Annotated in this window: 48 protein-coding genes, 2 tRNA genes and 2 pseudogenes (2 of these 52 only partly in view); 18 read left to right on the top strand and 34 right to left on the bottom strand. The window is 46.0% G+C overall.

Going from position 1 to position 57,671, the window contains the following annotated elements; all coding sequences use genetic code 11:
• The 6 genes from lepA to ZMOB_RS07260 form a co-directional block, all read right to left on the bottom strand.
• Positions 1-953 carry the 5' portion of a translation elongation factor 4 gene (lepA, locus tag ZMOB_RS07285; RefSeq protein WP_011241484.1) on the bottom strand. The gene continues 856 nt to the left of window position 1, outside the view, so 953 of the gene's 1,809 nt are visible here — the first part of the coding sequence; it begins with the start codon at positions 951-953; its stop codon lies beyond the left edge, outside the window.
• 105 nt (positions 954-1,058) lie between these two features.
• The gene (locus ZMOB_RS07280) at positions 1,059-1,967 is read right to left on the bottom strand and encodes a metallophosphoesterase (protein WP_014501045.1); all 909 of its coding nucleotides are present in this window, start codon (positions 1,965-1,967) and stop codon (positions 1,059-1,061) included.
• A 225-nt stretch (positions 1,968-2,192) separates the two neighbouring features.
• Positions 2,193-4,805 (bottom strand): methionine synthase, encoded by a 2,613-nt coding sequence (gene metH / locus ZMOB_RS07275; RefSeq protein WP_014501044.1) that lies wholly within the window; start codon positions 4,803-4,805, stop codon positions 2,193-2,195.
• A gap of 62 nt (positions 4,806-4,867) precedes the next feature.
• The gene (locus tag ZMOB_RS07270; RefSeq protein WP_014501043.1) at positions 4,868-5,923 is read right to left on the bottom strand and encodes a homocysteine S-methyltransferase family protein; all 1,056 of its coding nucleotides are present in this window, start codon (positions 5,921-5,923) and stop codon (positions 4,868-4,870) included.
• A gap of 68 nt (positions 5,924-5,991) precedes the next feature.
• Positions 5,992-6,897, bottom strand: coding sequence for a methylenetetrahydrofolate reductase [NAD(P)H] (gene metF / locus ZMOB_RS07265; protein ID WP_011241488.1), 906 nt, complete (start codon positions 6,895-6,897; stop codon positions 5,992-5,994).
• 4 nt (positions 6,898-6,901) lie between these two features.
• The gene (locus ZMOB_RS07260; protein ID WP_011241489.1) at positions 6,902-7,846 is read right to left on the bottom strand and encodes an ArsR/SmtB family transcription factor; all 945 of its coding nucleotides are present in this window, start codon (positions 7,844-7,846) and stop codon (positions 6,902-6,904) included.
• Positions 7,847-8,100: 254 nt separating this feature from the next.
• Between ZMOB_RS07260 and ZMOB_RS07255 the strand changes: the two genes are divergently transcribed.
• Entirely contained in the window at positions 8,101-9,222 is a 1,122-nt protein-coding gene (locus ZMOB_RS07255; RefSeq protein WP_014501042.1) for an MlaA family lipoprotein, read from the top strand.
• 147 nt (positions 9,223-9,369) lie between these two features.
• Here ZMOB_RS07255 and ZMOB_RS07250 read toward each other — a convergent pair whose 3' ends face one another.
• Positions 9,370-9,717 carry a protease inhibitor I42 family protein gene (locus ZMOB_RS07250; RefSeq protein ID WP_011241491.1) on the bottom strand — a complete coding sequence of 116 codons (348 nt, stop codon included), beginning with the start codon at positions 9,715-9,717 and terminating at the stop codon, positions 9,370-9,372.
• 971 nt (positions 9,718-10,688) lie between these two features.
• Here ZMOB_RS07250 and ZMOB_RS07245 point away from each other — a divergent pair.
• From ZMOB_RS07245 to ZMOB_RS07235, 3 genes are all read left to right on the top strand, one after another.
• Positions 10,689-10,931 (top strand): hypothetical protein, encoded by a 243-nt coding sequence (locus ZMOB_RS07245; RefSeq protein WP_014501041.1) that lies wholly within the window; start codon positions 10,689-10,691, stop codon positions 10,929-10,931.
• Between the two features lie 177 nt (positions 10,932-11,108).
• Positions 11,109-11,390 carry a hypothetical protein gene (locus ZMOB_RS07240; protein ID WP_011241493.1) on the top strand — a complete coding sequence of 94 codons (282 nt, stop codon included), beginning with the start codon at positions 11,109-11,111 and terminating at the stop codon, positions 11,388-11,390.
• 334 nt (positions 11,391-11,724) lie between these two features.
• The gene (locus ZMOB_RS07235; RefSeq protein ID WP_014501040.1) at positions 11,725-12,552 is read left to right on the top strand and encodes a ferredoxin--NADP reductase; all 828 of its coding nucleotides are present in this window, start codon (positions 11,725-11,727) and stop codon (positions 12,550-12,552) included.
• A gap of 138 nt (positions 12,553-12,690) precedes the next feature.
• Here the strand turns inward: ZMOB_RS07235 and ZMOB_RS07230 are convergent, their stop codons facing one another.
• Complete coding sequence (locus ZMOB_RS07230; protein ID WP_014501039.1) at positions 12,691-14,067, bottom strand: NAD-dependent succinate-semialdehyde dehydrogenase; 1,377 nt, start codon at positions 14,065-14,067, stop codon at positions 12,691-12,693.
• Between the two features lie 300 nt (positions 14,068-14,367).
• A complete protein-coding gene (gene thyA / locus ZMOB_RS07225; RefSeq protein WP_011241496.1) occupies positions 14,368-15,258 on the bottom strand; it encodes a thymidylate synthase in 891 nt (296 codons plus the stop codon).
• A gap of 371 nt (positions 15,259-15,629) precedes the next feature.
• On the opposite strand from thyA, the gene ZMOB_RS07220 reads away from it, so the two are divergent.
• Together ZMOB_RS07220 and ZMOB_RS07215 are read left to right on the top strand one after the other, a co-directional pair.
• A complete protein-coding gene (locus ZMOB_RS07220; protein WP_014501038.1) occupies positions 15,630-16,985 on the top strand; it encodes a GntP family permease in 1,356 nt (451 codons plus the stop codon).
• Positions 16,986-17,097: 112 nt separating this feature from the next.
• Entirely contained in the window at positions 17,098-17,595 is a 498-nt protein-coding gene (locus tag ZMOB_RS07215) for a gluconokinase (protein ID WP_014501037.1), read from the top strand.
• Positions 17,596-17,667: 72 nt separating this feature from the next.
• Here the strand turns inward: ZMOB_RS07215 and ZMOB_RS07210 are convergent, their stop codons facing one another.
• Together ZMOB_RS07210 and ZMOB_RS07205 are read right to left on the bottom strand one after the other, a co-directional pair.
• Positions 17,668-18,708, bottom strand: coding sequence for an outer membrane protein assembly factor BamD (locus tag ZMOB_RS07210; protein ID WP_014501036.1), 1,041 nt, complete (start codon positions 18,706-18,708; stop codon positions 17,668-17,670).
• Positions 18,709-18,944: 236 nt separating this feature from the next.
• A complete protein-coding gene (locus tag ZMOB_RS07205) occupies positions 18,945-20,180 on the bottom strand; it encodes a penicillin-binding protein activator (RefSeq protein ID WP_014501035.1) in 1,236 nt (411 codons plus the stop codon).
• Between the two features lie 60 nt (positions 20,181-20,240).
• Between ZMOB_RS07205 and rsmI the strand changes: the two genes are divergently transcribed.
• Together rsmI and ZMOB_RS07195 are read left to right on the top strand one after the other, a co-directional pair.
• Positions 20,241-21,128, top strand: a complete 888-nt coding sequence (gene rsmI / locus ZMOB_RS07200) for a 16S rRNA (cytidine(1402)-2'-O)-methyltransferase (protein WP_014501034.1) — start codon at positions 20,241-20,243, stop codon at positions 21,126-21,128.
• Positions 21,121-21,507: a YraN family protein gene (locus ZMOB_RS07195; RefSeq protein ID WP_014501033.1), complete on the top strand. Its 387-nt coding sequence runs from the start codon at positions 21,121-21,123 to the stop codon at positions 21,505-21,507. Before rsmI ends, ZMOB_RS07195 begins: the two co-directional genes overlap by 8 nt.
• A gap of 46 nt (positions 21,508-21,553) precedes the next feature.
• Here ZMOB_RS07195 and ZMOB_RS07190 read toward each other — a convergent pair whose 3' ends face one another.
• The 8 genes from ZMOB_RS07190 to ZMOB_RS07155 form a co-directional block, all read right to left on the bottom strand.
• A complete protein-coding gene (locus ZMOB_RS07190) occupies positions 21,554-22,168 on the bottom strand; it encodes a hypothetical protein (protein WP_252507269.1) in 615 nt (204 codons plus the stop codon).
• Between the two features lie 58 nt (positions 22,169-22,226).
• The gene (locus ZMOB_RS07185; protein WP_014501031.1) at positions 22,227-23,735 is read right to left on the bottom strand and encodes a L,D-transpeptidase family protein; all 1,509 of its coding nucleotides are present in this window, start codon (positions 23,733-23,735) and stop codon (positions 22,227-22,229) included.
• A gap of 208 nt (positions 23,736-23,943) precedes the next feature.
• Positions 23,944-24,966: a zinc transporter ZntB gene (locus tag ZMOB_RS07180; protein WP_011241506.1), complete on the bottom strand. Its 1,023-nt coding sequence runs from the start codon at positions 24,964-24,966 to the stop codon at positions 23,944-23,946.
• Positions 24,967-25,001: 35 nt separating this feature from the next.
• Positions 25,002-25,868, bottom strand: a complete 867-nt coding sequence (galU, locus tag ZMOB_RS07175) for a UTP--glucose-1-phosphate uridylyltransferase GalU (protein WP_014501030.1) — start codon at positions 25,866-25,868, stop codon at positions 25,002-25,004.
• A gap of 131 nt (positions 25,869-25,999) precedes the next feature.
• Positions 26,000-27,265, bottom strand: coding sequence for a diaminopimelate decarboxylase (gene lysA / locus ZMOB_RS07170; protein WP_014501029.1), 1,266 nt, complete (start codon positions 27,263-27,265; stop codon positions 26,000-26,002).
• Between the two features lie 13 nt (positions 27,266-27,278).
• Positions 27,279-27,530 (bottom strand): lipoprotein, encoded by a 252-nt coding sequence (locus ZMOB_RS07165; RefSeq protein ID WP_014501028.1) that lies wholly within the window; start codon positions 27,528-27,530, stop codon positions 27,279-27,281.
• Positions 27,530-28,903, bottom strand: coding sequence for an argininosuccinate lyase (gene argH, locus ZMOB_RS07160; protein ID WP_185737975.1), 1,374 nt, complete (start codon positions 28,901-28,903; stop codon positions 27,530-27,532). The genes ZMOB_RS07165 and argH overlap by 1 nt, the downstream gene beginning before the upstream one ends.
• Positions 28,904-29,256: 353 nt before the next feature.
• Entirely contained in the window at positions 29,257-30,414 is a 1,158-nt protein-coding gene (locus ZMOB_RS07155; RefSeq protein ID WP_014501026.1) for an iron-containing alcohol dehydrogenase, read from the bottom strand.
• 222 nt (positions 30,415-30,636) lie between these two features.
• On the opposite strand from ZMOB_RS07155, the gene ZMOB_RS07150 reads away from it, so the two are divergent.
• A complete protein-coding gene (locus ZMOB_RS07150; protein ID WP_014501025.1) occupies positions 30,637-31,644 on the top strand; it encodes an NAD(P)H-quinone oxidoreductase in 1,008 nt (335 codons plus the stop codon).
• A 56-nt stretch (positions 31,645-31,700) separates the two neighbouring features.
• Here the strand turns inward: ZMOB_RS07150 and ZMOB_RS07145 are convergent, their stop codons facing one another.
• The 3 genes from ZMOB_RS07145 to ZMOB_RS07135 form a co-directional block, all read right to left on the bottom strand.
• A complete protein-coding gene (locus ZMOB_RS07145) occupies positions 31,701-32,531 on the bottom strand; it encodes an aldo/keto reductase (RefSeq protein WP_014501024.1) in 831 nt (276 codons plus the stop codon).
• Positions 32,532-32,756: 225 nt separating this feature from the next.
• Positions 32,757-32,832: transfer RNA gene (locus tag ZMOB_RS07140), tRNA-Ala, on the bottom strand.
• Between the two features lie 167 nt (positions 32,833-32,999).
• Positions 33,000-33,335, bottom strand: a complete 336-nt coding sequence (locus ZMOB_RS07135; RefSeq protein WP_014501023.1) for a hypothetical protein — start codon at positions 33,333-33,335, stop codon at positions 33,000-33,002.
• Between the two features lie 454 nt (positions 33,336-33,789).
• Here ZMOB_RS07135 and ZMOB_RS07130 point away from each other — a divergent pair, with 454 nt between their 5' ends.
• Together ZMOB_RS07130 and ZMOB_RS07125 are read left to right on the top strand one after the other, a co-directional pair.
• The gene (locus ZMOB_RS07130; RefSeq protein WP_011241515.1) at positions 33,790-36,408 is read left to right on the top strand and encodes a M1 family metallopeptidase; all 2,619 of its coding nucleotides are present in this window, start codon (positions 33,790-33,792) and stop codon (positions 36,406-36,408) included.
• Positions 36,409-36,683: 275 nt separating this feature from the next.
• The gene (locus ZMOB_RS07125; RefSeq protein WP_014501022.1) at positions 36,684-37,802 is read left to right on the top strand and encodes a CDP-glycerol glycerophosphotransferase family protein; all 1,119 of its coding nucleotides are present in this window, start codon (positions 36,684-36,686) and stop codon (positions 37,800-37,802) included.
• 24 nt (positions 37,803-37,826) lie between these two features.
• Here the strand turns inward: ZMOB_RS07125 and ZMOB_RS07120 are convergent, their stop codons facing one another.
• From ZMOB_RS07120 to ZMOB_RS07105, 4 genes are all read right to left on the bottom strand, one after another.
• Positions 37,827-38,846: a DUF475 domain-containing protein gene (locus ZMOB_RS07120; protein ID WP_014501021.1), complete on the bottom strand. Its 1,020-nt coding sequence runs from the start codon at positions 38,844-38,846 to the stop codon at positions 37,827-37,829.
• Between the two features lie 197 nt (positions 38,847-39,043).
• On the bottom strand, positions 39,044-39,445 hold the full coding sequence (locus tag ZMOB_RS07115; RefSeq protein ID WP_011241518.1) for a putative quinol monooxygenase: 402 nt from the start codon (positions 39,443-39,445) through the stop codon (positions 39,044-39,046).
• A gap of 47 nt (positions 39,446-39,492) precedes the next feature.
• Positions 39,493-39,801 carry a putative quinol monooxygenase gene (locus ZMOB_RS07110; protein ID WP_011241519.1) on the bottom strand — a complete coding sequence of 103 codons (309 nt, stop codon included), beginning with the start codon at positions 39,799-39,801 and terminating at the stop codon, positions 39,493-39,495.
• Between the two features lie 151 nt (positions 39,802-39,952).
• A complete protein-coding gene (locus ZMOB_RS07105; RefSeq protein ID WP_011241520.1) occupies positions 39,953-41,083 on the bottom strand; it encodes a mechanosensitive ion channel family protein in 1,131 nt (376 codons plus the stop codon).
• 181 nt (positions 41,084-41,264) lie between these two features.
• On the opposite strand from ZMOB_RS07105, the gene ZMOB_RS07100 reads away from it, so the two are divergent.
• Positions 41,265-42,230 carry a hypothetical protein gene (locus ZMOB_RS07100; protein WP_252507268.1) on the top strand — a complete coding sequence of 322 codons (966 nt, stop codon included), beginning with the start codon at positions 41,265-41,267 and terminating at the stop codon, positions 42,228-42,230.
• A 72-nt stretch (positions 42,231-42,302) separates the two neighbouring features.
• Here the strand turns inward: ZMOB_RS07100 and ZMOB_RS07095 are convergent, their stop codons facing one another.
• From ZMOB_RS07095 to ZMOB_RS07075, 4 genes and pseudogenes are all read right to left on the bottom strand, one after another.
• On the bottom strand, positions 42,303-42,497 hold the full coding sequence (locus ZMOB_RS07095) for a hypothetical protein (protein ID WP_306823278.1): 195 nt from the start codon (positions 42,495-42,497) through the stop codon (positions 42,303-42,305).
• 396 nt (positions 42,498-42,893) lie between these two features.
• Complete coding sequence (locus tag ZMOB_RS07090) at positions 42,894-43,607, bottom strand: hypothetical protein (protein WP_041573395.1); 714 nt, start codon at positions 43,605-43,607, stop codon at positions 42,894-42,896.
• A gap of 61 nt (positions 43,608-43,668) precedes the next feature.
• Positions 43,669-44,447 (bottom strand): annotated as a pseudogene (locus tag ZMOB_RS10105) (IS5 family transposase).
• Positions 44,448-44,509: 62 nt separating this feature from the next.
• On the bottom strand, positions 44,510-45,589 hold the full coding sequence (locus ZMOB_RS07075) for a hypothetical protein (RefSeq protein ID WP_252507267.1): 1,080 nt from the start codon (positions 45,587-45,589) through the stop codon (positions 44,510-44,512).
• Between the two features lie 216 nt (positions 45,590-45,805).
• On the opposite strand from ZMOB_RS07075, the gene ZMOB_RS07070 reads away from it, so the two are divergent.
• Both ZMOB_RS07070 and ZMOB_RS07065 read left to right on the top strand, forming a co-directional pair.
• Complete coding sequence (locus tag ZMOB_RS07070; RefSeq protein WP_014501019.1) at positions 45,806-47,611, top strand: ABC transporter transmembrane domain-containing protein; 1,806 nt, start codon at positions 45,806-45,808, stop codon at positions 47,609-47,611.
• 212 nt (positions 47,612-47,823) lie between these two features.
• Complete coding sequence (locus ZMOB_RS07065; RefSeq protein ID WP_252507266.1) at positions 47,824-49,188, top strand: hypothetical protein; 1,365 nt, start codon at positions 47,824-47,826, stop codon at positions 49,186-49,188.
• 80 nt (positions 49,189-49,268) lie between these two features.
• On the opposite strand, the gene ilvD is transcribed toward ZMOB_RS07065, so the two are convergent.
• Positions 49,269-51,125 carry a dihydroxy-acid dehydratase gene (gene ilvD / locus ZMOB_RS07060; RefSeq protein ID WP_014501017.1) on the bottom strand — a complete coding sequence of 619 codons (1,857 nt, stop codon included), beginning with the start codon at positions 51,123-51,125 and terminating at the stop codon, positions 49,269-49,271.
• Between the two features lie 101 nt (positions 51,126-51,226).
• Between ilvD and ZMOB_RS07055 the strand changes: the two are divergent.
• Positions 51,227-52,141 (top strand): annotated as a pseudogene (locus tag ZMOB_RS07055) (LysR family transcriptional regulator).
• Positions 52,142-52,353: 212 nt separating this feature from the next.
• Here ZMOB_RS07055 and ZMOB_RS07050 read toward each other — a convergent pair.
• Positions 52,354-52,429 (bottom strand) — tRNA-Ala (locus tag ZMOB_RS07050).
• A gap of 82 nt (positions 52,430-52,511) precedes the next feature.
• Positions 52,512-52,835 (bottom strand): FYDLN acid domain-containing protein, encoded by a 324-nt coding sequence (locus ZMOB_RS07045; protein ID WP_011241529.1) that lies wholly within the window; start codon positions 52,833-52,835, stop codon positions 52,512-52,514.
• 280 nt (positions 52,836-53,115) lie between these two features.
• Here ZMOB_RS07045 and aroA point away from each other — a divergent pair, with 280 nt between their 5' ends.
• The 3 genes from aroA to rpsA all read left to right on the top strand — a co-directional run bounded on the left by aroA (position 53,116) and on the right by rpsA (position 57,079).
• Positions 53,116-54,477: a 3-phosphoshikimate 1-carboxyvinyltransferase gene (gene aroA, locus ZMOB_RS07040; RefSeq protein ID WP_014501016.1), complete on the top strand. Its 1,362-nt coding sequence runs from the start codon at positions 53,116-53,118 to the stop codon at positions 54,475-54,477.
• A complete protein-coding gene (cmk, locus tag ZMOB_RS07035; protein WP_014501015.1) occupies positions 54,474-55,106 on the top strand; it encodes a (d)CMP kinase in 633 nt (210 codons plus the stop codon). Before aroA ends, cmk begins: the two co-directional genes overlap by 4 nt.
• A 266-nt stretch (positions 55,107-55,372) precedes the next feature.
• The gene (gene rpsA / locus ZMOB_RS07030) at positions 55,373-57,079 is read left to right on the top strand and encodes a 30S ribosomal protein S1 (protein WP_011241532.1); all 1,707 of its coding nucleotides are present in this window, start codon (positions 55,373-55,375) and stop codon (positions 57,077-57,079) included.
• A gap of 126 nt (positions 57,080-57,205) precedes the next feature.
• Here rpsA and ZMOB_RS07025 read toward each other — a convergent pair whose 3' ends face one another.
• A protein-coding gene (locus tag ZMOB_RS07025; protein WP_014501014.1) for a PhzF family phenazine biosynthesis protein crosses the window boundary here: on the bottom strand, positions 57,206-57,671 show its 3' portion. 374 nt of this gene lie beyond the right edge of the window; the window shows 466 of its 840 coding nt (coding positions 375-840); the start codon falls outside the window, past its right edge; its stop codon occupies positions 57,206-57,208.

Here is a 57,671-nt window from a genome sequence, read left to right as displayed (position 1 = left end):
CCGAGGGATTCTTTTAACTTGTCGAAATCGGCAGCATCCACCGGAAACAGCCCGCAGAAGACCACCGGTTGGACTTGCTTAAAGCCCGGTAACGGGGTCGAAGTCGGATTTTTGGCATCGGTGATAGTATCACCAACGGCGGTCTGGCTGACCTCTTTGATTTGCGCGGTGATAAAGCCGATTTCACCCGGCCCCAGACTATCCAATATTTCAATTTTAGGACGGAAACAGCCAACCCGATCAATCAGATGGGTTGTTCCCGCCTGCATAAAGCGGATTTGCTGACCTTTTTTCAAAGAGCCATCAATGATCCGAACCAAAATAACCACGCCCAGATAAGGATCATACCAGCTATCAACCAGCATTGCCTTTAAAGGGGCATTAATATCGCCTTTGGGTGCCGGAATCCGTTTTACCAAGGCTTCCAGAATATCATCAATCCCGATACCGGATTTTGCCGAGGCCAGAACGGCATCATCAGCAGGCAAGCCGATGATTTCTTCTATTTCCTGCTTTACCTTTTCAGGTTCAGCGGCGGGCAAATCAATTTTATTGATGACCGGCACAATTTCGTGATCATATTCGATCGACTGATAGACATTGGCCAAAGTCTGCGCTTCAACGCCTTGCGACGCATCCACCACCAACAAAGCCCCTTCACAGGCGGCAAGAGAACGACTGACCTCATAAGCAAAATCGACATGGCCGGGCGTGTCCATCAAATTCAGGACATATTTTTGCCCATCCTTGGCGGTGTAATCAAGCCGCACTGTTTGCGCCTTGATCGTGATGCCCCTTTCCTTCTCGATATCCATGTTATCGAGCACTTGTTCAGACATTTCACGAGCGGTCAGGCCGCCAGTTGTCTGAATCAAACGATCGGCTAATGTTGATTTACCGTGATCAATATGTGCAATAATCGAAAAATTGCGGATATGGTCGAGTGGAGTCACAGATTACCCATCAGGTGAGAGCCAAAAAGAAAGTTAGCCTTTATCGTATTTTCAGCCGGAATAAAATCTTCCTCTTGCCGCTTGGCAGGAAAAGCAAGGCTATCCTCAAAAAGCCTTGAGAATAAAGGGCAAACGCCCTTCTTTTAAAGAATTTGCCCCGATAACGCCCGCTTGTCCAGAGGCTAACAGCCAACGCGACCGCCCTTCAAGACCAACAGCCGTCAACCGCCCCGAAGAAGTATAAGCACCCGTATCAATACCAATACGGTTGGGACGAATTTCCGGTTCTGATCTCATACTATGGCCATGAACGACCACAACGCCATGATCGCGTTCGTCTTTTAAAAATTCGCCTCGGATACGGCGGAGATCATCGCTTTTCTGTTTTTCTACTGCGATGCCTGGCTTGATACCAGCATGGGCAAAGAAATAGTCACCGAATTGCAAGCTATCGGGCAAGGCAAATAAAAATTCAAAATGAGCAGGCGGAATCTTGGCACGCCATGACATCAGCAATTTATCAGCAAATTCCAAGGTTACATGCTTGGATTTAAGCTGGACGGCCGCGTTATCTATCTCGTCTGCTGGAATACCATAGCTTATCATTGTTTCCCGCCCACCATAACGGGAAAGCCAATCCGCCAATTTTTCCGGTGAGACTTTCCGCGGGGCAGCCGAGAAAATTTCGATCATAGCGGTTTCATGATTACCGCCGACAAAATGCCAATGGAATCCCGAAGGTTCAGGGTGAAGGAAGAAGTCAATCATCCCTTTGGAATCCATACCGCGATCAATATAATCACCGAGAAGGACGATATGCGTGCCTTCCCGTCCAGCCAAGCCGCGCAAACTGTTATCTTCGATGATTTGCCGGAGCAGGATATCAAAGCGGTCTTTCCGACCATGGATATCCCCGATCGCATAAAGACGCATACCTGCCGGTAAGCTGGGTGCATGACCGCCCGCGATCATTTCGCCCATAATATCAATATTATCCTGCCCCCTTTTAGGCATGCGCCTCTCCTCAGTTTTTATCCGGCCGAGGCAATGATATTATCCCAGTCGATCACTCAAAAATGATCGAATTTCTTGCGAGAAAGCCCCCATTTTCAGCCAAAAGATGCTTTATTCCGAAAGATCACGAAGAAAAACAAAGGCAAAAATACCGGCCGATTGCCTTCTTCGGATGATATCTATAATCGGTTCAGTGATAAAAATTACAAGAAGTAATCTGAATTTTTATAAGTTCGGTGTCAACCACCTTCTCGCTATATCGAGTTCAACACCACGACGAACCGCATAATCTTCCAATTGATCTTCACCGATACGGGCAACGCCGAAATAGCTGGATTGCGGATGTCCGAAATAGAATCCCGAAACAGCCGCCGTTGGCCACATAGCCAAGCTGTCTGTCAAAGTGACATTGATAGACCGCGTCACATCCAGCATATCAAAAAGGATCGTTTTTAAACTGTGATCGGGACAGGCCGGATAACCGGGCGCAGGCCGGATACCTTTATATTTTTCCTGTATCAGGGCGAGATTGTCGCAATTTTCTTCCTCGGCATACCCCCAAAGCGTCGTTCTGACATATTGATGGAGCCTTTCAGCCAAGGCCTCAGCAAAGCGATCCGCCAAAGCCTTTAATAAAATATCGTGATAATCGTCATTTTCAGCACGGAAACGCGCCAGATGACTTTCAATACCGTGGCCAGTCGTCAAAGCAAAACCGCCGATCCAGTCATCTTCTTCCGTGATAAAATCAGCAAGACACATATTCGCCCGATCGGCACGTTTTTCCATTTGTTGCCGCAACATCGGAAGGCAGATTTCTTTGCCATTATCATTGACCAAGATATCATCACCACGGCGGCGACATGGCCATAATCCGACAATGGCCTGTGCCGTTAGCCATTTTTCTTCGATCAGTTGATCAAGCATGGCCTGCGCATCCTGATAGAGAGAAGTAGCTGTCTCTCCGACAATTTCATCTTCCAAAATAGCAGGAAAATTACCAGCCAATTCCCATGCCCGAAAGAAGGGCGTCCAATCAATATAGGCGCGTAATTCGGCTAAATCCCATTCTTTAAACAGATGGATGCCCGGCTGTTTCGGTGCCGCCGGTTTTAAGGCCGGATCAATAACAAAAGCATTTTTGCGCGCTTGTTCGATTGGCAATAATTTCGATTGCTTGTTACCGCTTCTGGCCTCACGAATTTTTTGATAGGCTTCGGCCGTATCCTTCACGAATTGATCATGCTGGGTATCCGATAACAAGGCAGAAGCGACCCCGACCGAACGGGACGCATCCAGCACATGAATAACACATCCCGAATAAACCGGATCAATCCGTAATGCCGTATGCGCCTTGGACGTCGTTGCCCCGCCAATCATCAGAGGAATTTTTATTCCGGCGCGCTCCATCTCGGTAGCGGCCGTTACCATTTCATCCAAGGAAGGCGTAATCAAACCGGAAAGGCCGACAATATCGGCATCATGTTCTTTAATCGCTTCAATAATTTTTTCCCAAGGCACCATAACGCCAAGGTCAATCACTTCGTAACCGTTACATTGCAGCACAACACCGACAATATTTTTACCGATATCATGAACATCGCCTTTAACGGTCGCCATGATAATGCGCCCTTTGGCACGGGCATTTTTATCTTTGGCCGCCTCGATATAAGGCAACAAATAGGCCACCGCTTTTTTCATGACGCGGGCAGATTTTACGACCTGTGGCAGGAACATTTTCCCGCTACCGAACAGATCACCAACGACATTCATGCCATCCATTAAAGGCCCTTCGATGACCTCAATCGGACGGTCACTGACTAAACGCGCTTCTTCCGTATCTTCAATGATATGGGAATCAATGCCTTTAACCAACGCATATTCGAGCCGCTTGCGGACTTCATAACTGCGCCATTCTTCTGTTTTCTTATCCGGTTGGCTGCCATCCTGCCGATAATTTTCGGCAAGGGTAATCAGTCTTTCGGTGGCATCTTCGCGGCGATCCCAGATGACATCTTCGCAGGCCTCGCGAAGTACCGGATCAATCACGTCATAGACATCAAGCTGTCCGGCATTCACAATCCCCATATCCATACCGGCTTGCACCGTATGATAGAGAAAAACGCTGTGCATGGCTCGACGAACCGGCTCATTGCCTCGGAAGGAGAAGGACAGGTTGGAAACCCCGCCCGAAATATGGGTATGAGGGCAAATTCGCCGAATTTCGCGACAGGCTTCGATAAAATCGATCGCATAGCGGCGATGTTCATCAATACCGGTAGCAACAGCAAAAATATTGGGATCGAAGATAATATCTTCAGCCGGAAAACCGATACCTGTTAAAAGGTTATAGGCTCTTTTGCAGATTTCAATTTTGCGATCGCGGCTGTCGGCCTGCCCTTTTTCATCAAAGGCCATCACCACAACAGCCGCACCATAGGCCATTGCCACACGGGCATGGGCTAAAAAGGGTTCTTCCCCTTCTTTCATGCTGATTGAATTGATGATGGGTTTGCCGGAAACGCATTGCAGACCGGCTTCGATGACTTCCCAACGGGAACTGTCGACCATGATCGGCAAACGGGCAATATCCGGTTCAGCCATGAACAGCCGAAGGAAAGTAACCATCGCCTCTTTGGCATCTAACAGACCTTCGTCCATATTGACGTCAATAATCTGCGCGCCATTTTCAACCTGCTGCCGCGCCACTTCGACAGCGGTCGCATAATCCCCTGATAAAATCAGCTTTTTAAAACGGGCAGAACCGGTCACATTGGTGCGTTCACCAATATTGAAAAAACGAGCGGCTTTATTGTTGTCAGTGGAAAGCTCTGTCACGGTTACAAGATCCGAAAAATAGAAAACAGGAATAGAAAACAGGAAAAGACGGTCTAGGCCGATCAGGCCGGAACAATCATCGGGTCGAGTCCGGCAAGACGCATCGCCGGTGCCATTTTGGCCGATTTTCTGGGGGGATAGCCCTTCACAGCTTTGGCCATGGCAGCAATATGTTCAGGCGTTGAGCCACAACAACCGCCCACAATATTGACCATACCGGATTGCGCCCATTCTTCGATAAAATGCCCCGTAGTTTCGGGCATTTCGTCATATTGCCCTAAATCATTGGGCAAGCCTGCATTCGGATAAGCCATCAACAAAGTATCGGCCAAAGCGGAAAGCGTTTTGACATGCGACCGCAATTTATCTGCCCCGAAAGAACAGTTGAGGCCAATCGTCAATGGCTTGGCATGGCGCACTGCATACCAAAAGGCTTCGATAGAATGACCCGAAAGATTGCGTCCTGACATATCGGTGATAGTCATCGAAATCATCATCGGGATTTCGCGCTGTAACCGCTGACTTTCCTCAAGTACGGCCATGATACCAGCCTTGGCATTCAGGGTATCAAAAATAGTCTCAATAAGGATAAAATCGGCACCGCCTTCGATCAGGCCGGATACTTGATGGGCATAGACCTCTTTCAGGTGATCGAAATCAATCGCACGATAGCCTGGGTCATTGACATCCGGCGATAATGAAAGCGTTTTATTGGTGGGGCCAACAGCGCCGGCAACAAAGCGGGGGCGACCATCTTTTGCCTGATATTCATCAGCGGCCTTTCTGGCAATCGCCGCCGCTTGGCGGTTCATATCAGTGACCAGAGATTCGGCATTATAATCCGACTGGCTGATCTTGTTGGCGTTGAAACTATTGGTCGAAACCATATCAGAACCCGCATCCAGATAAGCGCGGGTAATGGCATCAATAACATCGGGACGGGTCAATACCAAAAGGTCATTATTCCCTTTTTGGTCGTGACCCAGATCATACTTGCCCCGATAGGCGGCCTCATCCAGATTATAGCGCTGAATCATTGTGCCAAAAGCACCATCTGTCAGCAAGATACGCTTGCTTGCCTCTTCCCGAAGACGTTCTGCTGCTATGCTCTTTTTCATGACCGCTTTTCCTTTTCAGCCGCTTTTCATCGGCTAGATAGCCGTTCTTGTTCCGGCTGTCATTATTTTCAGGCCACAGGTTGTCTGCCTAAAAGGCGACAAAGGGCAGAGGTAATTTCAGCCCGATTCATGGTATAGAAATGGAAAGAATCCACCCCTTCCCTTGCCAGCTGGCTGCATAAATCGGAGGTTACCGCCATAGACACCATCTGTTTGACAGACGGGTCATCTTTATCAAGGCTTTCCATCAAACGGCCAAGTTTTTCGGGTATCGCAATACCACAGCTATCGGCCATCCGCCTTAACCCGCTAATATTGGACGTCGGCATAATACCGGGTAAAATTTCAGCCGTAATACCAGCGGCGGCGACCCGATCACGGAAGCGCAAGAAAACATCCGCCGAAAGGAAAAACTGACTGATCGCTCTGGTCGCTCCGGCATCGAATTTCCGTTTCAAAAACTCGATATCAGCTTCTGGGCTTAATGCTTGCGGATGGGTTTCGGGATAACAGGCAACCGAAATTTCAAAAGGCGCTATCCGTTTCAGACCTTCGACCAATTCAACCGCATTGGCATAACCATCAGGGCGTGCCTGAAAACGCTCACCCCCGGGCGGATCGCCCCGTAATGCGACAATATGACGGATACCTGCATCCCAATAATCCCGGGCGATATCGTCAATTTCATCACGGCTGGCATTAACACAAGTCAAATGCGCTACCGCTGGAATCGTCGTTTCCCGTGCAATTCGAGTCACCGTTGCCCGTGTTCTTTCACGGGTAGAGCCGCCTGCCCCATAGGTTACAGACATGAAGCGCGGTTTCAACGGTGCCAAACGTTCAACAGATTGCCACAACAGCTTGTCGGCTTCTTCATTTTTGGGCGGGAAGAACTCAAAAGAGATATGAGGTTCTTTCTCGCCCAGAAACGGTTCTGCGACAAAATTCGGATTTTCTCTAAGTATCCGTTCCATATGTTTAACTCTTTCTTGAAAGACTATCCGAACGCGTTGCCAGCCATAATTTGACCGTCAGACTACCGCCCTTTAACTGCTCGATTTTTTGGGTCATGAGGCCTGATGACAAAAACCATTCATTGATTTGGTCATCCGAAAAGCCAAGACGGGCATGTGCGTTGTTGAGACGAAGTTCTTCTTTATCGTGGGAGGCAAAATCAATAATCAGCAAATGCCCGTTTTTATCGAGCACTCTTGCCGCTTCTTCGATCGCCAAAGCAGGCTGCTGCGCGTAATGTAAAACCTGATGCAGAATGACCCAATCAGCTGATTTCTTTTCTAAAGGTAGGGCATACATATCCCCCTGACAAAGGCTGGCTTGGGGTAAATTTTTACCGGTTAATTTAGTGCGGGCGATTCGAAGCATTTCGGGGCTACGATCAACACCGATCATTTTGTCCGCTTGTGACCCTAGCAGCTCCAGCATCCGCCCCGTGCCCGTGCCGATATCGACTAATCGGCCGATTTTTCTATCGCCAATAATGGACAAGATAGCCTGCTCGACTTCGGATTCCGCAACATGCATCGAACGAATCGAGTCCCATTCCGGTGCATGGGCTTCAAAATAACGGGAGGCAGCGGCCGCACGATCAAGCAAAACGGCCTTTAAACGGGCATGGTCGGTATTCCGCCATGATTTTTCCTGATCCCAAATGTCCAAGGCAGAAAACAGCGGTTGCAGGCGTTCTTTTTTCCCAAGATGTAAAAAAACCCAACTGCCTTCTTTGCGTCTCACCACAAGACCAGCATCCACCAAAACCTTTACATGGCGCGAGACTCGGGGTTGGCTTTGTCCTAAAATCTGGGCGATTTCGCCTATGGACAACTCCATTTCATGCAATAACAATAATATACGTATGCGCGTTGGATCCGTTAAAGCACGAAAAATCGCCAGTAAATCATCCATAAATCTTGGTGGCCTTTTCTACCCTGTTATCATTTTGTTACTTTTAACTTTTTGAAAATATAATAATAGAAACTGTCACTTTCTCTAAAACCTAAGGAGCGATTTCCTTTTGTTCTATCGGTCGGGAAAACACAGGATATGGGTCATACCCAATGGTTAATTCAAGATATAAAGATATCTTTATGAGGATAATCGTTGATACTAATAAAAGTCAACGACTTGTGTAATTGTTTTTGCTATGGCACCGCTTCGTGATGACTGCGCCAAAATCTCTTCTTAGACCCGCCCTTGTGTCTTTCTCTGCCCTAGCGCTCTTGGGCGGCTGTACCATTACGCCCGGCACAGATACCCTTGCCCAGACAGACCCGCTGGAAAAATTCAACCGCAAAGTCTGGAATATCAATTCCAAAGCCGACAAGTTGGTGATGCAGCCGGTTGCCAAATATTATAACAAAAAAGTGCCGGAGCCGGTTCGCAAGGCTATTATCCGTATCTTTGCCAATCTTGAAGAGCCTTTTAACGCCATTAACAACCTATTGCAGGGCAAACCCTATCTGGCAGGGAAAAACATCGCGCGTCTCGCTATTAACACAACGGTCGGAATTGGTGGTATTCGCGATACCGCTACAAAAATAGGGGTGGTTTCGACAGTCGAAGATTTTGGTCAAACCATGGCGCGTTGGGGCATGAATGGCGGGCCTTATTTCGTTTTACCCTTCATGGGGCCAACCACGATGCGCGATGCCGTTGGTACCGGTATTGCCCAATGGGCTGATCCCTTTAGCTATTGCGTCCGTGAATGTCATTTTGTCCCGAATGCAGCGACCTATGCCATCGCAGTTGTCAGCGTTGTAAAAATGCGCGCCCAAATGGCGGAATCAGGGGCTGATTCTTTCCTCGAAAGCAGTCTGGATCCTTATGCGGCTGCTCGCTCAGCTTTCTTGCAGCATCGGCGCGCCCAGATCATGGATCAGGATGCACCGGGCAATAAATCAAGCAATGCCGCGATCACCGATGCCGATTTAAGCAGCAGCGGGTTAGATGACACCTCATCGACATCGACTTCGACGGGTGACCCTGCGCTTGATAATGCCGTAGCGGATCTGGAATCCAAGGCAAAGGGCAATGATACCCCGACTCCGAGCCAGACGAGCCAGACGAGCCAGACGAGCCAGACGAGCCAGACGAGCCAGACGAGCCAGACGAGCCAGACGAGCCAGACGAGCCAGACGAGCCAGACGAGCCAGACGGTAAATATGAAAGAAAAGTCGGAGCAAGCGATAACCGCCCCGACCGAAAAAACAATTTCCCCCGATCCAGAAAAGAAATCTCTTCCGTCGCCGGAAAATTCTGATTTAGGACAGAAAAAGCCTTAAATCAGAAGGTTTTTTTAAGGGCTAAAATCAAATACATTTTTCGTAGAATGAACAAAGCACAGAAATCACCCCTCTCTAGGCTAGATTGATTATTATAGCAGAGAGGATTGGTGAAAATCTGACAACATAATTCAGAACAGAAAATATCTATTTCACGAATACGGTCTTAATCGTCGATTTTGCAGGAATTTTTTCAAAAGGGCGACCGTATTTCAAAATGATATTACCCTTCCCTTTTTTAAGGGCTTTGAAGAAGAGCGTCTCTTCACCCCCACAACCATCGGCACCATTGCAATTATCCGACTGTTTATAACTCATCCCTGTTAAAATAACATTGTCGGGAATAGTTTTTACCATCCAACCAAAGCCTGTCGTCGGATTAGAGGGCAGTTTAATTTCAAAATTACTGTTATTTTTTACATTTATGTCTTCTGTTGGTGCAGCCAAACAGTAAGTGGGGAGTAAAAAGGTAAAGAATAGCAGCATTTTTTTCATGATTTTATATTCCTTCAAGCAACAGATATTGCTTAATTAGATATTGTTTAATTTCAGAGCATAGATGTTGATGTTCTTCGCGGTCTCATTTTATAAACGCTATTAACGTTCATATTTACAGCTTTGTTCCTGTTATTATGCAACATATAATCTTTTAAAAGAGAAAGAGGATATATCTTCTTTTTAACAAATAAATTTTCCATAAATTTTTAGTGAAGACGATAAATAAAAATTTATAGATATTTCTTCATTTATATGAATATGGTTTATTCTTGGATAGAATCAGATCATTACTTTATTCATAAAATAGTATAAAATTATTTTATTGATATTTTTAGGGTTAAAATATCGTTTCTCTTTATCCTAGAATATAGTCAAAAATATTTTACATCTAAATAGGGTTATTAATTTTTCTAAAAAATGCGCTCTTTTTTTATAGCGTCCTATTATTTTTTACCCAGATTTGAACCGCTAAAAAATATTTCCCTTGTCAGGTGAAAAGTGTTTTGTACCATCCCACAAAATAGACAATCATGGCTGACAAAACAGCTTTAAATAAAAATAATAAAAACCATCCATTTTAAAAATATTATTTTTGAATATTTAAAAAGGGTAGAAAAAACAAAATAAACAAAAAATATTATGCATTTTAATAATTTTAAATTGTTATTTTAAATCATAAAAATATTATTTTATTAAAGTTTGAGCAACCCATGAAATCATTTACAATATTTATTAAGCTGGATTAAAATATTGAAAAAAGGTTGCCCCTTTCATAAGAAAATATAGTAAGTATATTTTATTTCAGTTTGTTCTCCTATCGCCTATAAAGGCTTTTTCATTGCGGAAAGCTATAGTTTTCGCTAAAGAGCAAAATGCAGGTTTCTACAGGAAACAGGCTGAATAAATAAAATAAACACAATATAGTGCTTTTTTCAGGTTTGCATTACATTCAAAAGGTTAACCTTATTATGAAGAAGATTATCGCCCTGTCACTCGTTGCTGCTGCTTCTATCGGTCTGTCAGCTTGCTCGAAGCCTGCCAATGAAACAGCCACCGAAAACAGCAGTGTCGTCATCGACACCAATGGCGCTGATAACGAAGCTATCTTGGACACCAATGCTGCTGTTGACAATGCGGTCGTTGAAAATGGTGTTGCTAACTCCACCAGCGTTCACGTCACTACGACGAAAACCACCAAAACCGAAAAATAATTTTTCGTAATAGCGCGGTTTTTCCCGCAGCTGTTTTTAAAAAAGGCCGTTTTTTTGAAAAACGGCCTTTTTTTTGTAAATTTTGGTAGGAAATCCCCAAAACCCTTTCTATTCACCGCCTTTTTGTTGCGGTAGCGGGGTAATTCGTAGAACATAGTCTCTCCAGAAAGGAGAAATATGCTCATCCCTGTCCGCATTCTTAAGCCATTAGCTATTGCAGCGTCCTTCCTCATTTTGGGGGCATGCCATCACCCATCCAATCGGGTATTACCTGATCAAAATCAGGAAATGGCGAATGCTGACGAAATCGCCGCCGATGATGACGAAAATACGAGTAATATCGATATTGAAGATGTGCCGTCTGACAATTTAAAAATACCTGAAAATGCGGCACTGGATTCAGAAAGCAACCATTCGTCTTTGGCCGCTGGCCATAGCGCAAAATCTAAAAAGAAATAGTCATTCCTTTTCCGATTTTCACAAAATAAAAGGCAATTGATCGTTTTTATCAATAACTATTATTGAGATTTATTCGCAAAAACTAGCTTGTCTCTTAATGATTAAATGGGCATTTTTGCTCACAATTATAATGACAAGTCATAAAAAACATAATTTTGAATAAACTTCAATAACGGGTTGTTCTATTTTCCACTCAAAAATAATTTTTGAAAGAATGGAACAATAAAGGATCATAACCTTAATATTTCCGTTATAGATAGAATATGTTCTTCACAAATATATTTATTATCACAAACGGAAATAGCTAATTTAATCGGATTATTAAGGAAAGAAAATGAGCGAATTCGCTGAAATCTTAGACGAAACCACGGGATTACAGCCGAATAAAGTCCTGACGGTTGAAAAAGTTCAATGGGTCAAACATTGGAATGACAGACTTTTTAGTTTTACTATTTCAAGACCCAGCAGCTTCCGCTTCCGTTCCGGTGAATTCGTGATGATCGGTTTACCCGGTGAAAGTAAAAAGCCGCTTTTACGCGCTTATTCTGTCGCCAGCCCTTCCTATGCGGAAGAATTAGAATTTCTTTCTATCAAAGTCGAAAATGGCCCCCTGACCTCTCACCTTCAAAAAATTAAAGAAGGGGATGAAATTTATCTGGGACGCAAACCGACTGGCACCTTGGTTGCAGACACCCTTTTACCCGGTAAGCGGCTTTTCCTGTTAGCAACAGGCACCGGCCTTGCGCCCTTCTTAAGCATTATTCGCGATCCAGATATTTACGATCGCTTTGAAAAAATCATTCTGGTTCACAGCGTCCGCAGAGTAAGCGACCTTGCCTATTATGATGATCTGGTAAACCAGATTGCGGATGATCCGCTGGTCTCCGAAGAAGCCGCAGAACAATTCACCTATATTCCAACCGTTACCCGAGAAGAATTTGAGCGCACTAGCCGCATCAATACCATGATTGAGGATGGTTCCTTATTCACCGATCGGATTGGTCTGCCGAAAAAGCTTGATCCAGCGACAGACCGCCTGATGCTTTGTGGTAGCATGGACATGATTAAGGACTTTGAAAAATACCTCAATGAACAGGGATTCAAAGAAGGCTCTAACAGCGAACCCGGTGATTTCGTAATCGAGCGAGCTTTTGTTGACTAAGGCCTAAAGCCAAAATTCAAATTTAAAACAGGTCATCTCTCGATGGCCTGTTTTTTTAGATAGACTAAACAATAAAAGCCGATCTGAATTTCAGACCGGCTTTTATCTTTTCCGCTTAAAACGGATTTTAAGAAATTTTTAGGCAGCAGAAGCGTCTATCAATTTCCAGTTGATAAATTCCTGAATGCCGAAATGGGATAATTCACGACCATAGCCGGAATGTTTGACCCCACCGAAAGGCAGTTCAGGCGCAGTCCACAAGGGCTTGTTGATCGCCACCATGCCGGTTTCAATTTGCTCTGCCACTTTGCGTCCCTGCTCCACATCAGGCGCAAAAACGGCACCGCCCAAGCCATAAGGAGAGTCATTGGCAAGCTCGATAGCTTCAGCCTCATCTTTTACCGCATAAATCTGGGCAATAGGGCCAAAGAATTCTTCAAAATAGGCTGGATTCTCGCGCTTGATATCGGTCAGGATGCCAGCCTTCATAAAGGCACCCTTGCCTTCAATCGCCTTCCCGCCACAAACGAGCTTTGCGCCATTTTGAACCGCTTTTTCGACCTGCTTAACAACCTGATCTCGTGCGCCAACCGATGACAAAGGCCCCAAATCGGTAGATTCATCCATGGGATCACCAATTTTCAGAGCTTCAAAGCGCTGCTTCAGCTTTTCAGTGAAAAGTTCGGCGCGTTTTTGCCCAACGATAATAAAACGCTTGGCAGCGCAGCAAACCTGCCCTGCGTTAAACAACCGTCCATAGGCAGCCTTATCAATCAGCTTGTCATCTATATCGACACCGTCAAGAACAATGAAAGCATCACTACCGCCCAGCTCCATGACCGATTTTTTCCACATCTTACCGGCTTTGGCGGCCAATTCAGCCCCAACCGAAGCACTACCGGTTACGGTCACACCACGCACCCGAGGATCTTCGATAATCTGGCTGACCTGATCTGGTGAGGCATCAAGATTGGTATAAATACCCTTGGGCGCGCCCGCTTCTTCCAAAACGGCTTCAAAAGCATGGGCGCTTTGAGGCACTGAAGAGGAATGTTTCACAAGAAGCGCATTCCCCGCGATCAGATACGGTCCCGCGATACGGGCAAGCTGATAATAAGGGAAGTTCCAAGGCTCAATGGCCAGAAGCAATCCGAGAGGAAAGGCTTTGACGACCGCACCCGGTTTTTCTTCAACTTTTTGAGGTGCCAGAAATTTTTCGCCGTTTTTGGCGTAATAATCAAGGATATCAGCCGATAATTTGACCTCGCCACGGGCTTCAGCAATCTTTTTACCCATGTCGATAGTCAGGAGCTTGGCATATTTATCCACATCGGAACGGAAGATTTCAGCAGCCTTATGAAGCACCTTGCTCCGTTCCGCGATCGTCCGCTGGCTCCAGTCATTTTTGAAGACAGTCGCTGCCCGATCAACGGAATCTTTAACCTGTTTATCAGAAAAATCAGGATATTTTTTGACGGTTTCGCCAGTGGCGGGATTGACAGATTCATATGCCATAAAAGAGCCTACCTTTCTTATTACTTCAGCTTAGGACAGTCCTCCTTTTTACAAAGAAGGACTCATCCTTAATTTTTTCTCATTTTTGTGAAATGATCTGCATTTATTTTAAATAACAGCTAAATTACTCCATTTTTAAAGAGAAATTAGTTGCAATATGCAGTTAAATTACTTTTTAAGCCAAAGCCCATTATTCCAAATAAGGAATAATAAGTTGATTAATTTTACATCAATTACTTAATCAACGAGCTCGAAAGATATTGGTTCCACCGTCTAAAATTTTTTAAAAATACTGCATAATCAAACCGCAACCGCGCCCTTGATAGGGGGATGAGGATCATATCCTGTAATCGCAAAATCCTCGATTTTATAATCTGTAATGCTGTTGGGATGGCGCGTTAATTCTAAACGGGGAAAAGCCCGAGGTTCACGGGCAAGCTGTTCTTTCATCTGGTCGATATGATTACGATAGATATGAACATCACCGCCCGTCCACACCAGATCGCCTAAAGCCAATCCAGCTTGATCAGCAAGCATCGCTTGCAACGCTGCCGCACCCACCAAATTGAAAGGCAACCCCAAAAAGACATCCGCACTTCTTTGATAAAGAAGACTGTTTAATCGACCATCGGATGTCACATGATATTGATAGACCATATGGCAAGGCGGCAAGGCCATATCTTTTAATTCAGCGACATTCCAGCCGTGGAAAAGCATCCGGCGACTAGAGGGATTGCTTTTCAGAGTTTCAATCAAGGTCGCTATTTGGTCATAAACCTGCCCGTCACTCCCCTGCCATCGCCGCCACTGCCGACCATAGACGGGGCCTAGATCGCCCCATTTTTTAGCAAATTCTGTATCGGCAAGAATCTTTGCTTCAAATTCTTTCTTGGAAAGCAACGCGCCAGTTTCTGCCTGATAACGTGCCAATGGCCAATCGCTCCATATCGAAACGCCTTGCTCAACCAAAGGTCGAATATTGGTGTCACCGGAAAGAAACCACAGCATTTCGCGAATAGCCAAACGATAAGATACTTTTTTAGTCGTTAGAATCGGTATCCGACCTTTGGAAAGATCGAACCGCATCATCGCACCAAACAAAGACAGCGTTCCGACTCCGGTGCGATCATGACGCTGATCGCCTTTTTCCAGAATATCCGAGACGAGGCGAAGATATTGATGTTCCGACAAGTTGTATTGTCCTCTTCTTTAAAGAAAATATTACATAAGTGATATTTTTTTATAATTACTTATTTTAGACAAAATAAAAACAAATATCTATTTTAAATATATTGTTAAATTAAATTAAACCGACACATGGTTTTTTATTAAAAATTATTTTAATGTAAAAATTTTTACATAAGAAGTAAATAAATTTAATTTTAAATACAGAGTATTGAGAATTGATACTTGAGAGACAGTTAAAAATTATTATTAATTTTAAAAAATTTCATTATTTTCTTGCAAAATAGACTGAATGCTGGCTTTCCCATAGATGGAATTTCTGCATCTTGCGTCAGGTCTTCATAAGGCCTGACCAAAAAAAGAACGGATGAGTAACCATGCACTCTAATGGAACAATGCTCCTTTTATATGCATTGGCGTCCATCATCATTCTTATTTTGATGATTGCAAAGTGGCGTCTAAACCCTTTTGTTTCCCTTATTTTAGTTTCAATCGGTATGGGTGCCGTAACGGGCATGCCCTTAACCAAAGTTTTGTCGGCCTTTCAAGATGGTCTTGGTTCCGGTATCGGTTCCACAGCGAGTGTTATCGCACTCGGCACCATGCTTGGTAAGATCTTGGCTGAGTCTGGTGGTGCGGAACGTATCGCTACGACGACGATCAAAATCTTTGGCCCCAAACTTATCCACTGGGCGATGCTGGTCATTGCCTTTATCGTGGGTATTCCGATCTTCTATCAGGTCGGCTTTATCCTGTTGATTCCGCTCGTCTTTACCTTAGGACGTGCCAGCGGGATTTCTCTTGTCAAATTAACCATTCCGCTTTGTGCCGGTTTGGCGACCGTTCATGGTTTGCTGCCTCCGCATCCGGGTTCAATGCAATGCGTTGAAATGCTCCATGCTGATGTGGGTAAAACCATTCTTTACGGTTTTATCGTCGGTTTCCCTGCCGCTATCCTTGCCGGTCCGCTTTACGGCAATTGGATTACGCCTCGCATTCAGCTGCCTGCCCACAACCCATTTGCAGAAAGTCTTGAAGGTAGCAGCGATCAGGATAAAAATTTGCCGGGTTTCTGGCTGACGATTTTCTCGATTTTGCTTCCTGTTTTGCTGATGGTTTTTTCCAGCGGCGCCAATATCTTCCTGCCCCACGGTAACAACGTTCGCGCTTTCATGAACTTTATGGGTGATCCGGTTGTTTCCTTGCTTATCGCTTTGCTGGTCAGCATGGTCACCTTGGGTTTCTGGCGTGGTTTCAGCAGTGCTGATCTTCTGAAATTCACCAATGACTGCTTGGGCCCGACGGCTGGCATTCTGTTGCTGATCGGTGCTGGTGGCGGATTTAGTGAAATTCTGTATCGCGCCGGTGTCAGTAACGCCATGGCCGATCTGTCTCACGTCATGCATCTGTCCCCGATTATGCTCGGCTTTATCATTGCGGCGGTTATCCGCGTTGCAACCGGTTCACAGACGGTGGCAATGTCGATGTCCGGCGGTATGTTAGCCCCGATCATCTTCAGCACCCCGGGCTTCCACAGCCCTGAATTGCTGGTTCTTTCGATCGGTGCCGGTTCGTCTATTCTGTCTCACGTCAATGACGGTGCTTTCTGGCTGTTAAAAGAATATCTGAATATGACGGTCAGCCAGACCTTCAAGACCTGGACGGTTTCTGTCACCATCGCTTCGATTGCAGCCCTGATCCTCACCTTTGGTCTTCAGGCATTGGGTCTTTAATATTTCAAAGGAAGAAGGGCTTTTTTAACCAAAGCCTTTCTTCCTTCTAAAAGACCTTTTACAATCGAGTAAAGAAACAGATTTCTGTTAGATTAGTAAAAAGGAAAGCGTCATGATTATCGTTGTTATGGGCGTTTCAGGTTGTGGTAAAAGCACGGTCGGTGCCGATCTTGCCAAGCATCTTCATTGCGATTTCCAGGATGCTGACGATTTCCACCCGCAGGCTAATAAGGACAAAATGTCCAACGGAATTCCCCTGACGGATGAAGATCGCTGGCCGTGGCTCCGCGCTATCCGCGACTATATGGACAAAGAAAAAGCAGTTGGACATGACGTCGTTTTTGCCTGCTCTGCTTTGAAAAAAGTCTATCGTGATCTGTTAAATGACAAACATGATGTTCATTTCGTCTATCTGAAAGGTAGCGAAGAACTGATTTCCGATCGCTTGGCACATCGTTCCAGCCATTTCTTCAATCCGAAATTACTGCATAGCCAGTTTGAAACGCTTGAAGAGCCGACGGCTGACGAAGGTGTTTTTGTTGTCGATATTCGCAACGATCCCGATACGATCGTCGATATCGTCAAAAAAGAAATGACCAGCTGGAAGTAATCCTTTTAGCTTCATCTTTAAAAAAAAGCCGCCTTTGAGGCGGCTTTTTTTATGGGCAAAGGATGCTATCCTTTATGGGTTATTAGAAACCGCTTCATTCCCTGCCGGATTTTCCGAAGGCGCAGATACTGGAGGCATAGGCGGCAAGGTTGCATTGCTCGGACTCTGTCCAGCTGGATCATCATGGCTGCCAACATCATCCGAAGGGACAGTCAATTTATCATCCTGCGAAGGTGCCGCAGATGGCGTCTTGGGATGATCGTCATCCTCCGTATTATTGGCCGTATCCGGTGTATCATTTTGAGGTGCTTCTAAATGCACCTGCGTAAAGGCTTGCGGGTAATGTTCCTTGATAAGGTGATAAGCGCGACTATACCATTTTGATCCGGGGAAGTTGGCGCCTAAAACCGCCGCCGCATTTCGGGCTTCCACACGAAGCCCCATCGCAAGATAGCTTTCCGTTAAACGTTCCAAGGCCTCTGGCACGTAAGTGGTGGTCTGATATTCATCAATAACACGCCGGAATCGTAACGTTGCGGCCAGCCACAGGCGGCTTTGTTCATAAAAACGACCGATGGCCATTTCTTTTCCGCCCAGATGGTCATGAACCAAATCCATCTTCAATCGGGCATCGGCGGCATAAGGTGTATCTGGATACCGCCGGATAATGTCATTCATGGAATCAAGAGCAAGCTGGGTGGTGTGCTGATCGTGATTCACATCCTGAATCTGCTCATAATAATCCATCATGACCAGATACATGGCGTAAGGCGCGTCTTTATTACCCGTATGAATGGATAAAAAGCGCTGTGCCGAAGCGATCGAGGCTGAATAATTACGGGCGCGATAATTACAAAAGGCGCTCATCAACTGGGCACGGCGCGCCCAGATCGAATAAGGATGCTGTCGCTCAACTTCGTCAAAGAAAGCCGCAGCAGCCTTATATTGACCACTGTCCAGACTTTGCTTGCCGGCATTATAAAGCGTATCCACATCCCGCGCGACATAACGGGTATCAGTCTTCTTTTTACCCCGACCGGCACAACCAGCCATGGGTAAAATCGCAATAGCGGTCAGGGCTATTACCAAGGAACGAGAAAATTTTGAGGCCATATTCTGCCTCTATAATATTTTTTCACTCAAGGAAACGGGACTCTTTCAGTCACAGGCCTCCTTTTAACAGAAAAACAGCGCTTTTAATCCTATAACCTGAAAATACGACCACAAAAATTATCATGAAATGGTTGAAGACTGGTATGCTTTAAAATTGGGTGTCATCAATCAACCAAAAGAACCGGATATCTTTCGAGAAACAGAAAAATATCCGGAATCTTCAATATATCTTTTGATTATTTGCTAAAGCTGGTCGGTGCAGGGTCAATAACGACAATACCATTAGCTGATACTTTTTCGACAGCTAACGCCCGTTCGGCAATCGCTTGGTTATTAAAGCGGAAAGCACCATCAATGCCCATAAAGCCATTAGGTGATAACAGCTTCTTTTCTGGAAAATCGCCATTAGAAGGCCAATTCGGAGAGATACGTGCTGCCAGCAAAATAGCATCATAGCCAAGGCTGGCTAAGCGCGGCGGAGTAACGCCATAGCGGGCTTTATATTTGCCAGATAATTGGTGGAACATCCCATCCGGCACAGAGGCAAACCATGCCCCATAAAGGGCGGGAACATTTTTAAGATTATTATCAATAGACCAAAGCTCGCTCCCCAATATTTGGGGTTTTGTGCCATCCTGTTTCACGAGTAAAGGCGCAGCGATACGAGCAATTCGAGGCGAATCCGCAATCAAAACAGCATCATAATCCTGTCCCAATTTGGTCACAGCGTCAGTGATTTCCTGTGGCGTGCGGTTATAATTGGAAAGGGTCGCGACGCTGCCCCCATTATTGGACACCGTGCGCAGCAATGAAGCCGAGGCTTTCCGGCCATAAACCCCATTGGGAAGGAGGGCTGCAAAGCGGGATAATTTGTGATCCAAAGCATATTTGACGACGCGCTGGATACCAGCACCCACCGAAAAGCCCATCACATAAACGCCATTTCCAGCCAAACTATTGTCATTGGAAAAGGTAATCATCGGGATATGAGCGTTACGGGCAGCAAGTGCCATCATTCGGGCTTCGCTGGGGAAAACCCCGCCAAGGATTAACTTATTCCCATCAGAAACAGCTTTGTTGACAGCCTCGGCCGCGCCTTTTGCACTGTCATAGCAAGTGATTTTTATCCCCGTATGGCGGTCAGCCAGATCAGACACCGCCATTTGTGCTGTATTGGCAATGGATTGACCGATATTCGCAAAAGCCCCTGATAATGGCACAATAACTGCTACCGAATGGACAGCTTGCATCTGCTGCATATCAGAAGCGTTCTCTCCATTATTGGAGAAGCCATTATCAGCATTTTGGTTTTGGTTAGCCGGATTGTTGATTGAAGAGGCGTTTGGCGTATTGGAGGAGGCAGTTTTAGGATGAGAGACGGAAGAACTTCCGCAGGCTGCTAACGTGGTGGTTAACAACAAACCGGATAAAAAAAGGATATTTTTTTTCAACCGGTAGCGAATAACATTCATATTGACCTCATTCTTTTATACATTGCGGTAGGTGCCTCTCCTCTGCCATGACAAGAGACTATGACTTTACCTGTTCAAGATAACACCCAAGATGTGCAATCGGACAAATTACAACCCGGCTTGTATATTGTTGCGACTCCTATCGGCAATCTTTCAGATTTATCCTTAAGAGCTGCCGATATTTTGAAAAGAGCAGATCTTATTGCGGTAGAAGATAGCCGGGTGACGGCCAAATTATTGCAACATATTGGTATTAAACGACCGATGATCGCTTATCACGATCATAACGCCGATTATTTAAGGCCACAACTTTTACCCCGCCTGAACCATGAAGCGATTGCCTTGGTCTCGGATGCCGGCACGCCTTTAATTTCTGATCCCGGCTTTAAATTGGTGCGGGATGCCCGCCAATCAGGCGCTTATGTCACCACCATTCCGGGGCCTTGTGCGGCGATTGCAGCGCTTACCCTATCCGGTCTTCCTTCCGATCGTTTCCTTTTTATTGGTTTTTTACCGCCTAAGGAAAATGCCAGAAAAAAAGCCTTGGAAGAGGTGGCTGGCATTGCTGCAACCCTTATTTTTTATGAAACAAGCCCGCGTTTGATCTCTGTTCTGACGAGCTTGCATCAAATTTTGGGTGACCGCGAGGCTGCCGTCACGCGTGAAATTACCAAAAAATTTGAAGAATGTCAGACAGCCCCCCTTTCCGAATTGATAACGCATTATCAAGAAAAGCCGCCCAAAGGCGAATTGGTTATTCTGGTTTCCCCTGCGAATAAAAAAACAGAAATCGGGGAAGATGAAGTTAAAGCCTTGCTTGAAACGGCTCTGAAAGATCATTCGGTTGGGAAATCAGCCGCTTTGGTTGCTAAACAAATGGGTTTATCGCGCCAAGCTCTCTATGATCAGGCCATGCAGCTGCGGCAGCAATCTTCTTCTGATGCATAAAGACAGAAGGATAAAAAGAAAAAAGGCTGAAAGACTGGGGCGGTTGGGTGAAATCGTGAGCCTCTGGTGGTTACGATTTCACGGTTGGCATATCATCAAACATGGTCGCCGCGTCAGAACGCCATCAGGCGAAATTGATATTATCGCCAGACGCGGTCGGCGTTTGAATTTTATCGAGGTAAAAACCAGACGATCAAAAGAAGATTTAGATCAAGCGATTGATTATAACCGTCTAAAACGGGTAGTGGCCGCCGCCCGTTTTCTTGCCCCCAGATTGATGCGCCCCGACGATGAAATAACAATAGATGTCATCTTATGGCGACCATGGCATTGGCCCAAACATCTTCATAATATCTGGCATGAAAATGATTTTTATTAAAAAGAAGCCTGACGCCAAAACGTCAGGCTAAATCAACAGGATCGCGCTATTTTCCGCGAGCACCCCGTGCAATAGATTCCGCAATAGCGGCGCTTTTTTTCGATTCAGCCGCCTGTATTTCAAGCTGTTTCTTTTCCTGCTCTTTTTCTTCGACCTCTTTTTTCTCTTTATTTTCTGGTTCCAGCACATTGCTGGGAGAGAGCTCTTTTACGCTCTTGTGATACTGATTATCATATTGAGCATTTACCGAAGGTTCGCCGGGACGATCGCCATCTTTGATATGAGCGGTCATCGGCGTGGTCATGCCGGTTGCCATCGCATCAGACATAATCTGGCTGTCTTTAGAAGTTTTCCCGTAGCCTTGTTTCGGCAGATCAACGCTTTCCCGATCAATAACCTTGTCTTTCAGCAACTTCTTGGTCATCGCTTTGGTACCGTCATCCGGCATACTGACAGGCTTTTCGGGCGCAGGCGCACTACTTAAAGGGCCAATATCCGGCCCTGCTGGCACGGTATTGCTAAGCGGTTCCGTCTGCTCCATTTCTGTTGGAGTTAACGGGGTGTGATGATCAGCCTGATTTTGATCAGCTTTTTTATGGTGATCAGAACAACCGGTAACAACGACCCCTGCGGCTAAGGCCATCGCTATTAACCTGTGCATATTCATAGCTGGAGAATGCCCCTATATAAAAAAGAATAAGAATTTGGCTCTGCCATAATCAACTATTGTTGGATTGTCCCTGAACAGATTGCCCAATAGCTTCAATTTTTTGTGCCAATAGTTCATCCCATTTATAAGGATCGCTTCTGAAGCTAAGGGCATTTTCACCATTACCAAAAGCCGTCCAATAAAACAGGAAAACCGCAACAGGTTGTTTCAGGCGGACGCGTTCAGTTTCGTTTTTATCAATTTCACTCCGAAGGCGGTCACCTGTCCATGCCGGATCAGCCGCCAACAAACGCTCTCCTAAAGCCACCGGATGTTCAAGCCGGATACAGCCATGGCTTTCCAAACGGCCATAACGACTAAAAGCCCCCCGCCCCGGCGTGTCATGCAGATAAACGGAATAGCTATTTGGGAAGTCGAATTTCAACTGACCCAAGGAATTTCTGGGACCCGGTTTTTGCTGCAAACGCTGTCCCTGACCGCTTTCACCGATAATTTTAAAACCAGCGGCCTGTAAATATCCGGGATGCGCTTTCTCTTTTGGCCATAATTCTTTCTTGGCGATAGAATCCGGCACATTCCAAGGGGGATTGATGACCAAGCTGTAAATGGTCGAACGCAGCATAGGGGTTTCATTCCCCGGACGCCCCGTTACGCTTTTCATCGACATCACAGGCTGATTTTTTTCAAACAGGGTTAAAACCGCCGCTGCAACATTCACCTGAATACGATTTTCCGGCAAATTGCGGGGTAGCCAACGCCAGCGCTCCATATTCGCCATAATTTGATGGATTCGCGATTTCACCGGCTGGTTCAAAGCCTGCAACGTTTGACCGGAAACAACCCCAGTCGGATTGAGACCATAACGCTGCTGCGCTCGTTTAACAGCGGCCTTCAAAGCGGCATCAAAATGGGAAGAACCGTTATCCGGTAATTCTTTGTCTTCGATAGCGATTCGCCGACGCAGAGTTTTTACCCGTGGATTATCGCTACCAACCGTAAGATCAGCACCCGTCGGGACAACCGGCCAACCGCCTTTTTCAGCGATAGCACGATAATAGATCAGGCCATTTTTTAAACCGGCATAACCGGAGTAAGGCGGCGGTAAATTGGCAGCCCAGTCGCCTAAAGTGTTATTATTAACTGCGTTTTTAAAATCAGGCCACGGATCGTAAGGATCCGGTTTCATACCCCAATTTTTGTCGAAATCACTGGCAGAGAGTCGCCCGCTGTGAATAGCACGCGCATAATCAAGACTGGCAGAAATCAGGCTTTCACCCGTCAAATGATGGGCAGTGGCCTCTTTTTTCTCGCCGATCAGACCATCATCCCCAGCCTTATCAAGCAAATGATTGAGAAAGGCGGTCTGTTTTTCCGTTAAATTAAGATTTTCGCGGCGCGATTGTGGACGAGGAGCATTCGCTGTCTGTCCATTGCCGGTGGCATTGGTTTGCGGTGCGGAAACGGCTTCATTCGTCATCACATTTTGGGCGAACAAAGGCATGGCTGACAAAAAACAGGCTTGAAACAGAAAAGATCGATATAAATACTTGTGCTTCACCTGCGAAAGCCCCCTCTATTTGATGTCAGCACAATGCTTCCAATATTACCAAGATATAGCATTTAAAAAAAATGAAAAATCAACGTCTTATTCATCGGATTTACATCCAAGACTTTTCGATTTTCCTTTATGAATGCAATAATCACCTGTTGAGAAAATAGCCAATAGAAAGAAAAAATCGGCACATTTATAGTGGCATTCTGTGGCTTTAACGACGAAACCACTGTTTTTGGACAAAATAAAGCGTGATAGCCACCGCGATTAAGACACAAATTGCAATAACCCCATTAAATGCCCAAGGCGCATTGGCATAAGGGATACCAGCAACATTCATACCCAATAATCCGGTTAAAAACGTCAAGGGTAAGAAGATGAGGGCAACAATAGAAAGTAATAACCCGCGTGTATCTATTTGTTCTGACCGAAGATCGGTTAGTTGTTCGTGCAATAAAGCGGCGCGCTCTCGGATAGCTTCCAATTCTTCAGCCATACGGGCAAAACAATCAGCCGCCCCATGCAGATGAATACGGTCATCATCCGCTAACCAAGCTAGATGAGAATTGGCCATTGTTTCGAGGGCTTGACGCTGCGGTGTCGCAAAGCGGCGATAGCTGATGGCCTGTGAACGCACCGAAGCAATGATCCGGCGCATTTCCCAAGCATCATCCGAACTAAGACGGGCTTCACAATTATCGACCCGGTCTCCCAAAGCGGCGACGACAGGATCAAGCGTATCAGATACTTTTTCAGCAATCAGGGCAATTAAATCGCCGGGGTCATGGATCGCGCCCTTATTCATGGCATCAATAATGGAATTATTAGCCGCCAAGACATCAAAACAGACGGAAATAACCACAGAATGTTCGACCCAAAGACGGATGGATATCAGCCCGTCAGGGTCATCTTTTGGCGTAATACCAAGACCACGAAGGTTAATAAGGGCACCAGAATCGATAATCTGAAAACGAGGACGTGTCTCAACAGCACTTAGAGCTGAAATCGTTGGTTCTATAATCTGGGTATGGTGCCTCAACCATTCAGCAACCGCCGCCGGTTTGTCTTGAAGGCGTATCCAGATAAAACTGTCAGTGCTGTCATAAGGGAGAAGAGATGAAAGCTTTTCGACATTGATGTCATCGACGCTTCCATCTTTTCGAATGAGATAAGCCTTAATTTCCACAACAAGCCCCTGACAAAGGTCAGCCTTCTTTGCCAACCTCTGTGAGGCCATCTTACTGTCAGGAAAAGAAGGCTTAATCCATTAGATTAAAAATTTTGGCGATGTAGATAGTCTCTAACCGCAGGGCCTATATCAGGTCTTTCCAAGGCTAACGCAACATTTGCCTGAATAAATCCGGCCTTATCACCGCAGTCATGGCGAATACCGCCAAAGCGACAAGCGTGAAAAGGTTGCTTCCCGATCAGCTGTGCCATCGAATCCGTCAACTGAATTTCACCACCGACACCGCGATTATCCTGTGCCAATAAAGGCATAATATCCGGTTGGAGAATATAACGTCCCGTCATGGCTAACCGCGAAGGGGCTTTTTCCGGTTTTTCAACCAGACCTTTCACCTCGGTAACCTCGCCGTCAGTTTTACCGGGGTCAACGATACCATAACGATGGGTATGCTCTTCGGGGACTTCCATCACGGTTACGACGTTACCCCCTTTCTGGTTATAGGTCTCAACCAATTGCACCAGACTGGGTTTTTCAGGATTCCAAAGTAATTCATCGGGCAAAAGAACAGCAAAAGGTTCATCGCCGATCAAATCACGGGCGCACCAGACAGCATGTCCTAAACCCAACGGTTCCTGTTGTCGAATGAAACAGGCACGACCCGGAGCCACCCGCGTACCTTCCAGCAAATCCAGCATTTCGGTTTTGCCCTTGGCAACCAAAGAAACTTCCAATTCGTAGGCGATATCGAAATAATCTTCGATAGCCTGCTTGCCACGTCCGGTAACAAAGATCAGTTCTTCAATGCCGGCTGCCCGTGCTTCATCGACAGCATATTGAATCAAAGGGCGATCAACGACCGGCAGCATTTCCTTGGGCATGGCCTTGGTTGCTGGCAAAAAGCGGGTGCCTTGGCCGGCAACAGGGAAAATTGCTTTACGGACAGGTTTCATAAAAAAACTTTTCTGCTGTTAGAATAAAGGTAAATCAAAAGAGATAATCCCCTGTTTTCTGTTTTTCAAGGGGACTCTTTGAATAACGCAAGATTGAGCATAAAAGTTGCAAATGAATATAAGCTGATGGCCTATAGCCATTCTACTTTTTGTTCATCACGCATCAAATCTTCGACTGATTGCCGTTTTCTGATAAGCGCCGATTTATTGCCAGAGACCATCACTTCTGCAACCAGAGGACGGGAATTATACGCACTTGCCATCGTTGCGCCATAAGCGCCGGCAGACATAATAGCGACCAGATCATCCGGTTTTACAGCTGGAATAGAGCGATTTCGAGCAAAGATATCCCCTGTTTCACAAACAGGACCCACAATATCCGCCTGATAAGCCTGCGCGCTTGGCGTAACGGCTTTTATTTCATGATAGGCATCATAAAGCGTCGGACGAACCAGATCATTCATAGCCGCGTCTAAAATAACAAAACGAGCCGTTTTGCTTTCTTTGACCCGAATAACTTTCGATAACAATATGCCTGCATTCGCAATCAATGACCGCCCCGGTTCAAAGATCAGGCGGCAATTCCAGCCTTTGGTGACGCGTTTAATCATTTCACCATAGGCTTCAATACTGGGCGGTTCGGGCTGATCGTCTTTATAGCGAACCCCCAGACCACCCCCTAAATCGGCGGTTTCAATCGCGTGACCCGCTTTTTCCAAAGCGGTAATGATTTCATAGATACGTTCAGCGGCGGCTTCAAAAGGCGCAAGATCCGTAATCTGGCTTCCGATATGGCTAGCAATCCCTTGTATTTTCAAGGATGGATAGCTGGCCAGTTTTTCATAAGCGGACAGAGCATCTTCAGCCGCGATACCGAATTTGGTATCCGCTTTTCCTGTCGCAATTTTTGCATGGGTATGTGGATCAACATCGGGGTTTATCCGCAAAGCAACAGCGGCTTTTTTCCCTAACGAGGCCGCCACTTCGGCCAGCATTTCAATTTCGGAAACAGATTCAATGTTAAACTGTCCGATACCGATTTCGAGGGCATAACGCATTTCTTCTGCGGTTTTCCCGACACCGGAAAAGACAATACGTTCTGGCGGAATACCGGCATGAACGGCGCGGCGAATTTCTCCGGCAGAAACAACATCTGCGCCCAAGCCTTCTTTCGCGAAACTAGCCAATATAGCTTGCGACGGATTGGCTTTAACCGCGAAAGCCACCAAGGCTTTTCCTTTTCCTGCCCCATCCAGAGCTTTGGTAAAACGCCGCGCGCGTTCGGTCAGATAGCTATGGGAATAGACATAACAAGGCGTTCCATATTGCGCAGCAATTTCAGGAAGCGGAATATCTTCGACACAAAGCGTGCCGTTTTTCAGCGAAAAAGGAATCATATCTATAACTTTTCTAGCGAGGCGGAAGATCGAAATAATCTTCAGTTCTGACCGTCGAATGTAAGAGAATATCTTGGGTTCGGTCAGGACGCGCCTGACTGGGGGGATTCATCAAATCCTGCCTATCCGGCATGACGCGGGAGGTTTCCGGTTTCACCTGAGGCGAATGACCGGGCGGCATGGAAAGCGTTCCGCGCTGACCACAGCCGCCCAAAATAAACGCTACGGGCAATAAACCCCCGATAATAGCCCAGCGGAGATGCATCAGTTTAACCCTAAGGTCTTTTTGGCATCAAGAATACGGGCGCGGACTTGATCCGGTGCGGTGCCACCATAGCTATTCCGAGATGCAACCGAAGCATCAACAGAGAGAACCGCTTTAACCGATTCATCAATGCGGGGATCAATGGCCTTTAAATCTTCGATAGATAAGGCATCCAAAGCAATGCCTTTAGTTTCAGCCAGACGAACAGCCGACCCCGTAATATGATGCGCCTCGCGGAAAGGAATGCCAGCCTGACGCACCAGCCAGTCAGCCAAATCGGTTGCGGTTGAAAAACCGGCTTCGGCTGTTTTTCGCATTTTTTCAGGAATAAAGGTCAGCGTTTCGATCATACCCGTCATCGCTGCAATCGCCAAAGACAGCAAATCATGCGCTTCAAAGACCGGCGGCTTGTCGTCTTGCATATCCTTTGAATAGGCAAGAGGCAGCCCCTTCATCGTCATCACCAACGCATTCATGCAACCGGCGATCCGCCCGCTGTGACCGCGCACTAACTCCGCAGCATCAGGATTACGCTTTTGCGGCATGATGGATGAACCGGTAGAATAGGCATCCGGCAAAGAAACAAAGCCATAAGGCTGACTTGCCCAGATAATGATCTCTTCTGCTAAACGTGACAGATGGATGGCAGTCTGGGTCGCCGACATCAGATAATCCAAGGCAAAATCACGGTCGGAAACAGAATCCAGTGAATTGGCCGTAGGCGCATCAAAGCCAAGGGCTTTGGCCGTCTGATGACGATCAATATTGAACCCCGTCCCAGCCAAGGCCGCGGCCCCTAAAGGCGATTGGTTCAATCTTTTACGACCATCCGAAAAACGGGAACGATCGCGGCTGATCATTTCGTAATAAGCCATCAGATGATGACCAAGCGTAATCGGCTGGGCGATCTGTAAATGGGTAAAGCCCGGCATCACGGTCGCGGCATGTTCTTCCGCGCGGATGACCAAAGCCATCTGAAGTGCCGTCAGGCCTTTATCGACCATATCAATGGCATCACGCACCCATAATTTAAAATCGGTGGCGACCTGATCGTTACGGGAACGGGCAGTATGCAAACGTCCGGCCGCCGAACCGATCAGATCAGCCAGCCTTTTTTCGGTAACCATATGAATGTCTTCAAGAGACCAGTCTTCCGGCACGCCTTTTTCGGCATATTCAGCCGCGATTTTGTCGAGGCCTTCCAAAATTTTCTGGCCATCTTCTGCCGTGATAATGTTACGGGATACCAGCATTTTCAAATGGGCTTTGGAACCGGCAATATCCTGTTGCCATAAGCGTTTATCAAACGGGATCGAGGCATTGATTTCCCGCATAATCGCTGTCGGGCCTTCAGAAAAACGGCCACCCCACATCGCATTGGAATCTGTCTGACGCTCAGTAATCATCTGTCTCCCGACTGGGTCATTACCCTGATTTTACCTAAAAAGAGGCAAAACAGCTATGATTATTCAGTAATATAGCCGCCTATATCCATGCCCATTCTAAAAAATACAACCGATTTTACGGTATAATGGGGTCTAGCTCGGCACTATCTACAAAAATTATAATATCATTATATTAAAGCAAAATATCACAACAATATTATGGGTCGGTTTTCTGGCCTAGACCGGAAGCAATCCCTATAAAAAAACGGCGCATCAAGATAAGACGCGCCGTTCTTTTGATATTTTACAAGAAGTCAGCCATTTCTGGCTTCTCGAATAAATTACAAGCTTGCAAGCAGAATAGCGCGGCTAACCTCTGGCGTAATAGCCTTATGTTCGCCTAGCTGGGACATGCCATGCGCTTCTAATTCCTTGACCAGCATATCAATAGACTCTTCCCCAACATCATAATCTTTCAGATGGGTCGGAATACCTAATAATTCAAAGAAATGACGAGTCTTTTCGATTGCGGCATCAATCCGTTCATCATCAGAGCCCTGATCAATATGCCAAACATTCTTGGCATATTGCAGCAGCTTGCCTTTCTTGGCCTCTCTCTGATTTTGCAACAGCGAAGGGAGAATAATCGCCAATGTCCGACCATGATCGATACCAAAGGCGGCCGTCAATTCATGACCAATCATATGGGTTGCCCAATCCTGTGGCACACCGGCACCGATCAAGCCATTCAAAGCCAAGGTCGCCGTCCACATAAAATTGGCGGCTAGATCATAATTCTTCTGATCTTTCAGCAATTCAGGGCCAATTTTGATTAAGGTGCGGAGCAGACCTTCTGCAAATTCATCCTGAACCATACCATCAACCGGATAGGTCAGATATTGTTCGGTGATATGAATAAAGGAATCGACAACCCCATTTGCCAGCTGGCGCGGCGGCAAAGTGTAAACCTTTGTCGGGTCAAGAATCGAGAAAACCGGAAAAACATGGTCATTATGGAAACCCCGTTTCGATTTGATTGACTTGCGGGTTACCACACTATTCCGGTTCATTTCGGAGCCGGTAGCCGGCAGGGTTAAAACGGTTCCAACGGGCAAGGCTTCCTTGATTTTCTTGCCATCCGTTTCCAGAATTTCCCAAGGCTCACCTTCATAAGGCACGGCGGCTGCTACGAATTTGGTGCCATCAATGACTGATCCACCCCCAACAGCCAACAGAAAATCAACCTTTTCCTGTTTGACCTGCTCGACGGCTTTCATCAGAGTTTCATAGCTGGGATTGGGTTCGATACCACCAAATTCAAAATAAGTGCGGTCACCAAGGGCTTTTCTGACTTCATCCAAAGTGCCGGTCTTTTGAGCGCTAGAACCGCCATAAAGGACTAAAACACGGGCATCTTTCGACAAAAGCGTATCAAGCTGTGCAATACGGCCTTTACCAAAAACAATATGGGTCGGATTATAATAATCAAAATTGAGCATCAGTCTTTTCCGCCTTCTTATGCGTAAGAGGAATTATCAGCGACTATCTCCGCTATGTGGCAAGCCAGCTTTGAAGGGGCAAGATATCTTCTGCCTTTCAATAACAAAAAACAAATGGCTTTGCCTGTGATAAGATAACCCAATACGCGCCTTGGGTCGGGATAGCCTGATTGGATGGAACTGTCTTTAAAGATTTTACTGGATATGCCGGAGGATATAAAAATGGCAAGCAACATGATGAAAGAAGTTATCATCAAAGAAGCAGGGTCAGCTGATGTTCTAGCTCTCCATGATGCACCTATTCCGACGCCAAAAGCGGATGAAATTTTGGTAAAAATTGCGGCAGCCGGTATCAACCGCCCAGATATTATCCAGCGCATGGGACAATATCCTTTGCCACCGGATGCTACCCCGATACCCGGATTGGAAATATCCGGAACCGTGATTGCCCTTGGCCAAAATGTCGAAGAATTCAAAATCGGTGACAGAATATGCGGCCTGACCAATGGCGGCGGCTATGCCGAATATGGGGTTATTCCGGCCAAACAAGCCCTGCCCGTCCCTGACAATCTTTCCTTAACGGAAGCCGCCGCGATCCCCGAAACCTATTTCACGGTATGGGCGAATCTTTTTGATATCGGTCAGGCAAAATCGGGTGAAACCGTACTTGTTCATGGAGGCAGTAGCGGCATCGGCAGCACAGCCATCATCTTGGCGAAGGCCTGTGGCCTGAAAGTTTTTACCACGGTCGGCAATCAAGAAAAGGCCGCCGCAGTCGAAAAACTCGGCGCAATAGCTATCAATTACAATGAGCAGGATTTTCTGACAATTATTCAGGAAGAAATGGCGGGGAAAGGTGTTGATGTCATCCTCGATATTATTGGGGGTTCTTATTTTTCCCGTAATATGAAGGCTTTGGCCTTTGGCGGTCGCCTTGTCATTGTCGGGGCGATGGGAGGACGAATTGCTGATAAATTCGATTTATTGCCTCTGATATTCAAGCGAGCCACTATCAGCGGATCAACAATGCGTGCCAGAACAGCCGATGAGAAAGCCAATATTGCCCGTTCGTTGAGAGAAAAAGTCTGGCCATTATTAGAACAAGGCCAATGCCATCCCCTGATTGACAGCAGCTTTCCATTAGAAAAAGTGCAAGATGCCCATAAAAGAATGGAAAGCCGTGATCATTGCGGCAAAATCGTTTTGACGATGCCAGAGGCGCTTTTTTGATAAAAAAGGACAGGTCGTTTTGAAGCGGCCTGCCTTCCCTCATCCATTGACTATTTTTATAAGATAGCGAGATGCTGTTTTCGGGTGGGTGCCGGAAATAATTTATCTAATTCCGCCAGAATAGTGTCATCTAGCACAATATCCAGCGATGCAAAATTTTCCTTTACATGAGCGACATGACCCGCCTTTGGAATAGCCATAATGTCAGGATGGCGCATCACCCATGCCAAGCCTAGTTGGGCTGGGGTAACATTCAATGCCTGTGCCAAGGCGATCAAAGCCGGATTTTTTAACAAACGACCTTGTTCAACCGGACTATAGGCCATAACCGGCATATGATGCTTACGAAGCCAAGGGATAAGATCAAATTCAGGCCCGCGACGGGTCAGATTATACAGGATTTGATCTGTTGTGCAGGCTTGACCACCAGCGGCAATCCACTCTTCCATATCATCGGTATCAAGATTGCTGACACCCCAACGACGGATTTTTCCAGCCGATTGCAAGGCTTCCATCGTTTCGATGGTTTCAGCAAAAGGTACACTTCCCCGCCAATGCAACAGATAAAGATCAAGATAATCGGTGCCGAGGCGTTTTAAGCTTGCCTCGCATACTTTTGGCAAGGTCTTACGCGAGGCATTTTGCGGATAGGCTTTGCTGACCAGAAAAAGGCTTTCTCTTGGGGTGCCTTTAATGGCTTCCCCGACGCAAATTTCAGCCGCCCCTTCGCCATACATTTCCGCTGTATCAATAAGCGTCATGCCAAGGGCGATACCTTCTTTCAAGGCGGCGACTTCGGTGGCGCGGTTATGGGCACTGCCCATCATCCATGTACCTTGTCCCAAAGCTGGCACTTTGGTGCCATCCGGCAGCTTCACATATTTCATCTTATCCTCGCTATGACAGGAATCGAGAGAAACAGTCTATCAAAAGACAACCGAGTCCATGAAGCTATAAGCGAGGGTCGAAAAAATCCGCTTTGCAGGATGTATAGCCGGAAACAGGGATAAGATGGCACCATATTGGCAAGAATAAGCCTGCCGCAATCAATATAGGCAAAAGAACTTTAAGTCAGGATAGTTATATAAGGGGAAAGCAGCCATAAGAATGGCTGGTGGAGCTGAGGGGAATCGAACCCCTGACCTCTGCAGTGCGATTGCAGCGCTCTCCCATCTGAGCTACAGCCCCATTTAGGGCATGGTGTTTAGCGTTCTAACCGATATCTTGCAACTATCCTTTTCCGCTTTTTTGAAATTTTTAAGGGAAACAGACAGAATCCGTTTCTTTTCTCAAGCTATTTTGAAGATATTCCCCAAAAGACTTCATTAGAAAGCCCTATTAAAGGGTTGAAATCCTTAGCCAAGGAAGCAGAAAAAACCGAAAGCAAAGAGCGGAATTGACCATAATTCCATCGGCAAGCCCAAAAACTGATGCGGCGCATTATAGAAAAGACAGGACAAAAGCCCTCTTCTTGCTTCCAAGGCATTGCGGTTCAAATAGCGACCGATAACCCAGTTTACAAAAGCAACAGACCACGCAAAAAGCGAGGCATAGTCACATCTGGATGATCGCCCCATCTTCCGCATCAGCCAATCTTCGGCAGCAATCACAAAAATGAAAGTAAAAAAGGCAAGAATACCACGACCCCGATAGAGAATAATCATTCCAGCTTCCTGTCTTTCTCTATTCATTCGGTTCCTATATTGATGATATAGGTTATTATAATATTCTATATAAAAGAAATTTTAATTTTTATATTTTATACAATATGTTACACCCAAGCACGGAAATAACCTTTTTCCAACGAACATATCATCATCCTTTCCAAGGATCATAGCATGAATAGAAATCTTTTTCAGAATGAACAGGCCTTTATCGCGTTTAAAGCAGAATAGATCTGCTGCAAATTTTTATAACGCGATCATAAAAAGAATGAACTTTTTATCCTGATAGACGTTCTGTTAAAGATAGGTTCAAAAAGTGTAAAATTGCTATGGATTTAACATGAAGTTTAATAAACATTAACTATATAATTTTTTTATATAGTAACAGCATACTTCATAAAAAGCTATTTATTTAAACAATACAAAGGCATGGCTTGACCATTATTTACAAATGCTATGCCTCGTTTTTAAAGGTGCCTTAATGTTCAAGAAGTCCCGATTAAAATCTTTTCTTCGACATGCGCCCGTCCTTCTATTGCCAGCCATGGCAACAGCGGCCTTTGCCAATCCGGATGGTCGTCTGCCAGAAGACATCAAGCCTCTGCATTATGATATCTCGGTACAACCTAATGCCAAAGATCTAATCTTTAGCGGTCGTGAAAAGATTACGATCAATGTTCAGGCACCTGAACATGTAATCGCCATGAACGCCGCCGATTTGGTCATTGATGACATTACATTGGATGGCAAAAAAGTTGAATGGAAGCTTGATGCCCCCGCACAACAGCTTTTAATCAACACCAGTGACAATGGCACGATTCAGGTTGGTCAGCATGAATTGACGATCAACTATCGCGGTAGAATCAACCAGTCTTCTGCGGGTCTTTTCGCTGTTGATTATCAGGATAATGACGGCCCCCAGCGGATGCTGGTTACCCAGTTTGAACCTGCCGATGCGCGCTATTTCGCACCGATGTGGGATCAACCGGATGACAAAGCCACCTTTACAATGGCGGTAACGGCTCCGGCTGATGAACTGGCCTTCTCCAATATGCCGGTCGTCGCCACCGAAAAAAATGGCAGTGATCTGGTTACCACCCGTTTTGCGGAAACTCCGAAGATGTCGAGCTATCTGCTCTTCTTGGGTGTTGGTAAGCTTGACCGGAAAGCGGTTAAAGTCGGAGATACCGAAATCGGAATCATTACCCGTCGCGGTGCAACCGATCAGGGCGATTATGCCTTGAATGCAGCTTCCCAGATTCTGACCTATTATAACAATTATTTCGGCACACCCTATCCTTTGCCTAAAATGGATATGATTGCCGTTCCCAGCTCTTCCCAGTTCTTCTCGGCCATGGAAAATTGGGGCGCTATCATGTATTTTGATCGGGCTGTCTTGTTCGATCCGAAACGTAGCCCTGAAAGCGCGCATCAGACTATCTTCAATGTTGTTGCCCATGAAATGGCGCATCAATGGTTCGGCGATTTGGTCACGATGCAGTGGTGGGACGATCTATGGCTGAATGAAGGCTTTGCCTCATGGATGGCTTCAAAAGTCACGGGCGATCTGAATCCTGGTTGGAATGTTCCGGCGCAAACCGTGGCTTATGCCCGTCAAGCAGCCTTCTCGATGGATGCAAAATCCACGACCCATCCGATCATTCAGCATGTCGGTACCGTGGATGAAATCGATCAGGCTTTCGATACCATCACCTATTCCAAAGGTCAGGCAGTAATCCGCATGATCGAAGCCGCCATTGGCCCCGATCAGTTCCGTGATGGTTTGCGCCAATATATGGCCGCCAACAAATATAATAACACGACGACTGATGACCTCTGGAAAGCGTTAAGTCAGGCATCTGGCAAAGATGTTAAGAGTTTCGCTGACAGCTTCACTCTGCAAGGCGGTGTTCCGCTCATTCGTGCCAGCGAGCCCATAACGGCTGGGGGTATCACCCGCATCAATCTGGCACAGGATCGGTTTGCTCTTGATCCGGCATCACATACCTCACGTAGCTGGATTGTTCCGGTTGCTATTGGTGCTGCTGGACAGCAGAAAGCTGCAACGACGGTGACGGTCAGTGGCCCCACCTATCAGACGGTTCAGGCACCGGTTGACTCTTTGCCAATCATCAATCCGGGTCAGTTCGGTTATTATCGGACGCTTTATGCGCCGCAACATTTCAAAGACTTGAGCGATAAATTGCCGAGCCTGCCCTTATCGGATCAGGTCGGATTTATCAGCGACAGCATGGCTTTGGCCAGCGGCGGATATGAAAGCTTCGATCAGCATCTGGCCTTGTTAGGACAGATCTCACCGGATTCCGATCCGTTGTTATTGAATGTTGTTTCTGACCAGATCGCCAGCTTTGACGGTCGCCTCGACCATAGTCCGGTTCAGGCTGCATTCCGTCAGAAAGCCATAGCCCGTTTAAAACCGCAACTGACCCGTATCGGTTGGGCATCCTCGGTCAGTGACTCGACCGCCACCAGTGATTTGCGCGAAAGCCTGATTCCGTTACTCGGTAAAATGGGTGACAAGGAAACCATCGACACCGCCCAGCGCTATTTGAATAATGGTCTGGACAGCATTCCGGCTTCTATCCGTGAGGCGGTATTGCAGGTCGTTGGCTATAATGCCGATAACGAAATGTGGGAAAAACTGCGCGACATGGCCAAGAAGGAAAAAGATCCTTCCGGTCAGCGTCAGCTTTACCATGCCTTGGCAGCGACCAATAACAAGGAATTGGCAAGAAAAACGCTTGAGTTGGCTCTGACGGATGAAGCGAATGCACCGACCCGCGCAGCCTTGATTTCAATCGTGGCACGCAACCATCCTGATCTGGCCTTTAATTGGGCAGTCGATCATCGTGAAAAGGTTAATGCCTTTATCGAAGAAACCGCACGGGCGCGCTTCATTGCTAATCTGGCCTTGACGGGCGACAATATGACTCTGGCCGGTCAGGTTAAAACCTATGCCCAGAAATATCTGCCGCAGCGTTCGCGTCAGTCTGCTCAGCGGGTTATCAACCAGATCACCTATAACAGTGTTCAGCGCCATCTTGTCGAACCGGCTTTGAAGCGTTGGTCAAATCAGTAATCGTCTTTCATAAGACTTTTAGTTCTAAAATCCCGTCTCTTCGGAGGCGGGATTTTTTTATTTAGGTGATGGCTGAAATAGATCCTTACGCTTTTTCATCGACGCTCAATCTTTCAAAAAAATATCTTTTTTGTAATCTACTATGTATCATAGCACTGATAGTTGACAGTATCCCTGTAAAAACTATGAACAAAGATCTTCTTGCTTAGGCAATAATTCTATCGTCGATTATCAAATTTCGAGACGAAAGAATTCAAATATAAGACAGATTCAGTGTGAAAATTGCATTCATTTATATTGCTGAACCTTACCAGTGTTATCACACCGCTTCTGTTGCCAGCGAATTGGCGGCAATGCCTGATTGCGATGTCACAGAATATTATAGTTTCCCTGATACAGTAGAGCATTTGACCCGCATCAGGCGAATATTGAATGCGCCCGCCTTGAAATTACGGCCACTGTTTAAATCATGGAAAGCCAAGCTTTTAAAGTTAGCTAAAAGGCTTGATCAAGAGCGCTTGCTTGTCTTGCAAGATAATGTTGAAGAATTAAACCGCTATGATGCCGTTGTTGCGACAGAATATACAGCCGGCATTTTAAAGCAAATGGGGCTTAATCATCCTCGGCTTATTTTATTGATGCATGGGGCAGGTGATCGATACGTGAATGACGAACATCTCGTCAAAGAATTTGATTTAACGCTGATATCTGGTCGAAAAGTTACTCACGATTTCAAACAAAAAGGCTTGATAACCGATCAAACAAGCCGGATTATAGGCTATCCTAAATTTGATGTTTTTGAAGCCATTCGGAAAAAAATGGCTTACCCCTTTCAAAACCAGCGACCTTTTGCGCTTTATAATCCGCATTACAAACGGAATTTAAACTCTTCGCCTGTTTTTATGAAAGCCTTGGTCAAGGTTTTTAATACAGCACATACTTACAATCTGGTTGTTGCCCCTCATATCAAACAATTTCACAAAAATTTTGCGATAAAAAAATACTGGCTTAAAAGACTGCACAGCACCAAAACCTTGGTTGACACAGGGTCTCCGGCAATGCTGGATATGACGTACACCTCTCAGGCTGCGCTTTATATTGGAGATGTCAGTAGCCAAATTTATGAATTTATGGCGATCCCCCGCCCCTGTATTTTTCTCAATCCTCAAAAAATAAAATGGCAGGATAATCCAAATTTTCGTCACTGGACTATGGGGGATGTCATAGAAGACATTGATGCCCTGAAGCCTGCCATCGAACAGGCACAGGCGCGGCATCATCTTTATCGCCCTATTCAGGAAAAACTATTTCAGGAAACTTTCGGCTACCCCCTATTAGGTGGATCACGTCGGGCAGCCGAAGCAATTGTTGATTTTATGACAAAAATTAAATGAAGAAAAATCAACCTTGGAAAGATGTTATTTGGCTAGAGAACGCCGATTTTCGATCATTGAATAGACCAAAGATCCCCCAATCCAAACAAGACCACTCAAGCAGCTGATAATTTCAGGGACTTCGATTCTAACATTAAGGGCGGTGATAAAGGCCAAGGTTACAATGGCATAGAAAGCCCCCGCCTCAAGATAGGGATATTGGGACAGATGACCGCCTTGTACCAAGGCAACCGTCATAGAACGGACAAACATAGCTCCAATACCAAGCCCGATCGCAATCAACACAATATCATTCGTGACAGCAAAGGCTCCGATGACGCCATCAAAAGAGAAAGACGCATCCAAAAATTCAAGATAAATAAAAGTAGCCAATCCCGCCTTGCCTGGGGTTGGTTTTCCCATAAAGCGTTCAAATTGTTCTAGCAGGAAATAGGCAGCCATACCGAATAGAGCAGCGACTGAAAAAGAATAACCGTCTTTTTGATCAAACCAGAAGGCAAAACCGGCCATAATCAGAAAAGTCAGGATATAGCTGATAAAAGGAATAACCCGAAGCGCCATCAACGGTTTTTCGATCCAGCTAATCCATATAGGCGAATGTTCTTCTTTCACAAAAAAGCTTAAGCCGACCAACATCAAAAAGGCGCTACCAAATCCGGCAATACTGGCATGGGCGGCGGTTACAACCTCTTCATAACGTGCATGGTTAAAAAGGGCTATTTTTGTCGCTTCCCAAGGATCGACCCAAGCTGAAAAAGAAACAATGAGCAGCGGGAATAAAATACGCATTCCAAAAACGGCAACAATCATGCCCCAAGTCAAAAAGCATTTTTGCCATTTAGGCGTAAGATTTTTGAGAATAGAAGCATTAACGACGGCATTGTCAAAGCTGAAAGCCGTTTCCAAAATAGCCAAAAGAAAGGCTAAAAAGGCCGCATCCAATCCTGACATAAGATGGTGCCCTTGAGCATAATACCCAAAAATAAAGGCTGTTATTAGCCCTAGAATCGTAACAAGAAAAGATGCCCAAAAATGCTTCAGCATATGTAAAGTCCCCTGCCTAGATAAGGATATGGCCGTCTTTTGAATGGTGCTGTGCATTCTATTGGCAAGATTATGCGTGAAAAAGAAGCGAATTATCGTTCTTTTTAGAGTTTGAAATATAAATAACTGTCACTGTCAAAAAAATTGCCGCTGTTTTTCAACAGCGGCAAAATTTCATTTTCCAAGGATTTTAAAATTTAGAAAATGGTTTTCAGTTTCGTCACTTCAGAAGCGCCGCCCTGAACCTGATTAACCAGGATTTTGTTAAAAGAAACCGTGTGGTCAGAAGTGATATGCTTCTGGAAAGCATCATCGCTGCGATAAACTTCATAGACGACATAGCTGTTGTCGACGGGGTTACGGGTCGGCATGAAAGCAACGTTACCCGGTTCAGCTCTTACCTGTGCGGCGAGACCCTTCAATTCGGTGCCAACCTGCTGAGCATACTGGGGCAACGGGTGCATAACAGCAACGATCGTTACATAGGCTGGATTGTCAGCGATAACGGAAGGACGCGCAGCAGCCGGTGCAGAAACAGCGGAAACAGCACCAACAGCGGCTAAACCTAAAGCGGCATATTTATAAAAAGAACGTAACATTTTAATCCTCATCCTTAATAAAATATTCTGATTTTCTTAGTGGAAAATTATAGAATATCACTCACTTCTAAGACTTGCGATTTACCACCTTTTGCGGCGGTTTCCAGCATCTTGTTAAAGGCTCTTGTATAGTGAGCATTCACATGCTGCAAAAACGCAGTCTCATCCTGATAAATCTCATAGACTATGTAGCTATGACTTTCAGAAAGATTTCGATAGGGCTTAAAAGTGATATTACCCGGCTCGGCTTTCACCTTAAGCGCAAGCTCACCTAATCCCTGTTCGATCTCTTCGTCATGACCCGGTAACGCATTAATTACAGCGACGACCGTTTTATAATCTTTTTTATTTGGCATTGCTGCACCCGTCGTATGATTCCTTTGTCAGGACAACAGGGAAATATTTATCCTGTTGCTGTCTTGATAAACAGATGAAAAGTGAAAAAGTAATCATCCTCATTGATAAATTTTTATAATGAGATGTAATTCAATCGCTTTTCCTAGCAATTTAATCCTTTTTTTCCTCTAATTTTCCTGATTTTTCAGCATTATAGTTATAATTCGTGACCGTTGGATAAGCGAGCTCGATACCTTCCGTTTCAAGCCGTTTCAGGATGTTGATACAGGCCTGAGTCCGAACCGAAAAATAGTCATCAAAAGAGCCGGATTGGACATCACAAACGACTTCAAAATCAAAAGATGAAGCGCCGATTCCAGTCATGCAACTTCTGGCCACCTGACAAAGCGGGATTTTTGCGGTTTCTTCTCGCAAGATAGAAATCAGCTTTTCACATTGGTCAGGCGAAGTGGAACAAACGACCCCAATCTGCAGAGAAAAGCGTCGTCTCGTTTGCTCGCTTAGATTATGCATCTCGACATTGACCAACATATTGTTGGCAACAATGATTTCCTCTCCGGTACCAGCACGGATACGGGTCGTTTTCAAACCGATTTTTTCAACTGTGCCGGTGGTGTCCTTCCAGCTGATCAAATCGCCCTTCATAAAGGGCTGATCAAAGATAATCACCAAAGCCGAAAAAAGGTCATCAAAAATACCTTTGGCAGCAAGACCAATCGCGATACCACCGATACCAAGACCGGCAACCAATCCAGTGACATTCACACCCAGATTATCGAGAACGACAACAGAGGCGATAGCAAAGAGAGCCACCGTCACAAGAAGCCGGATAAGATTAAGCGCGCTATCCAAATTGCGGTTGCTATTATTCGATTGCTCGACCCGATAGCTAATGAGTCCTAAAATGAGCTGACGCGCCCAAGTCGCAAATTGGAAAGTGCTGGCAATGACCCATAAGAACTGGACAACATCCGAAAGGCGCGAGCTATGATCAAAATATGCAGTGACCAATCGAATGGTCAGAATAGCCAAGAAAAAAGCATGAGTCCGACCAATGGCTTCACCGGCAAGAGTCGTCCATTCACTTAAAAAGGCACTGCGCTTCAAAAAATTTTCGGCAAAGCGTCTAAAGGAAAGCAAAGCGAAAAAGAGAACAACCCCTACCCCAATAGCGCAGAGTAGCTGGATATAATGTCCTAAAAACCATTCACTGATTTGATGGTTCAAAGCGGCTATCTCCTGAGGCGAAGTCAGAATAGCGGCATGATTTTGTTCCTGCATTCTTTTTCCTGAAAAAAATTATCCGGTAAAATCAGCTTTCAAGTGAAGGAATATTCACGTTAGAAAATCTTTATCACAGCAGGATAATAGATTTTTTCTTAAATACGCCAGAATGCAATGTTAATTATTTAATCGTTTTTATCCGCTAGACTTATAGAATTGATTTTGTCGGATAAAATCTATGGAGAAAGCTGAAATGGCAGGCTCAACGCCAATGGAAGGAAAAAAGGAAAAACGTCTTATCGTTCTTTCTTCCGCTATGTTTTCTATAGCTGTCATTTTTTTCTGGATGGCTATGCCGCCTGAAATTTTTACCCGACTGACCCATGATACCGCCATTACTTGGCTGACAGGAGAGGACGGCAGTGCGCCTTTATTATCTAGAGCGCGATTGGCCTTTCCCCTTGGTATTGTTTTAGGCGGGATTATCGCCTTCATCATGACATGGCTTTTTGCCTATCACCGTTATCGGGTTACCTTCGATTTAAGAAAAGAAAATCCCGAAGGGCAGTTTTATTCTGAAGATTTATCCGATCAGCCTATTTGGCCAGAAAAGAATAGCCTCGGAAAAGATTGGGAAGAAGAAAGCATCCTCCTAGAGGGGGATGAAATTATCCTCAAATCTTCTGATCGTGCTTTTTTGCAGCAAAAAACCGGATCGACTTTTGAAGAAGAAACACAAAATTCGGTTATTGTCCTCAATGATTATAGCGAAAAAACGGTTTCAGAATCGGATAATGAACCTTCGTCACAACCGCCAGAAGTCTCACCTTCCTTTGACGCTGTCTTAGAAGAAGCGTCTTTTTCTGCGAAACAATCTGTTTTGCCAGCAGATGCTGAATGGGCAGATAATAACGATATTGAACGCTCTCAGGATGCCGCTTCTCAACAAGCCCCTGAGATTCTCTCGCTATCCAACACCGTTGAAAAACAACCCAATTCTTTTGAAAAAAGCGGAGAGGAAACGCTGTTTCTTTCTTCCGAACAGATTTTACAAAAGCCGATACAGGATTCCCCTAATCCTGCATCGGCACCCCCGATTGTAACAATAGAGCTCTCTCAATTAGACCGCGATCAAGCGCTTACCCAAGCCTTGGCTTTAATCAAGGAAATGCGTGAACAGCTCACCTCGGTCAGGAAAATGTAATGCAATATTTTATATCCCTAAATGGATTTAAATTTTTAACATTTTAATCGAAAATTTTTAACCATTTTGAATCTATGCTGAAATATTATGATGATGCGATAAAATAAAAGGCTTTGTTTTTCTTTCACGCCGGATGAAAGCGCCATGCTCTTCCAAATAGGCAAGAACGCGCCCCAAAGTGCGCCGACGAGGTTCTCTTCCGCGCCGCAAATCCAGCACAAAACGGGGATCATTCAAGGCATCACGCCCAAAACGTGTGGGGGTCATACCTGTAGCACTCAGATATTTTTCAATTTTGCCTAACAAGTACATGATTATCACTCCTAGTTTAATTTTACTTTTTTAACTGTTTGTTCCCCTTATGTTCTCAATACTTTCCTACTTGTCCATCAATTTTCGTTGTCTAATTCCACCATTTTGATTTTTTTTGTTTAAAAAACCTAATCAATCCAGATTCGCGGAATCTGGACGAGGGAAGGCTAAAATTTTTGGGAAAATAGGTTCAAAAGAATAATAAATGCTTAATTTTGGATGAAATTTGCCTTTTTTTTATAAAAATTACATTTTATCCTGAAAAATAGCCAAGATAACTTTAGAAAAAGTTAAAAAATGTTAATTGGCAATTTTACGTCCATTACATCCAAAATGGACTATTTTTACATCCTAGCTGACAGCTGCAAGAGAAGAATTATACATCAGACTCGGCAGGGGGGCATTTTTCCGCAGTTGGAATTTTTCGGGCAGGACACGTCCATTTTTCAAAAAAGCGCGTTCAACAGCCGGTATCGCTGATAATTTTGACCAAACGCTACGATAATATTGCGGCCTCACGTCAGGAAAACGCCCGTCCGGTTGTAATAACTTCAAAAGCGTATCGGCTTGCGAAGGGTTATCGAGGGTATGAATAGCCAGATTGATGGCTTCTTGAGATTTTCCGGCACAAAAAAGCGCTTCTATAACTGCCTGTTTATCATCCAGATGGCTCTGCATCATCTCTTGTGCCATTTGATTGGCCTGCTTGCGCTGCCCCAATTTCATCATCGAGCAGACTGCGCTCTGCTGAAAAGAGGCGATATCAGACGGGGTCAGCGATAATCCAAGATTAGAAAGCATCTTTTCAGAAAGGCTGCGGGATTCATAATAACGCCCCGATTGATTGAGCCATTCAGACTTCCGAATATCCGCCGATAAGACGATCTGGTGGCGGCTGGGATCGATTCGGTTCAAGGACTGTAAGCGCGCAATCGACTCCGACACGGCACCACTTCCTCCCAACGCCAAACGGGCATCTGCCGCTGCAATAATCGCTTTAATACTGTCGTCAGAGATATGGGAGGTTATTTTAACAGAATTGCCCAGATCGACGGCATCTTGCAAATGACCGGCAAGAATAAAGGCACGGATTGATTGATGGATAAAGGCAGGATTGTCCGGCTGACTAGGTTATGTTGACAAAGAAAGGTAACCACAATTTTACGGCCGCGAGATGAAGGAAGGCGAGAAAAGATTTTCTGGTTTTGTCATAGCGTGTGGCAATGCGCCTGAACTGCTTTAGCTTATTAAACATCCGCTCAATACGATTACGATCTTTGTAGTGCTGGAGATTATAAGGAATAGGCTTTTTTCGATTGGAACGAGGCGGGATAACAGGAAGAATGCCTCGAAAAAGCAGTTTTTCGCGTAACCTATCGCTATCATATCCTTTATCAGCGAGAAAACAGTGGGGTGTTGTGACAGGGATATCGATCAAGCTATCAGCGCCAGAATAATCAGAGACCTCACCACCGGTTAGTGCGAAAGCTAGAGGGCGGCCTTGACCATCGGAACGGGCGTGGATCTTGCTCGTAAAGCCTCCGCGGCTGCGACCAAAGCCTTCCTTATACGTCCCCCTTTTGCGCCAGCCGCTTGGCTGTGGGCGCGAATAATCGTACTATCTATCATATGTTGCCAGTCATCTGTCAGGCCAAGGTCAACGAGAGTTTCAAGAAGAGCGTCCCACACACCCTGTTCTGCCCACCTACGAAACCGAACATAGACCGAATTCCATTTCCCATAACGTTCATGCATATCTCGCCACGGGCAGCCTGTTCGAAGCACATAAAGCATACCATTGAGAAATAACCGATTACTTTTGGCGGGACGCGCGCAGCGGCCTCGTTCGCTTGGAAGAAGACCCTGTATTATCTCCCACTCCGCGTCCGTCAGATCTCCTCGCATCCTATCTACCCTACAAAACTTGTTCTCAAGTTATCTCTAAAAATCTTAAATTATACCCTTTGTCAACAGAACCTAGCCAAAGCATTAAGCCAAAAACCTGAAAATTGCCGCAAACTATCCTGACTATGATTGCCAAGGCGGCGCTCGATATCTGGCCAAATAGGCTCATAGCGACGAGAAATGGCCATTTCCATGAGTCTCTCAGGATCGGCAATTTCTCTCAAAAGGTCGGCGGCATCTTCATTTTGATGTTTGGCAAGATAAACTGTTACAGCCTGCTGCATCAAAGGATCGCGGATATCAGGGCCTTCGGCAACGCCCCAACTACTACGTGCCAAGCCTAAAACCAGATTTTGCCAAATAGTCGGGTCTTTTTGTGCCTTTGCCTGAATCAGAATCGCTTGCACCATATCGCTATCAAAACGGGCAATTCGTGCAGGGTCTTTATCGGTTAAAACAAGCAACCTTTCAGCCGCTTTGGAAAAATCATTTTGAGAAAGGGCGATCAATATCCCGACACTGATGACAGCGCCATTATCCGGCTCAATGCCTTTGATATTGTCGTAAGCAGAGATGATTTCATCATCATAGCCGAGACTGGCAAGACAAGGGATTCGTAAAAGCTGGATAGAAACGCGGTCATGCCCTTTCAAGGCAGGCAGAAGCGGATCAAGGACAGCCAAAGCATCCGTGTTTTTATTCTGACGATTGAGGTCTGTTGCCTCGGCTATTTTTTTTTGCAGATCAGCTGGAGACAAAACGGCCACCACGGGATCGGAGGCTATTTTTTCAGAGGAAGCCTTTTGAACATTTGAGATTGGGGCTGAGATTGCCGCGTCTTTTGGAAGCTCTGCTACATGCTTATCTTGACGCTGTTCATTCTGTCCCGATACGGATAGCTCCGATACTGGTGAAAAAAATTTCTTATCCTGAATGAAAGAGAGTGAAGCGGCCGATACCGTTTTTTTATCCGTAGCCGTTTTTAGACGGTTGTTAGCAGCTGTCTCAAAAAAAGGATCCAAAACACGCTTTGATAACAATGGCATCCGGCCATGGGCAGAACAAGGCACAGTCAAGGCAGGTAAAAGCGTCAACATCGCCATGACAGGCATATTGCTCAAAATTCTAGGAAAAATCGGCATCAAGGATGCACCTCAAAATCGGAACAGGATATTCATTACAGGTAAAGAAAACGCATTTAAAGCATCACGGGTTCATTCATTTTTTTCTTTTGACCGTAAAAAATGATATCTCGCTTGCAATAAAACATATTTTCAGGCTTTTCAGCGCAAGCCGGTTTTAAAGGGACTCTTCATAAATATCTTTATCGAAGGGGCAAAAGAATCAGGGATAAAATCGTGAAGCAAGCGACAAAAGCAACGCCGAAAAAGAGAAAGACGCTTGGCCAGCTCCGAATGCTTTGGCAATTTGCCAGCCGTTATCCGATATGGATTTTCGGGGCTCTGTTGGCTTTGCTCCTTTCTTCGACAGCAACGATTGCGATACCTGCCGCTTTCAAAATGGTGATTGATCGCGGTTTTGGCGGCGATAGTGGCACCCATGATATCAATCTTTATTTTTGCTATATGCTGGGCATCATTTTTTTACTGGCGCTTGCAACCGCTGCCCGATTTTATTGTGTTTCATGGTTGGGTGAGCGGGTTATTGCCGATATTCGGATGGCTATCAGCCGCCATTTAATGCAAATGCCCCCTGCTTTTTTTGAAGAGAATCGACCTTCTGAAATTGCTTCCCGCTTAACCACTGATACGACTCTGATTGACCAGATTGTCAGTTCTACGGCGTCGGTCGCCCTTCGCAATCTGATTACTGGCCTTGGCGGCACCGCCTATCTTTTTATGCTGGCACCTCATTTAACCGCCATGTTGTTGGGCGGTATTCCGATTGTGGTCTTCCCTATTATTTTTATCGGTCGGCGATTACAGCGATTGTCCCGAAAAAGTCAGGATCGGATAGCTGATCTCAGCAGCCTGATTACCGAAACCTTGGGCGCGATGAAAATTGTTCAGGCTTTTGGTCAGGAAGATCGAGAATCCGACCGTTTTGGTCAGGCTGTTCAACTCACTTTTGAGACAGCAAAAAAACGGATTACGCTGCGGGCTTTCATGACCGCTTTGGTCATTTTGCTGATTTTTACGGCGATTATCCTGATTATGTGGCGTGGTGCGCTAGATGTCGCCGCGGGTTTGGTGTCAGGCGGCACCATTGCTGCTTTTGTTCTGACGGGCGGGGTCGTTGCCGGTGCGTTCGGTGCGTTAAGCGAGGTCTATGGTGATTTACTTAGGGGTGCCGGTGCCGCCAGCCGATTGAATGATCTGCTCGCTGAAAAACCGGCTATTCTTTCTCCCGCTCATCCCAAGGCCTTACCCCACAGCACAGAGGGACGTTTAACTTTTCAGGATGTCTGTTTCCGCTATCCCTCGCGTCCTGATACAGAAGCCTTAAGCCATTTTAGTCTTGAACTGAAAGCCGGCGAACGGCTGGCTGTCGTTGGCTCTTCGGGTGCCGGAAAAACAACATTATTTCAGCTTATCCAACGCTTTTACGATCCGACATCAGGCGTGATTTCTATGGAAGGTGTGGATTTAAAAGAAGCCGATTTAAGCGATATCCGCTCTCATATCGCGGTTGTGCCCCAAGAAACGGTTATTTTTGCCGCCTCTGCCCGCGACAATTTAAGATATGGGCGATGGGATGCCAGCGACGAAGAGCTATGGCAGGCGGCTCGTGCGGCTCATGCCGAAGAATTTTTGAAAGCCCTTCCAGAAGGACTGGATAGCTTTCTTGGTGAAGGCGGCGCACGCCTTTCGGGGGGACAACGGCAACGGATTGCAATTGCCCGCGCTATTCTACGGGATGCTCCGCTGTTACTATTGGATGAGGCCACCTCTGCACTGGACGCAGAATCAGAACAAGCGGTTCAACAGGCTTTAGAAAAACTGATGAAAGGACGTAGTTCGATCATCATTGCCCATCGTCTGGCGACTGTCCGCCATGCGGACAGAATCATCGTTATGGATAAAGGTAAGATTGTTGAGGAAGGCAGCCATGACCAGCTTATCCAAAAAAATGGTCTCTATGCCCGTCTCGCACAGCTCCAATTCAGCGATCAGAAAATAGCAGACTCTAACAATACTCAATAGTATTCTTAGGGAATGTACATAATATAATTGTCATTATTGCCGCAATTTTGACAAATTATCTATTATGTTTATTAGGCAAAGAAAGGTTATTCATTCTTATAGTTTAGAGGCGTGTTTTGCCCATTCTTGATAATTTCTCTTTTTTTCGTCGCCCCCCTTCTTATTTCCTTGTATCTTTTGGAATTTTGATAGGATGGGCTCTTGTTCTACTCTTGATATCAGACAAAATTAGTCTGATATTTACGCATATTCCTTTTGAATATAACGAAGGATGGAATGCGTATTTAAGTGAACGAGCCGTGGGATTGGTACCAGCGCCCCTTTATCCCGATCCACATAACAGCCTTATCTTTAATAATTATCCGCCTCTTTCTTTTTATCTTGTCGGATGGCTTGGTTATGCCATCGGCGATATGGTCTGGGCTGGGCGAATACTAGCTTTGTCAGCTTGGTTTGGCACAGTTATATTAATTTTCAGGCTGATCTTACAGACAGGTGGCAATCGCTTAGGCGCGCATATCGGAAGTTTAATTTTTGCTCTTTATAGCAGCTATTTCTTCCACAGTTACATTGCCATGAATGATCCGCAATGGATGGCACATTTTTTTATGCTGTTGGGATTGTCTGCGATTATACAAAAACAAACTGCTTTGCGTATCACTACAGCTGCTACATTTTTTATTATAGGTGGCCTTATAAAGCATAATCTGTTTGCCCTCCCCTTAGCCGTAACCGGATGGTTATTCATACGTGATAAAAAAATGGCTTTGCTTTGGGTAACACTTGGTCTGGCAGGTATTATTATTTCTACAATAGGCTTTAATGCCCTGTATCATAACCATTTTATGATAGTAGATATACTACATCATAAACGGGTCATCACATTACGCCGTATTAAAAAGGCTTTAGGACGGCTCGCTATTTTTCTACCTTTAATTATTTTTTCGGCGTCTTTTCTGAAAAAAAATATCCACTTGGCCAAAACAAGCCCCAAAGGTCTGTTAGCTATTTTCGCCTCATTATCCTTGTTATTTGGTATTTTTGAATCTTTGGGCGAAGGTGTCTCTTATAACGCTTTTTTTGAAAGCCTGATTGCTTTTAGTCTTATAGTTGGTTTGTTATTTTCTAATCGATGGACTGAAAAGAGGCCTTTTTTATCCTCAGCTGTTGTCGCTTTCCTGCCTGTTCTAGCGACTTCCGCCTTTTGTCTTCCTAATATTATAGGCCATCAGCATCGCCTATATCGAGAAAAGCAGCAGTGGGACGATGTTATTAGTTATGTCAAAGCGATAAAATCACCGGTTATCTGTGACATTTCAGAAATCTGCTATTGGGCAGGGAAAGACTATAAGCTCGATTTTTTCAACTTTTATCAAGCTGTAAAGCGAGGCGCGTCTCTAGACCCACTCAATAAGGCGATCGTTACGCCCGTTCCGAACAGCATGATCAGAATAACACTGGCTAACAAGAATCCGACATATAGCCCCTTGTGGAAGATTATTATGTCTTATCCGCATCGATATAAGCGGATCTCTCCCCATGTCGAAATAATAGAAATAACGGGACAGAAAAAATAATCGAGTAAGGCTTGAAACTTCTTTCAAATTTACAGCGATCTGCCAGCATCTCATAATGCTGGCAGAACAGTCTGATAACTTTAACGCCGTTCGAGCTGATTGACATCCCGAACTGCCCCACGGGCAGCGTTTGTTGTCAAAGCTGCATAGGCTTTCAAAGCCGAAGAAATCGGACGATTACGGTTTTGAGGTTTCCATGCCGCTGCCCCCTTGGCTTCCATGCGGGCATGACGATCGGCAATAACAGCATCATCAACATCCAGATGGATAATCCGTTCAGGAATATCGATAACGATTGTATCACCGGTTTCGAGCAAAGCGATCAAGCCACCCTCGGCCGCTTCAGGAGAAACATGGCCGATGGATAAACCAGAGCTACCACCAGAAAAACGACCATCGGTAATCAGAGCGCAGAGTTTACCCAAACCTTTCGATTTCAGATAGCTGGTCGGATACAGCATTTCCTGCATACCGGGGCCACCTTTGGGACCTTCATAGCGAACGATCACCACTTCACCAGCTTCGACATCATTGCCAAGAATACCGGCAACGGCGGCTTCCTGACTTTCGTAAACCTTGGCTTTACCGGTGAATTTCAGAATGGACTCATCCACACCGGCGGTTTTGACGATACTGCCTTCAGGAGCAAGATTGCCAAATAAGACGGCCAGACCACCATCCGTCGAAAAAGCATGATTTTTGGAACGAATCACACCTTTTTCGCGGTCAGTATCCAGCGCTTCATAACGAGAAGACTGGCTGAAAGCCTTTTGAGTCGGAACACCCCCCGGAGCCGCGCGATAGAATAGCTGCGCTTCTTCAGAACAACTGTCACGGCTGATATCCCATGCGTCCAATGCGGCGCCTAAAGTCGGAGAATGAATGGTGCGCAAGCTGGTATTGATCAATCCGGCACGATCAAGCTGGCCTAAAATGGCCATAACGCCCCCTGCCCGATGAACATCTTCCATATGGACATCATTTTTGGCCGGTGCGACCTTGCATAAGCAAGGGACATGACGGGAAAGACGATCAATATCCGCCATAGTGAAAGGCACGTTGCCTTCCTGCGCGACCGCCAACAGATGCAAAACCGTATTGGTGGAACCACCCATGGCGATATCAAGACTCATCGCATTTTCAAAAGCCTCAAGCGTGGCAATTGAACGCGGTAATACAGCGGCATCATCCTGCTCATAATAGCTGCGCGCCATATCAACAATGGTATGCCCAGCCTTGCGGAAAAGCTGTTCCCGATCGCTATGGGTCGCAAGCATCGAACCATTACCTGGGAAAGAAAGCCCCAAGGCCTCGGTCAGGCAATTCATCGAATTGGCCGTAAACATACCAGAACAGGAGCCGCAGGTAGCGCAAGCCGTCTGCTCGATAACTTCGACTTCACCATCGCTGTAATGGTCATCGGCAGCAATCACCATAGCATCTATCAGATCAAGCGCCCGCTTGACGCCTTTGACCTCAGCTTTACCGGCTTCCATAGGTCCACCAGAGACGAAAACTGTCGGGATATTCAGGCGCATCGAAGCCATCAACATACCAGGCGTAATCTTGTCGCAGTTGGAAATACAGACCAAAGCATCAGCACAATGGGCGTTGACCATATATTCGACGGAATCGGCAATCAATTCCCGAGACGGCAAGGAATAGAGCATCCCGCCATGTCCCATCGCGATACCATCATCAATCGCAATCGTATTGAATTCTTTGGCGATACCACCAGCTTTTTCAATTTCTTCAGCAACAAGCTGTCCCATATCCTTTAAATGGACATGACCGGGGACAAATTGCGTAAAGCTGTTGGCAATAGCGATAATCGGTTTACCAAAATCTTCGTTTTTGACGCCGGTTGCGCGCCATAAACTTCTGGCACCCGCCATATTACGACCATGAGTCGTGGTTCTGGAACGATAGGGAGGCATTATTCTTCCTGTAGAAAATTAGATAGGGCTTCTTTAAAGCCTATCAAAAGCCGAGTAAAATATATTATTCTCTTCTAATAAAGTCGTATAAAATATTAAAAATGGATATTCGTCAGCTCAGACATTTTCTTGCAGTGGCCGAAAATTTGCATTTCGGGAAGGCCGCCGAACAGCTAGGCATCACTCAACCACCGCTTAGTCAATCGATTATGGCCTTAGAAAAAGAACTGGGAACAGCGCTTTTTATCCGAAGCAAACGCCATGTCGCCTTAACCCCTTTTGGCGAGGCATGGCGTGATTATGTCGAAGCCGCCTTAAAAGAGGTGGATGCCCTGCCCCAAATTGCCGAAAGATTAAAAGAAGGCAGCAAAGGCCATCTCGATTTATCTTTTGTCAGCACCGCCGATTTTAATATCTTGCCGATATTGGTCAGGCGTTACCGCGCGCTTTATCCTGATGTCGAATTATCTTTAAGTGAAGCAACAAGCGATCTCCAAATATCGGATTTAACCAAGGGACTCCGCCATGCCGGAATCATCATCCCTCCAAGGAGTAGCGAACTACCGAGCAGCCTTTCTTATAAAAAGCTGGTTTCCGAACCTCTCATTGCGGCCGTGCCTGCCCTTTGGATAAAAGAGCAACGGCTTTCTTTGGTAAACCGAAAATTATCGCCGAATTCGGTCAGACAGGCACCCTTGATTATTTTTCCGCGCCATTTTGCACCCGCCTTTTATGATATTGTGATGGATTATTATCAGGCTTGCGGCGGTTATCCCAATATCGCGCAATAAGCGATTCAGATGCAAACTATCATCAGTCTGGTTGCGGCCTCTATGGGCATTGCAATAGTGCCGCGATCATTACGTCATATGGCGAGAAGAGATGTCCGCTATATCGAATTGCAAAAACCGGCGGCCTTGCTGGAAACAGGGATTGCTTGGCGAAAAGACGACCAAACACCGACTCTGACCCGTTTTTTAGACGTTACCCATGAGATGTTAGACGCGATATCCTGATTCTATAGGATTTGAGGCAGGGTATTTTCATTTTTTCAAATAAAAGGCCGCTTCTCATCATCCTGCAAGAAGAAGCAGGCGCAACTCTAATGCGTCAATTTCTAATTATTAAGGAATCCCTACGGCGGAAAGCGTTATCTGACAGGCAAGTCAGTGGTCAGATCTCAAAAAGGCATAAAAAAACCGCATTAAAAATGCGGTCTCTAAAAAATTGGTGGAGCCGAGGGGGATCGAACCCCTGACCTTCGCAATGCCATTGCGACGCTCTCCCAGCTGAGCTACGGCCCCAATTTTTACGTCTGTTTTTTAACAGGTGCGCGCCCTCTATAAACAATTTGCGCGCCCCTGCAAGTGTTAATTTTAATTTTTTTTAGTTATTTTCATCTTCGTCATCAGAGGTATTGACGCCGATATCTTCATTACCGCCCAAATCATCGACATCATCGTCGGGAGAAACGTCATCGGTATCGTCCAGATCGAGATCTGCTTCCAGATCTGCATCATCCGATTTACCAGCTTCGTCACCCTTTTTCTGATCGTCAAAAGGCAAAGGTTGTTTTGATTTGAGAATCGGTTCGGGAGTCCATTCAGTCCCACATTCGATGCAGGTCACAGGATCTTCCTTACCGAGATCATAGAAACGGGTTCCGCATTTCGGGCAAGTCCGCTTAGTGCCCCATTCAGGCTTGATCATGAACCGTCCTTCCAGAGTTTTCCGATGATTGAAAGTTTTTCACAAAATTTACGTAAAAAATAAACTGAAATGCCAAAGCAAAATAGAGTATGAGGATTTATCCTACCGGATTAAAGCCGTATCAGCCCTTAAAACAAGGTCTTTGACAATAATTCGGACAGATGAATATCGCGCGCCTTGCCATAGCCTAGGCCTCATGTCAAAAGCCAACGCCGGTTTTCTAAGCCGTTTTGTCATTTTTTTCTATATTCGGCTGTTAAAATAGAGATGAGATTAGCTGATGACCCGTCCTGTTCACGCTTGCCCGCTTGTTAGTCGCAAGGCTCCGCCGCTTTCCGGCAAGGTGCATGTCCCTGGTGACAAATCAATTTCCCATCGGGCGTTGATGCTGTCTGCCTTGGCGGTTGGTGAAAGTTTTGTAGAAGGCCTGTTGGAAGGCGAAGACGTTCTGGCAACAGCCGAAGCGATGCGTTCTATGGGCGCGGATATTCGAAAAGATGAAAAAGGATGCTGGCATATTCATGGTGTCGGTGTCGGAAGTCTTTTACAGCCGCAGAAGGCTTTGGATATGGGTAATTCAGGTACCTCTACCCGTTTATTGATGGGAGTTGTCGCTTCCCATCCCATTACGGCGACCTTTATCGGGGATGCTTCTTTATCCAAAAGACCAATGGGACGTATTTCAACCCCGCTTTCTCTGATGGGGGCGCGTTTTTCAGCGGCAGAAGGCAATCGCTTGCCGATGACGGTTACCGGCCTTTATCCGGCGATCCCGATTGAATATCGCCTACCGGTTGCATCTGCACAGGTGAAATCAGCAATATTACTGGCAGGTTTGAATACGCCGGGCATCACCCGCGTTATTGAACCCGTGCCGACTCGTGACCATAGCGAACGGATGTTAAAAGGCTATGGTGCCAATCTTTCGGTCGAAGAAAATGACGGTGTCAGGATTATCTCTATCCATGGCGAAGCCGAGTTAAAACCACAGCATATTATAGTGCCGGGTGACCCCTCCTCAGCGGCTTTTCTGGTCGTAGCGGGACTTATTGTTCCGGGGTCTGATCTGATTGTTGAAAATGTTGGCCTTAACCCGACCCGTTCTGGTCTCTATACCATGTTAAAAGCCATGGGCGGTCAAATCGAATATCTCAATCCACGAGAAGTTGGCGGTGAACCTGTTGCTGATCTTTCGGTTAAATATTCTCATTTAAAGGCTATCGACGTGCCGCCTTCGATTGTGCCGTCGATGATTGATGAATTCCCCATTCTGTTTATCGCCGCTGCCATGGCAGAAGGTAAAAGCACGCTGCAAGGTCTCGCTGAATTACGGGTCAAAGAATCTGACCGTATTGCCGTGATGGCAGAAGGTCTAAAAGCCTTGGGCGTTTCTTTGGAAGAAAAAGAAGACGGCCTGATTATCGAAGGCTCAGCGGGTGAAGGCCTTGGTCAAAAAGGCAAAATGGTATCCATCGCTGCACATCTCGATCATCGGATTGCCATGAGTTTTGCGGTAGCCGGTCTTGTTTCCGAAGGTGGGGTCACGATCGATGATCGCCGTCCGATCATGACCAGTTTTCCGGTCTTTGGTCAGCTATTCAAAGAATTGGGCGCTGAATTCGAAATGGGGCTTGTAAAATGATTATTGCGATAGATGGACCTGCCGCTTCTGGGAAAGGCACCGTTGCCCGCGCTTTGGCACGGCATTATGCCCTTCCCTATCTCGATACCGGTTTGCTTTATCGCGCGGTTGCCGTCTCACTCTTGGATAACCAAGGCGATTCCAGCCGTGAATCTGATGCTCTGTCTGCCTGTGATTTTGCGGACTCGCTGTTGTCTGATTCCCGACTCCGCAGTGAACAAACTGGAAAACTGGCTTCAGAAATCTCTGTCTTTCCAAAAGTCAGGCAGGCTTTAATTAAAAGACAGCGCGATTTTGCGGCTCAAACAGGTGGCGCGGTTCTTGATGGACGGGACATCGGAACGGTCATTGTTCCTGATGCGGATGTCAAACTATTTATCACGGCATCGCCCGAAATTAGGGCAAAAAGACGCTATGACGAATTAGTAAAAAATAATCCGGATTTAACCTATGATATCATTCTGGAAGATATCAAAAGCCGCGATCTTCGGGATAGTAGCCGAAAAGAAGCGCCGCTGAAACAGGCTGAAGATGCGGACTTGCTCGATTCAAGCTTACTCGGTATAGATATGGCCATCGAGCGTGCAGTGGCGCTTGTAGAAAAACAGCTAAAAACGGTGCAGGGCTGATCGAAAAACGGCAATCATTTTTTGCCGGAATCAAGATCGGGGCTGGCCGTGTTTTATGCTGCGGTTATTGGAAAGCGTCAAAGGCTGACCGTTATTTCCGTCGGTTTTTGAACTAGAGTAACCCTGAAATCTGCAATCGTTGCCTTATTAAGGCAAGCTGTATGAACGATGCTATACAAGGTATGAGGCCTGTATAGCGGTTCGGCCAAAAGACCTCCGGATACAACCGGATGGCCGGAAAAATTTCTCAAGGAATATAGAACTGCATGGCCACTATGGCAAATCCTACTCGCGATGATTTTGCAGCATTGCTTAACCAGACGCTTGGTGAAGAAGAAGGCTTTGAAGGACGCGTTGTAAAAGGCACCATCACAGCTATTGAAAATGACATGGCTGTTATTGATGTTGGTCTGAAATCTGAAGGCCGCGTGCCGCTGCGCGAATTCGCAGCCCCCGGTCAGAAAGCCGAATTGAAAGCCGGCGACGAAGTCGAAGTTTTCGTTGACCGCGTTGAAAACAGTCAGGGTGAAGCAATGCTTTCCCGTGACCGCGCTCGTCGTGAAGCGGCATGGGATAAACTGGAAGCTGAATTTGCTAACTCCAGCCGCGTTGAAGGCGTTATCTTCGGACGGGTTAAAGGCGGATTTACCGTTGACCTTTCCGGCGCAGTTGCCTTCTTGCCCGGCAGTCAGGTTGACATCCGTCCGGTACGCGATGTTGCTCCTCTGATGGACATTCCGCAGCCTTTCCAGATTTTAAAGATGGATCGTCGTCGTGGGAATATCGTGGTATCCCGCCGTGCCGTTCTGGAAGAAACCCGCGCAGAACAGCGTTCCGGTCTGATCCAGTCCTTGGCTGAAGGTCAGGTTATCACCGGTGTTGTCAAAAACATCACCGACTACGGTGCCTTTGTTGATCTCGGCGGCATTGATGGTCTGTTGCATGTAACCGACCTCAGCTATCGTCGCGTTGGTCATCCGAGCGAAATGATCGCTATCGGTGACAGCGTCACGGTTCAGATCATCCGCATCAACCGCGATACACAGCGTATTTCGCTGGGCATGAAGCAGCTTGAAACCGATCCGTGGGAAGGCGTTGGTGCCAAATATCCGGTCGGTGCCAAATTCATGGGTCGCGTCACGAATATCACCGAATATGGTGCTTTCGTTGAACTTGAACCCGGCATCGAAGGTCTGGTTCACGTTTCCGAAATGTCATGGACGAAGAAAAACGTTCATCCGGGCAAAATCGTTTCCACCAGTCAGGAAGTCGAAGTTGTCATTTTGGAAGTCGATGCTGAAAAACGTCGTATCTCCCTTGGTCTGAAACAGGCTCAGCCGAATCCGTGGGAAAGCTTCGCCGAAGCTCATCCGGTTGGCTCCACCGTTGAAGGCGAAGTCAAGAACTCCACCGAATTCGGTCTGTTCATCGGTCTCGACAATGATGTTGATGGTATGGTTCACATGTCCGACATCGCTTGGGGTATGTCCGGTGAAGAAGCTTTGAGCCTCCACCACAAAGGTGAAGTTGTTAAAGCTGTCGTTCTTGATGTTGATCCTGAAAAAGAACGCATCTCGCTTGGTATGAAGCAGCTGGAACGTGGTAACGTCCCCGCCGCCAACGCAGGTAGCTCTTTACAGCGCAATCAGGTTGTCACCGTTACCGTTCTTGCTGTCACCGATGGTGGTTTGGAAGTTCAGGCTGGTGATGATGGTGCCATCGGCTTCATCCGTCGCAGCGACTTGGGTCGTGATCGTGACGAACAGCGTCCGGATCGCTTCCAGGCTGGTCAGAAGCTCGATGCTATGGTGATCGGTTTCGATCGTCAGAAGAAGCCGAACTTCTCCATCAAAGCAATGCAGGTTGCAGAAGAAAAAGAAGCAGTTGCTCAGTATGGTTCGTCAGATTCTGGCGCTTCCTTGGGTGACATTCTTGGTGCAGCCCTCAACAAGGCTCGCGATCAGCAGAACTAGTTTCTACTGAAACGAATAAGAAAAAGGCATGGGCTGGAAACAGCGCATGCCTTTTTTTATGGCGATGGAAAAAAGACAGAAAAATAACAGATTTTACAGGTTAAAATTGTCTCTTATCCTACGGGATTAAAGCCGTAACTTACCGACTATATTCGATGTCGTGGCACCACCGATCCAAATGCTATCCCCAATCTGATCGACATAGATCCGGCCATCCCGTCCCAAAAGACTGCCTTGGCTCACAATATAGTTTTTCGGGGCTAAACCGCTTCCAATCAGCCATTGTGCCATACTGGCGTTTAGACTGCCGCAGACGGGATCTTCGTTAACGCCTAATCCCATAGCAAAAGCCCGCACTTCAAATTCTGCGTCTGTTCCGTCTTTCTCGCTATCCCATGCGCCAATCACCCCGAAACGGAGATCAGGCATAGAGGCATAATCAGGTTCCAAAGCCAAAACTTCTTCACGGGATTTCAGCATAATCCCTGCCCATCCGGGGCCATTATCCACCCAAGCCGATGCTTGAATAGAAGAAAGCGGAATCCGTAACCCTGCGGCTATTTTTTCCAACAGATCTTTATCCAAATCGCCA

The sequence above is a fragment of the Zymomonas mobilis subsp. mobilis ATCC 10988 genome (assembly GCF_000175255.2).
Taxonomy (GTDB): domain Bacteria; phylum Pseudomonadota; class Alphaproteobacteria; order Sphingomonadales; family Sphingomonadaceae; genus Zymomonas; species Zymomonas mobilis.
Note: the sequence above shows the minus strand (reverse complement) of the source record. Positions and strands in the feature narration are given on the sequence as shown.

What these genes read in the sequence shown, in the direction of transcription:
- ZMOB_RS07280 (WP_014501045.1), bottom strand. Translation starts at nt 1,967, where the DNA reads ATGCCTAAAAGGGGGCAGGATAATATTGATATTATGGGCGAAATGATC.
- ZMOB_RS07270 (WP_014501043.1), bottom strand. Translation starts at nt 5,923, where the DNA reads ATGAAAAAGAGCATAGCAGCAGAACGTCTTCGGGAAGAGGCAAGCAAG.
- metF (WP_011241488.1), bottom strand. Translation starts at nt 6,897, where the DNA reads ATGGAACGGATACTTAGAGAAAATCCGAATTTTGTCGCAGAACCGTTT.
- ZMOB_RS07260 (WP_011241489.1), bottom strand. Translation starts at nt 7,846, where the DNA reads ATGGATGATTTACTGGCGATTTTTCGTGCTTTAACGGATCCAACGCGC.
- ZMOB_RS07255 (WP_014501042.1), top strand. Translation starts at nt 8,101, where the DNA reads ATGACTGCGCCAAAATCTCTTCTTAGACCCGCCCTTGTGTCTTTCTCT.
- ZMOB_RS07250 (WP_011241491.1), bottom strand. Translation starts at nt 9,717, where the DNA reads ATGAAAAAAATGCTGCTATTCTTTACCTTTTTACTCCCCACTTACTGT.
- ZMOB_RS07245 (WP_014501041.1), top strand. Translation starts at nt 10,689, where the DNA reads ATGAAGAAGATTATCGCCCTGTCACTCGTTGCTGCTGCTTCTATCGGT.
- ZMOB_RS07240 (WP_011241493.1), top strand. Translation starts at nt 11,109, where the DNA reads ATGCTCATCCCTGTCCGCATTCTTAAGCCATTAGCTATTGCAGCGTCC.
- ZMOB_RS07235 (WP_014501040.1), top strand. Translation starts at nt 11,725, where the DNA reads ATGAGCGAATTCGCTGAAATCTTAGACGAAACCACGGGATTACAGCCG.
- ZMOB_RS07230 (WP_014501039.1), bottom strand. Translation starts at nt 14,067, where the DNA reads ATGGCATATGAATCTGTCAATCCCGCCACTGGCGAAACCGTCAAAAAA.
- ZMOB_RS07220 (WP_014501038.1), top strand. Translation starts at nt 15,630, where the DNA reads ATGCACTCTAATGGAACAATGCTCCTTTTATATGCATTGGCGTCCATC.
- ZMOB_RS07215 (WP_014501037.1), top strand. Translation starts at nt 17,098, where the DNA reads ATGATTATCGTTGTTATGGGCGTTTCAGGTTGTGGTAAAAGCACGGTC.
- ZMOB_RS07210 (WP_014501036.1), bottom strand. Translation starts at nt 18,708, where the DNA reads ATGGCCTCAAAATTTTCTCGTTCCTTGGTAATAGCCCTGACCGCTATT.
- ZMOB_RS07205 (WP_014501035.1), bottom strand. Translation starts at nt 20,180, where the DNA reads ATGAATGTTATTCGCTACCGGTTGAAAAAAAATATCCTTTTTTTATCC.
- rsmI (WP_014501034.1), top strand. Translation starts at nt 20,241, where the DNA reads ATGACTTTACCTGTTCAAGATAACACCCAAGATGTGCAATCGGACAAA.
- ZMOB_RS07195 (WP_014501033.1), top strand. Translation starts at nt 21,121, where the DNA reads ATGCATAAAGACAGAAGGATAAAAAGAAAAAAGGCTGAAAGACTGGGG.
- ZMOB_RS07190 (WP_252507269.1), bottom strand. Translation starts at nt 22,168, where the DNA reads ATGCACAGGTTAATAGCGATGGCCTTAGCCGCAGGGGTCGTTGTTACC.
- ZMOB_RS07180 (WP_011241506.1), bottom strand. Translation starts at nt 24,966, where the DNA reads ATGGCCTCACAGAGGTTGGCAAAGAAGGCTGACCTTTGTCAGGGGCTT.
- galU (WP_014501030.1), bottom strand. Translation starts at nt 25,868, where the DNA reads ATGAAACCTGTCCGTAAAGCAATTTTCCCTGTTGCCGGCCAAGGCACC.
- lysA (WP_014501029.1), bottom strand. Translation starts at nt 27,265, where the DNA reads ATGATTCCTTTTTCGCTGAAAAACGGCACGCTTTGTGTCGAAGATATT.
- ZMOB_RS07165 (WP_014501028.1), bottom strand. Translation starts at nt 27,530, where the DNA reads ATGCATCTCCGCTGGGCTATTATCGGGGGTTTATTGCCCGTAGCGTTT.
- argH (WP_185737975.1), bottom strand. Translation starts at nt 28,903, where the DNA reads ATGTGGGGTGGCCGTTTTTCTGAAGGCCCGACAGCGATTATGCGGGAA.
- ZMOB_RS07155 (WP_014501026.1), bottom strand. Translation starts at nt 30,414, where the DNA reads ATGCTCAATTTTGATTATTATAATCCGACCCATATTGTTTTTGGTAAA.
- ZMOB_RS07150 (WP_014501025.1), top strand. Translation starts at nt 30,637, where the DNA reads ATGGCAAGCAACATGATGAAAGAAGTTATCATCAAAGAAGCAGGGTCA.
- ZMOB_RS07145 (WP_014501024.1), bottom strand. Translation starts at nt 32,531, where the DNA reads ATGAAATATGTGAAGCTGCCGGATGGCACCAAAGTGCCAGCTTTGGGA.
- ZMOB_RS07135 (WP_014501023.1), bottom strand. Translation starts at nt 33,335, where the DNA reads ATGAATAGAGAAAGACAGGAAGCTGGAATGATTATTCTCTATCGGGGT.
- ZMOB_RS07130 (WP_011241515.1), top strand. Translation starts at nt 33,790, where the DNA reads ATGTTCAAGAAGTCCCGATTAAAATCTTTTCTTCGACATGCGCCCGTC.
- ZMOB_RS07120 (WP_014501021.1), bottom strand. Translation starts at nt 38,846, where the DNA reads ATGCTGAAGCATTTTTGGGCATCTTTTCTTGTTACGATTCTAGGGCTA.
- ZMOB_RS07115 (WP_011241518.1), bottom strand. Translation starts at nt 39,445, where the DNA reads ATGTTACGTTCTTTTTATAAATATGCCGCTTTAGGTTTAGCCGCTGTT.
- ZMOB_RS07110 (WP_011241519.1), bottom strand. Translation starts at nt 39,801, where the DNA reads ATGCCAAATAAAAAAGATTATAAAACGGTCGTCGCTGTAATTAATGCG.
- ZMOB_RS07105 (WP_011241520.1), bottom strand. Translation starts at nt 41,083, where the DNA reads ATGCAGGAACAAAATCATGCCGCTATTCTGACTTCGCCTCAGGAGATA.
- ZMOB_RS07100 (WP_252507268.1), top strand. Translation starts at nt 41,265, where the DNA reads ATGGAGAAAGCTGAAATGGCAGGCTCAACGCCAATGGAAGGAAAAAAG.
- ZMOB_RS07095 (WP_306823278.1), bottom strand. Translation starts at nt 42,497, where the DNA reads ATGACCCCCACACGTTTTGGGCGTGATGCCTTGAATGATCCCCGTTTT.
- ZMOB_RS07075 (WP_252507267.1), bottom strand. Translation starts at nt 45,589, where the DNA reads ATGCCGATTTTTCCTAGAATTTTGAGCAATATGCCTGTCATGGCGATG.
- ilvD (WP_014501017.1), bottom strand. Translation starts at nt 51,125, where the DNA reads ATGCCTCCCTATCGTTCCAGAACCACGACTCATGGTCGTAATATGGCG.
- ZMOB_RS07045 (WP_011241529.1), bottom strand. Translation starts at nt 52,835, where the DNA reads ATGATCAAGCCTGAATGGGGCACTAAGCGGACTTGCCCGAAATGCGGA.
- aroA (WP_014501016.1), top strand. Translation starts at nt 53,116, where the DNA reads ATGACCCGTCCTGTTCACGCTTGCCCGCTTGTTAGTCGCAAGGCTCCG.
- cmk (WP_014501015.1), top strand. Translation starts at nt 54,474, where the DNA reads ATGATTATTGCGATAGATGGACCTGCCGCTTCTGGGAAAGGCACCGTT.
- rpsA (WP_011241532.1), top strand. Translation starts at nt 55,373, where the DNA reads ATGGCCACTATGGCAAATCCTACTCGCGATGATTTTGCAGCATTGCTT.